Origin of the sequence: Acinetobacter calcoaceticus ANC 3811, assembly GCF_000399665.1 — a bacterium.
Taxonomy (GTDB): domain Bacteria; phylum Pseudomonadota; class Gammaproteobacteria; order Pseudomonadales; family Moraxellaceae; genus Acinetobacter; species Acinetobacter calcoaceticus_B.
Map to the genome: position 1 here is coordinate 866145 of NZ_KB976986.1, position 57671 is coordinate 923815.

The following is a 57671-nucleotide window of genomic DNA, read 5'->3' on the forward strand; positions in this document are numbered from 1 at the left end:
TTTTAGAAGTATGGCAAGCCAATGCTTCTGGTCGTTATCGCCATCCAAACGATAAGTTTATTGGTGCAATGGACCCTAACTTCGGTGGTTGTGGCCGTACATTAACTGACGAAAATGGTTTTTATATTTTCCGTACCATTAAACCAGGTCCATATCCGTGGCGTAACCGTATCAATGAATGGCGTCCAGCTCATATCCATTTCTCTTTAATTGCTGATGGTTGGGCTCAGCGCCTAATTTCGCAGTTTTATTTTGAAGGCGATACATTAATTGACACTTGCCCGATTTTAAAAACGATTCCTTCTGAAGATCAACGTCGTGCATTGATTGCACTAGAAGATAAAAACAACTTTATCGAAGCTGATAGCCGTTGTTACCGTTTTGACATCACTTTACGTGGACGTCGAGCGACTTACTTCGAAAATGATTTGACTTAATCGGGAGCACGAGCATGAATAACTGGAATTTTCAGGAATTAAAAGAAACTCCATCTCAAACAGGTGGTCCTTACGTTCACATTGGTTTGTTGCCACAACAAGCAAATATTGAAGTGTTTGAAAACAACTTTAATAACCAGTTAGTACAAGACCAAACAAAAGGCGAGCGTATTCGTCTTGAAGGTCAGGTATTTGACGGATTAGGTTTACCGTTGCGTGACGTGCTGATCGAAATTTGGCAAGCTGATGCAAATGGTATTTACCCAAGTCAGGCAGATACGCGTGAGCAAAAAGCTGATCCTGCATTTCAGGGTTGGGGCCGTACTGGTGCTGACTTTGAAACAGGTATCTGGAGCTTTAATACAATTAAGCCAGGTGCTTCAGCAGGCCGTAAAGGTTCAACTCAAGCACCGCATATTGCATTAGTCATTTTCGCTCGCGGTATTAACTTAGGTCTTCATACACGTGTTTATTTTGAAGATGAAGCCGAAGCAAATGGCAATGACCCAATTTTAAATAGCATTGAGTGGGCACCGCGTCGCCAAACGCTTATTGCAAAACGTTTTGAAGAAAATGGTGAAATTGTTTACCGCTTTGATATTCGTATTCAAGGCGATAACGAAACAGTATTTTTTGATATTTAAGAAACACCTAAGGCTACACATGATTGTCCATGGATGCGTGTAGCCTTTTTAAAGGATGGTATGAAAGAGATGAAAATGAAAACATTATTAAGCTTAAGTTTGCTTGCACTCCCTTTTTTTACAGCACAGGTAAATGCTGAACCTGTTGCTTTAGCTACTCAAACACAACCTGCGACTACAGCAGTTAAAACAATTGTTCCAATTACAGCAAAAACCAAAAAACAAGCTTTAGCGCAAGCACAAGTCATTGCAAATACAGCAGATGCTGATTTGGCAGAGTTTCGTATCGATTTACTCAGTTTTGCGAGTGATACAAAACAAGTGATTGCTTTGGGGCATGAATTGAAAAAGATATTAGGCAATAAACCAATGATTGCCACAATTCGTACCAAAAACGAAGGTGGTCAGCTTGAAATTAGCGATGTGGATTATGGCAAGACTTATCAGGCCTATTTAAAAAATCCGTTCATGGATTGGTTAGATGTTGAAATGTTCCGTGATCAAAAAGTAGTTTCAGAAATTGTTCAAAAAGCACATCAAAAGAAAGTGTTGATTGTGATGTCTAATCATGACTTCCAAAAAACGCCAAGCCAAGATGAAATTGAAAAACGCTTGTTAAAACAAGATCAAATGGGGGCAGATATTCTAAAAATTGCCGTAATGCCAAAATCTAAACAAGACGTTTTCACTTTAATGAACGCAACTTTAAAAGTAAGCCAGCAAACCACTAAACCATTGTTAACGATGTCGATGGGACAACTTGGTACGATTTCTCGTGTTGCGACTGCCAATATGGGTGGAAGTTATAGCTTTGGCATGATTGGTGAGGCTTCTGCACCAGGTCAAATTGATGTGACTAAGCTCAAACAGATTTTAAAAACCGTTCAGCCAACAAACCCATAAATCATAAGGATATGATGAAATGAATACATTACGTTTAACTACTCTTGCATTAGGTTTGATGGTTTCAGGAATAACTGCGGCACAAACTTATGTTGTTGACCGTTATCAAGACGATAGCAATAAAGGCTCTTTACGCTGGGCAATTGAACAAGCCAATGCAAATTCAAGCGAAGCGAGCGAGATCTTGATTCAGGCTGTAGGTAAAGCACCTTATGCGATTAAATTAAATAGCGCACTTCCTGAAATTAAAGCACCTGTCAAAATTATTGGTACAGAGTGGGATAAAACTGGTGAATACATCGCAATTGATGGATCAAATTACATTAAAGGCGAAGGTGCAAAAGCTTGTCCTGGTGCAAACCCTGAACAATACGGAACAAATGTCCGTACCATGACTTTACCGGGATTGGTACTACGTGACGTCAACAATGTCACTTTAAAAGGTCTAGACATTCATCGTTTCTGTATTGGTGTTTTGGTTAACCGTTCAAGCAATAACCTTATTCAACATAACCGTATTAGTAATAATTATGGTGGTGCAGGTGTCATGCTTACTGGTGATGATGGGCAAGGTAACCCAACTGCAACAACGACCAATAACAACAAAGTTTTAGACAATATCTTCCAAGACAATGGTGATGGTTTAGAACTGACACGTGGCGCTGCGTTTAACTTAATTGCGAATAACCATTTTGTTTCAACGAAAGCAAACCCAGAGCCATCACAAGGAATTGAAATTTTGTGGGGTAATGACAATGCCGTAGTCGGTAATAAATTCGAAAACTACTCGGATGGTTTACAGATTAACTGGGGCAAGCGTAACTATATCGCCTACAACGAAATGACCAATAACTCGATTGGTTTCAATATGACAGGTGATGGCAACATTCTTGACAGCAATAGAGTGCATGGTAACCGTATTGGTGTTGCTATTCGTTCGGAAAAAGATGCAAATGCAAAAATTACATTGACTAAAAACCTGATTTGGGACAATGGTAAAGATATTAAACGCTGTGAAGCAGGTGGTTCATGTGTACCAAATCAGCGTTTAGGTGCGATTGTATTTGGTGTACCTGCACTTGAACACGAGGGTTTTGTCGGTTCTCGTGGTGGTGGCGTAGTTGTTGATCCATCTAAGCAACAAAAAACATGTACTCAGCCAAATCAACAAAACTGTAATGCTCAGCCGAATCAGGGCATTAAAGCACCTAAGTTAACTGCTAATAAAGGTTCAGTTGCTGTAGAAATTAATGGTTTACCAAACCAACGCTATCAAGTTGAGTTCTTTGGAAATCAAAATGCAGCATCAAAAGAAGCTGAGCAATATCTAGGAGCGGTTACCGTTGCTACAGATGTCGAAGGCAATGCAAAAGCGAATTGGAAGCCAACTCTCAAAGTTGCTTCAATTACAGCGAATGTAACTGATCGTTTTGGAGCGACGTCTGAACTTAGTTCGGCCGTACAAACTAAATAATAACAATAAGGGAAGCGCCTCAAACCGAGGCGCAGCATAGAAATATAGAAATGATAAAAGGGACTTGAAATGCCAAATATAATGAAACTGAGTGTGTTAACAATCGCTGTATTAGGCAGTCAACTTGCGCTTGCTAATGAGCCTTGGTCACAAGATCGTCAATGGTTGCTAGGCGACTGGAATGGTGAACGCCAGCAGCTAGAACAACAGGGCTATAAATTTACAGCTTCTATTATGAGCCAAAGTGCCACAAATTTAGATGGTGGTTACAACGACAGCAATACTTTTGAAAATGCCGCTCAGCTTTCCTTAGGTGCAAACTTCGATTTAGAAAAGATTGCTGGGTGGAAAGATACAACAGCCAGTTTAGTCGTGACTAAACGTGACGGAAATGCGCTTACTTTGGAGCGTATTAAAGACCCGCGTTCTAGCCAATTAGGTAATGCTCAAGAGATTTATGGCCGCGGTAAAATCTGGCGTCTGTCTCAAGCATGGGTAAAGAAAGGCTTTGTTGATAATACCGTACAGGTCAAAGTTGGCCGTATGGGCATGTCAGAAGACTTTAATGGTTCTCAATGTGAGTTTCAGAACTTATTGCTTTGCGGTGGGCAGCTAGGAAAATCAATTGGTTCAATATGGTACAACTCACCAGTCGGTGTTTGGGCAGCAAACGTTAAATATCAGTTTGCGCCTGAGTGGACTTTGGGTGTCGGTGTTTATGAAGTAAATCCAGACAACATTAAAACCGAATCAAATAGTGATGGTTTTAATCTGGATATGAACAACGTAAAGGGCGCAACCATACCAGTTGAGCTCGCATGGAAACCAAAACTTGCTGCTTTTAATGGTTTACCGGGTGAATATAGAGTAGGTGCGCTGTACTCAACTGCAGAAGCGAATGATATTAAAACCGCGGGTAAGGTTCATGACGGAAAACAAAGTTTCTGGGTTAATGCTCAGCAACAACTTACCCATAAAGGTGAAGATCCGAAACGCGGTTTATATGTAAGTTTGAACGGTGTTGTAAATGATAAAGCAACGACTTTTGTTCAAAGTACACAACAAATCGCTCTTTGGTATAAAGGGCCATTTGATAGCCGTCCAAATGATTCGATTGGTTTTGGTATTGCCAATTATGTGGTCAATGATCGTGCTAAAGATAAGCAGATCGCGACGAACGAAAGTCGTGGATATTATAGCTATGATGCGATTGCATCTGACTATATTCCAATCCAAGACGATGAACTAAATGTTGAGTTGAATTATACCTATCAATGGTCTCCGGCCGTTATGTTACGTCCAAACATTCAATATATCCATCAACCTGCTGGTGTAAAAGCAATCGATGATGCTTGGGTGGCGGGCTTAAGCGTGAAAGTCAATTTTTAACAATGTTGATGGCTGGTTAGACATAGTTTAACTGGCCCAAATGCTTGAACTATTGTGTTCAGTATATGTGGAGTAGGATCTATGTCTGAGTCAGATTCTAAGTTTCATATCTTATTCAAAATATGGTGTTTTCTATTAGGCCTAGTTTTATTGGCTACTGGTGTTTTTTACATCGTAGGCGGTGGCAAGCTAGTTTCATTAGGTGGATCTTGGTATTTCCTAGTCGCAGGACTGTTGATCACCATTTCTGCATTTAGTATTTTTCGTAAAAAGGCACTTGGTGTCTGGATTTTTGCGGCTGTTTTTGTTGGCACCGTAATTTGGTCATTTGTTGATGCAGGCTGGGAATTTTGGCCGTTATTTTCGCGGTTAATGTTTCCTGCTGGTCTTTTTGCCGCATTGTTATTTACCTTGCCTTCAATTCGACGTTACCAATTTCAAAGTAGCTTGGCATCTTCATCCTATGCAGTGGGTGGATTAGTTGTAGTCGGTATGTTGATTGCGTTCTATCAAATGTTCCAACCGCATCCAACAGTAGCAAGTTCAGGTGAAAAGCTACCCTTAGTACCAGTTGACCCTGCTAAAAAACAGGTGAATTGGGAAAATTATGGAAATGATGCAGGTGGTAGTCGCTTTGTTGCTCTCGATCAAATTAACCGAGATAACGTTCATAAACTAAAAGAAGCTTGGCGTTTTAGAACAGGTGATTTTACAACGGGTAGTGGTAATGGTGCTGAAGACCAAATGACCCCGCTACAAGTTGGAAATAAAGTTTTTTTATGTACGCCACATAACAACATTTTTGCGATAGATGCTGACTCGGGTAAACAACTCTGGAAAGCTGAAGTGAACTCTAAAGCCGATGCTTGGGAGCGTTGCCGTGGGGTCGCATACTTTGATTCGACTAAACCACTTGTACAACCAACTTTGGCTGGTGCAAATGCAGTAACCACAGTTGCAGCAAATACGGCTTGTCCGCGCCGTTTATATACAAATACACCTGATGGTCGTTTAATTGCAGTCAATGCGGATAACGGTCAGCGCTGTGCTGATTTTGGTGTAAATGGAACAGTTGATCTGTTAGAAGGTATGGGAGCTGGAACCAAAGCTCCGCGTTTTGAAGTAACTTCTGCACCGACTATTGCTGGAACAACCATTGTAGTGGGTAGCCGTATTGCCGATAACGTAGCAGCAGATATGCCGGGTGGTGTTATCCGTGGTTACGACGTCATTACTGGTAAACTTCGCTGGGCATTTGACGCACGTAATCCAGATCCTAACTATGTTCTAAAACCGGGTGAAACTTATAAACGTAGTTCGGCAAACTCTTGGGCTGCAATGTCATATGACCCGCAAATGAATACGGTGTTCTTACCTATGGGTAGCTCATCTGTCGACATTTGGGGGGGTAACCGTAATCCGTTAGATCATAAATACAATACTTCTGTTTTGGCACTTGATGCGACAACAGGTAAAGAAAAGTGGGTATATCAAACTGTTCATAACGATTTATGGGACTTCGACTTACCAATGCAACCAAGTCTAGTCGACTTCCCATTAAAAGATGGTACGACTAAACCTGCTGTTGTGATTGGAACCAAATCAGGTCAATTCTTTGTGCTTGACCGTGTAACTGGTAAACCACTGACTAAAGTGATTGAACAGCCAGTTAAGCCTGCCAATATTCCGGGTGAGCAATACAGTGCAACTCAACCACGTTCAGTTGAAATGCCTCAAATTGGTAATCAGACTTTAACTGAATCAGATATGTGGGGTGCAACGCCGTTTGATCAGCTCATGTGCCGTATTAACTTCAAGTCAATGCGTTACGAAGGTCTATTTACTGCACCGGGTACTGACGTTTCATTAAGCTTCCCAGGTTCTTTGGGTGGCATGAACTGGGGTAGTATTGCTTTTGATCCGACTCATCGTTATATGTTCGTGAACGATATGCGCCTTGGCTTATGGGTTCAACTCATGGAACAGACTCCTGAAGATCTTAAGATTCAGGCCAGTGGCGGAGAAAAAGTAAATACGGGTATGGGTGCTGTACCAATGAAAGGTACACCATATAAAGTGAATAAAAACCGCTTTATGTCTGCCTTAAGTATTCCTTGTCAGAAACCACCATTTGGTACCATGACTGCAATTGACATGAAAACTCGTCAAGTCGCATGGCAAGTCCCACTGGGTACGGTTGAAGACACAGGACCTATGGGTATCAAAATGGGCTTAAAAGCACCAATCGGTATGCCAACAATTGGTGGACCAATGGCAACACAAGGCGGTTTGGTTTTCTTTGCAGCAACACAAGATTACTACTTACGTGCATTTGATTCATCTACAGGTAAAGAACTGTGGAAATCACGCATGCCAGTAGGTAGCCAAGGAACTCCAATAAGCTATGTTTCACCAAAAACAGGTAAGCAATACGTAGTTGTTACGGCAGGCGGAGCTCGCCAGTCACCTGATCATGGTGATTATGTAGTCGCTTATAGCTTAGAAAAATAATTAAATAAGGCAAAAGGGAGCAATTCTCTTTTGCCTTTAACTTTAATATTTTTTTTGTATTAAAGTCTGATAGTAAATTCTATTATTTTAACTAGATAGCTTTACCAAATAGTAAAAAAGTGCTTTAACTTATTGCAAAACCTAAAATATTCCTAAGATTGATAACACTTGAACACTAGATGTAGTCGAACGATTAGACATTTTTCACAATGTTTTACCTATAAATAAAACCTATTTGTTTATTAAGTTTTGTTTAACTTAAAGTTGTGAATTTTAATTAGAAATAAACATTATCGTCTTTTTCATCCTTAAAAGTCGGATTTTTTTGCTGCAAAAACAAGCGTAAATATATATTTATATTATATTTATATAATTTATAGCATTACGTTAGAATGGTCATCGCAGGTTATTACTACCCAGTAATAATTTGTATTTCAGGAATTTAAGCTTTTATTGGCTTAAGGCTCATCGCAAGATGGGCCTTTTTTTATGCGCTTTAGATCATAATATTTAATTACTGTAAAAATAGCCTAAGCATTAAGACGTATGAATTAATGAAAACAATCACAAAAAATAGTCTTTAATGACAAGAAGTGTATGATTTGATAAATTAAAGCCACTTGATAATAATAGGTGATACGATGAGATCTTTGGTTCTTGCAACTTTATCTGGTTTAGCTTTGATGGGTTGTGCATCTGTTCAGCAAGCGCCGAATACACAAGAAACTATTCGTTATGCTTCTAGTCCATGCTTTGGCGCATGCCCAATCTATTCTGTAGAAGTAACACCTACGGGTTTAATTCGTTTTGAAGGCAAGCAATACACTAAAGCTATCGGTGTTAAAGAAATTCAAGGTAGCGTAAAAGATTATAAAAAACTTGCAGATGATCTAAAAGCTTATCGTCCTGAAACAGGTACACAATCTAAAACTGCGGGTTGTCAGCAAACGGCAACTGATATGTCTAGCTATTACATTTCATGGATTCAACCAAATGGTACAGAAACGAAATTAAGCCATTACACAGGTTGTATGTCTCCTGCAAATAATAGATTGAATAAAGTCATGGAAAAACTGCCTGAACAATTAGGCATTAAAGATCTAATTTAATGACAAAAGCCCCAAAACCTTGGGGCTTTTTCTTGTTAAGAAGAATTATAAACTCAAAAGTTTTATATTAAGTATTACTAAAAGAATCAGCGTATAATACAGATTATAAAAACATATATTGTTAAGAGTGGTGATATGTCAAATATTGTCTATGCCTTTTTTGGTGGTTTATTACTCGGCATCGCAACAGTTGGATATTTATATATAAATGGTCGCATCGCTGGAATTAGTGGATTGCTTGCTCAAATCATTAATCCAACCAAAGAGACTTTTAAAAGTTCTGCATTCTGGTTTATTGCAGGACTCGTGATTACGCCTTTCATTTATGGCTATTTTTATCAGCCTGAAATTGAAATTAAAGCCAATACATTTGCACTTGTTTTAGCTGGTGTACTTGTTGGCTTTGGAACACGGCTAGGCTCTGGATGTACAAGCGGCCATGGCATTTGTGGTATGAGCAGGCTATCAAAACGCTCAATGATAGCGACAGCAGTTTTTATGTTTGCTGGCATGTTAACCGTTTATATCATTCGTCATGTGTTGGGGTAATCCTATGAAAAACATTTTTGCTTTTATATTTGGTAGTTTGTTTTCATTAGGCTTAATGATTTCGGGTATGTCTAATCCTGAAAAGGTATTAGGTTTTTTAGATATCTTTGGGCAGTGGGATATCAGCTTAATGTTTGTGATGTTAGGCGCGATTGCTATGGCATTTATTCCATTTCAAAAGGCTATAAAAAGTCCTAAAACGCTTTTTAATGAGAAAATTCAATTACCAATGAATACACAGATTGACCAAAGATTAATTGTTGGTGCTTTTATTTTCGGTATAGGCTGGGGAATAGCAGGGATATGTCCAGCGCCCGCTTTAACACTGATTGGATTAGGACATTTTGAAGCGCTCTATTTTATTGTGGCAATGTTATTAGGAATGTTTATTTACAGAGTCTTAAATAAAGGAAATTAAATCAATGCAACAACCTCTAGTAAAAGATTTTTTTGATGAAAACACCAATACTTTTAGCTATGTTGTTACGGATTTAGCGACTCATCAATGCGCTATTATTGATAGTGTGCTTGACTACGACGCAGCTTCAGCAATTACAAAAACAACCAATGCTGATCTGATTGTCGATTATGTCTTGGCTCAAAACTTTAAAGTACAATGGATTTTAGAAACCCACGTCCACGCTGACCATATGACTGCTGCCCAATATTTAAAATCTAAATTGGGCGGTGACATTGCAATTAGTCAAAAGATTTCAATCGTACAAGAAACATTTTCAGCTATTTATAATTTTGATTTTAAGAAATTTAATGAAAATCAACCTTTTGATTATTTATTTGAAGATCATGAACATTTCAAAATAGGGGATATAGAAGCCTATAACATTCCTACACCAGGGCATACACCCGCTTGCTTGAGCTATGTGATTGCCGATGCTGTTTTTGTAGGTGATACTTTATTTATGCCCGATTATGGCTCAGCGAGATGCGATTTTCCTAAAGGAAGTGCGGCTGCACTTTATGATTCGGTACAAAAGCTTTATACACTTCCTGACAACATACGCATGTTTTTATGCCATGACTATAAGCCCGAAGGTCGTGATGAATATATCTGTCAAACAGATATTAGAACCCAAAAGCAAAGCAATATTCATTTAAATCGACGCGTTTCCAAAGAATCATTCATAAAAATGCGCCAAGAACGAGATGCAACTTTGGCAATGCCAAAATTAATTCTGCCTTCAATTCAAATTAATATGAACGGTGGAAACTTTCCGGAACCAGAATCAAACGGCATTCGTTATTTGAAAATTCCTTTCAACTACTTCTAGAAATAGCCTAAGCATTTATGTTGGATCGTTTTTATTCTTTAAATAGCCTAAGCAAGATTTAAAGAACTTGCCTTAAATCCCGCGAAGTCTCTTGCAATAAAGGCAAAATGTGTTGAATTAAATATTCTTCAGTTGTTTTCATGGTAGGAGAGACAATATTTAAAGCTGCAACGACTTTAAAGTCTTGGCCATAAATGGGTACAGCGAGTGCATGAACGCCTAATTCGTGTTCTTCACGTGAATAACACCAATCTTGTTCTCTAATTTCGTTGAGTAACTCTAAAAATTTATCATTTTCGATATGCGTATATTTAGTTAACCGCTGGAGAGGATATTTTTGGAGCCAATCTAATTGTTCTTGTTGGCTTAAATGTGCCAGTAAAATTTTTCCCGCAGATGTCGCATGAGCCGGTAAGCGGTTACCCAAATGTAAGCCGTATGGATTTACACGGTCAGTTTGTTGGTGGGCAGCACTACGGGCAATGGTAATGGCTTCATAACCATCAAGTACCATCACTGAATAAATGAGAGAGGTTTGGTTAGTTAACAGATTTAATAAAGGCTGAGAGACTTTTGGAAGCTGAGCTGCACCTAAATAAGCTCCTGAAAATTTAAGAACTTTTGGGGTTAAATAGTAATAGTGGCCATCTGACTCAAGATAACCTAAATATTCTAAAGTTAATAAATGACGTCTTGCTGCCGCTCGAGTAAGTCCGGTTTTTTCAGCCGCCATAGAAATGTTTAAACGATGTTGATTACTGCTAAAGCTATCTAAAATCGCCATGCCTTTACCGATGCCAGCAATGTAATCTTCATGACGAATCGTTTTTTTGTTGTCCTGATTCTGGATTATCCGTTCATCTTTACTCATTACTGGTCCTTGTACGATAGAAGCTTAGTAGATCAATTTGCTTTACTGAAAAAGTTTAATAATTTCATGTCGCAAAAATTGATGTCTTAAATTATCCCTTAAATCTTCGTGCCAAAACATACCCATTTTAATATTGGTTATCTCAAAAGGCAGAGAATGTAAGCAAATTTCAGGACTATAAGATAAATGCTGCAAAATCATACGAGGCATGGTCAATATTGCGTTGGCTTGAGCCGCCAGAACTTGTAACGCCGTTGAGTAGTTTTGACAGCGCATAAATACATTTCTTGAAATTTTTTGATGTTGGTTTAAATAAATATCTTCAAGTAAGGCACCCGTACGGCGTGATGAAACACCAATGTGTCGTCCATTAATATAACGAGATAAATCAACTTCTTTAAGTTGACTGCAAATGACGAATTCATCTGTTACCAAATGATCAAAGGTAATTTTTGGAGATAAGTATTGTTCTAGGTCAATCACGAAATCGAGCTGCTGCGTCGCTAAGTCCGCCATAATATGTTTTCGATCTAGCTTCATACTGACAAACTGTAAATCTAAATTAAGATTTTGAAAATGTTGAGCAAGCCTTGGAAGAATAATCGGCTCAATTTCATCATGAACGGCGATTTTTAGGTTTTTTAAACTGGTTGGATCAAAAACATGTTTTTGCTGGCTAATATTTTGAATCGTTAAAAGTGCTTGCTTAACAGTTGGATAAATCTGTTCTGCAAAAGGCGTTGCAGACATTTTATTACCTACTCGTATAAATACATCATCTTCAAGTTGCTGGCGTAATCGTTGTAAAGCATGACTTGCTGCTGACTGTGTAATATTGAGACTACTTGCCGCGTTTGAAATACTTTTTTGCTCATAAATCGCGATAAATAGCGGATATAAGTTGATATCAATTCGATGAAAAAAACTTAAGTCTAGGCCATATAGGTTATGAATATTATTCATGAGGTGTTATTTAATAAAATCATTTCATTCATATTAAGTTTCAAGTTATGTTGATGTAAAGACCAGATAATGATGTAAAGGAAAAAGAATGTTTGAACTCTCAAAGAAAGCTCAAGATTTGGTTGAGCGAACAAGAAAATTTATTTTAGAAGAAATAGAACCTGTCGAAGCAAAATTTTGGGAAGAAGTTCACGAGTTAAATCCAGATGGAAACTGGAAAAAATGGCAATGGCCTGAGCTTTTAGAAACTCTAAAATATAAAGCCAAACAGGCAGGTCTTTGGAATATGTTTTTGCCCGATGACAAGTTAGGTGCTGGGCTAAGTGTTCAAGAATATGCGCACATAGCTGAATTAACTGGCCGTAGCTTATTGGCACCTACCGTTTTTAACTGTAATGCACCAGACACAGGAAATATGGAATTGTTATGGCGCTATGGTAGTGAACAGCAAAAACAACAATGGTTAGAACCTTTATTGGACGGAAAAATTCGCTCGGTTTTTTGTATGACTGAACCCGAGGTTGCATCAAGCGATGCAACGAACATGCAAGCAACTGCACTCATAGACGGGAATGAAATTGTTTTAAATGGCAAAAAGTGGTGGTCATCAGGCTTAGGTGACCCAAATGCTAAAGTCATTATTTTTATGGCACATACTCCAGATGAAACCAAAGACCGCCATCATCAACACTCTATGGTTTTAGTACCGATTGATACGGCGGGTGTCGAAATTCAACGGATGTTACCTGTGTTTGGCGACTACGATGCGCCACATGGACACGGTGAGGTTCACTTTAATAATGTTCGAGTGCCTCTTGAAAACTTTATTGGTGGTGCGGGCCAAGGTTTTGAAATTGCACAAGGGCGTTTAGGGCCAGGGCGTATTCATCATTGCATGCGCTGTATTGGAGCTGCAGAAAAAGCTCTAGAATTGATGATTGATAGAGGCATGTCTAGAACGGCGTTTGGCAAAGAAATTTTAAAACTCGGTGGAAACCTTGAACGTGTAGCCGATGCGCGAGTAGCCATAGATCAAGCTAGACTTTTAACCTTGTATGCTGCTTATAAAATGGATACTTTAGGAAATATGGCCGCTTTAACAGAAATATCTGCAATTAAAGTAGTGGCTCCGAGTGTTTTAGAAAAAGTAGTCGACATGGCGATTCAGCTACATGGCGGTGCGGGCCTTTCGAGAGATACACCATTAACGGGTTTCTTTGCTCAAGCACGCAGTTTACGTTTAGCTGATGGTCCAGATGAAGTACATAAAGGCATGATTGCCAAATTAGAGTTGGCCAAACGTGGTTATTTCGGTCGTCATAAGAAAGTATAAGTTTAAGGAAATAAAGATGTCGGTAATTGATATAGGCGGTGAAGTACGTGAAGGTGAAGAGCTGGATATTGAGTCAGTTGAAAACTGGTTAAAAAAACAAGATGTTGATTTGATTGGTCCAGCAGTCGTTACTCAATATACAGGTGGGGCGTCGAATTGGACTTACCGTTTAAAGTATGAAAATACCGATTTAATTTTACGTCGTCCTCCAAAAGGAACAAAAGCGAAGTCGGCCCACGATATGGCCCGTGAATATATGGTGCAGAAAAATCTTGCGCCTTATTATCCGGTGCTTCCTAAAATGGTGACACTTTGTCAGGATGAATCGGTCATTGGCTGTGATTTTTATGTCATGGAACGCATTGAAGGCATTATTCCTCGTGCAAAATTACCGCCTGAGCTTGGTTTTAATGAAGAAGATGTTCATCAACTTTGTGTGAATGTTATTGATAAGCTGATTGAGCTACATCAAGTTCATTATGAGAACACACCTTTAGCTGAACTAGGCAAAGGTACTGGCTATTGTCGTAGACAAGTTGAGGGTTGGGATAAGCGTTATGAAAAAGTCCGCACAATCAACGTTCCTTCTTTTAAATATGTCCGAAAATGGCTAAACGATAATATCCCTCAAGATTCTACGACTTGTATTATTCACAATGATTGGCGTTTTGATAATGTGATTTTAGATCCAGAACATCCAACAGAAGTGATTGGCGTGCTTGATTGGGAAATGGCGACCTTGGGTGATCCATTAATGGATTTAGGTAGCGCTTTGGCCTATTGGGTTGAGCCTACGGATAACATGATTTTTAGATCAACACGCCGTCAGCCGACTCACTTAAAGGGAATGTTTTCTCGAAAAGAAGTCGTTGACTATTATTTGCAAAAAACAGGATTAGAGCCAGAAAACTGGGCTTTTTATGAAGTCTTTGGTGTATTTCGTTTAGCAGTGATTGCTCAGCAAATCTATTACCGTTATTACCATAAACAAACCCGAAATCCTGCATTTAAAGATTTCTGGATAGTGATTCATGCGCTACATATCCGAGCTTTAAAACTTATCGCACAGCAAAAATTGCAAAAATCTGAATTTGCTCAGCAATCTCTACAGAAAATACAGGGTATTTTAAGAAGATGACCACAATTTATCTGGTAAGACACGGACAGGCCTCGTTTGGTAAAAGTAACTATGATGAGCTGTCTGAAAATGGTGAGGCTCAGGCGACTTTGTTAGGTCGTTATTTTAAGCAAATATTGAAAGAACAACCTTATGTGGTTGCAGGAACTATGCAGCGTCATGAGCAGACTGCAAAGCTCGCACTTGATGAATGCTTTCCAGATGCGATAATTCATCATAATAATTTATGGAATGAGTTTAACCACCAACAAGTTTTTGCCCGTTATGAACCGCGTTTTGAACAGCCTGAACTTTTAAAAGCTGATGTAGCACAAGAACAGAACCCACGTGCATATCTTGCCAAAATATTTGAAGGCGCAATTGGACGATGGACCGATGGCGATTTTCATCATGAATATGATGAGTCTTGGCCACATTTTAAAGAAAGAGTCGAAACAGCATTGCAGCAACTTTGTGATGAGTTAGCAAAAACCAAACCTCGCTATGCAGTCGTTTTTACCTCTGGTGGTGTAATTTCTGTAGCAATTGGAAAATTGCTTGAACTCAGTCCTAATCGAACTTTTGCCTTAAATTGGGCAATTGCGAATACAAGCCTTACGACTTTGCGTTTGGTGGGAAATGAAGCTCAGGTTTTAAGTTTAAATGAACATCATTTTATAAAAGCTGAGCGTCCAGATTTACTGACATGGATTTAAAATAAGGATAAAAGCATGGCGAAGACAATTTTAATTACAGGCGCAAGTTCTGGATTAGGCGCGGGTATGGCGCATGAATTTGCAGCCAAAGGCTATAACTTAGCGATTTGTGCACGCCGTTTAGACAGATTGGAAGATCTAAAAACTGAACTTGAAAATGAGTACGGTATTAAAGTAATTGCAAAAAGTCTGGACGTCACCAATTACGATCAGGTTTTTGAAGTATTTCGCGCCTTTAAACAACAATTTGGCTATTTAGACCGAATTATTGTAAATGCCGGAGTCGGAAATGGCCGTCGTATTGGTAAAGGTAATTTTGAAATTAACAGAGCCACAGCTGAAACAAACTTTATTTCTGCTTTAGCGCAGTGTGAGGCAGCAATTGAAATTTTTAGAGAGCAAAACGCCGGTCATTTGGTGGTGATGTCATCTATGAGTGCTATGCGCGGATTACCAAAACATTTATCGACTTATGCTGCAAGTAAAGCCGCGGTCGCTCACTTGGCTGAAGGTATTCGTGCTGAATTATTAGATACCCCAATTAAAGTCTCAACCATTTTCCCGGGTTACATTCGTACTGAAATAAATGAGGGTGCTAAACATTTACCTTTTGAGGTAGATGCCAAAACAGGATGTAAAGCTTTGGTCAAAGCTATCGAAAAACAACCTGTAAAGGCTTATGTGCCGCAGTGGCCATGGTTACCCATGAGTATTGCCATGAAGGTTTTGCCTTTAAGATTGGTCAATAAACTAGGATAAAAAATCCCCCTAAATTTTAGGGGGATTTTTTAATTAAAACTTTTTGGTGTAATTGACGAATAAACGATCTTCACCAAAGTCATTGCCGTGTTTTACGTTGTAATCAATACGAATATATTGCAGGGCAACGCCTTTTAAGAACGGCTGTTGAAATGCATAGTTTAAAATCACATTCGACTCGGTTTCATGGTTCTTTTCACCATTTGCTGCTTTAAAGTCATGACCGTAAACATATTTCACCATCGCATTTAAACCGGGTACATAATCTTTAAAATCGTAGCCATACATCACATGGTAAGACTTTTCATCTTCTTTAAAGAAGCCCGTAGCATTCCAGTTAATGAAATAAGTTTCTGGTAAGAAGCCATCTGGTAATGGGTAAGCCGATTCACCGATAATTTGTTGGTAACCCAAACCAAAGGTATGGTTTTTTACTTTAACGGTTTCAAGTAATCCAATGTTCTGCGCATCAATATCAAAAGTATTGCCATCATCTTTTGCATTAAAGTACTTAAACTTAGACGTAAGAGCGAAAGTTGGCTGTTTCCAAGTATGTTCAAGCCCAACATAATGCTTGTTATACAAATCTTCTAAATTACCAAAATAATATTCACCCTTTAAAGACGGCGTGAATTGATAGCGCAGGTCAATGTAGTTAAGACCATCCGACTCTTTTGTGATTCCATTTGCCGTGAATGAAAACTTTTTAAAGTCTTCTTCATTTCGTGGAGACACTTTTTCAACTCGGCCAATTTCGGCATAAAGCTGATCTGAAAGTTGTGACTTTAAGTTGGTTCCCCAATACGAAGTGAGTAGCTGACGACTAGCATCTACAGCTGTTACAGGTAAATCGAGCCAGAGTTCACCGACACTTAAAAGGGTTTTGTCATAGCCGAGTTTTAAGGTCGCGCCGTATTTTAGATAGTCTGATGCTTGAGATTGCGTTTCTTTATTAAAGGGCAAAACTGTATCTGCGACGTGTTTGTCAGAACTTAAACGCACGGCGTATTGAACAGAAGCATCAGCCCCAATCGTAATCGGCTTGTCTGCTATAACTAGTTGGGTATCATGCATTTTCGACTTATAAAATAATGATGCTGCTTGAGACCAACTGCCCGTATCTTTTAAGGCATCATTATCAAAATCACGGTTGATATAAGCATTTTTTAAAGTGAATTTCCATTCATCTTCAGTTTGCTGATTTGGATTTGCGGCCCATGAGTTGCTGCACATCAGTAATAAAGTGGCAACAGCTAAAGTGTGTGGTTTAAAACGGTGAAATAATTCCATAATCCATTTCCCAGATGTATGCCAGTCCTCGGCATTACGTAATTTTGAATATTTCGGTACTCTCTAAGCGTTTAGTTAGAGAGTACATTTTTGCAATTGGTGAGACCTATTAATTTAATTTTTCAAGCTTCATACTTTCACTAAAGAATTTGCAGCCTTTAAAAAGCAGAATTAAAGCCAGTACACACGACAGACCACCCACAATAGATAAAGAAGAACCCACCATTAATGGACTACCAAAAACTTTATCTGTGATAATTGCCACCAATGTTGTACCAATACCGAGTCCAATTAAGTTACTGACCAAAAGAAAGAGGGCAGAAAGACGTGCTCTAAATTGGTTTGGGGCTAACATCTGCAAAGCAGTTGCTGAAATCACTAAAGGGAAAGAAGCAAAGAACATTGCAGGAATTAATAAGCTAACCGACAACCAAAGCTGATCTGTTTGGGTAAAAAATGAAATTGGAATAATCAGGCCAACAATCCCAATCACACCTGTGAACATCGGTGCATCTTGCCGACCTTTTTTAATAAACCAGTCATTTAGCCAGCCTGCACAAAAAACGCCTAATGTATTTGCAATTAACAGAATCGTGCCGAGCATATAACCTGTTTCAGTCGGTGCAAGTTGAAACTTTCGAATATAAAATGCAGGTGTCCAACTGGTAAGGCTGTATAGCGCCATTGCATAAAAGGTAAAACCTAAATAATGACAAACAAATGTTTTCGAATGTTTTTTAATAAACTGAAGACATTGTGAGAATTTAACTTGATCAACTTGTCCATTTTGGTTGAGCTGTTGGCCTTTACGTGCAGGGTCTTTAACGGTCAGAATAAATAGCAGACCAATAATGATGCCCGGTAAACCAACTACAAAAAAGGCAATTTGCCATGCTTTAAGTGCACCTAATAGTGGAACTTCAATGAGTGTCACGCCTTTAAGCAAGTTAATCACATAACCGCCAACCAAAAAGGCAATACCACCACCTAAGAAAGCGCCAATTGAATAAATCCCGACAGCACGTCCCAGTTTGTCCTTACTAAACATGTCGCTAAACATTGAATAAGCAGCTGGAGATAAAGCCGCTTCACCCACACCTACGGACATACGGCTCAAGAACAGTTGAATAAAGTTTTTACTTAAACCACAAGTTGCGGTTGCTAAACTCCAAACAATAATCCCGATTGAAATCAGTTTTGGTCGTGAAAAACGATCGGCAATATAGGCTAGCGGTAAACCCATTACAGCGTAAAAAAGTGAGAAGGCAAGGCCATGTAACAAGCTAAATTGTGTATCTGAAAGTTGAAGATCTGCTTTGATTGGCTCGATCATCAACGCCAGAATTTGGCGGTCAATAAATGAAAATATATATGCCAACATACAAAGTGTGACGACATACCATGCATAAGCATTGCTTTTCTTTTGTGTCCTTTCAACAGCGATATTACTTTGGTTCATACACTTAATCCTTATGTATAAAACGCTTAAAAAAATTGATATCTAACTTTTATTATTCCTCTGAAGTTTTCGATATTTCCCCTTTTAGATAAGAATAATAAATAGGCTAGAAATGAGTAATTTGGTCTCGTACAGACCAGAAGAGTGTGTCTAAACCCGATTAGGAATTAATGGGATTCTAAATATCATGGAATTATTATTTTCTTTTTATATGTAAAATTCCATTACTTATTGAGTATGTTAGAATACCTAAAAAGTATGTTAAGTAAACAGATAGTAATAATTTATTGAATTAAGAAACTGATTTTTATTTATTTTTTAATATTAAAACTTGTTTTATAAAGAGCAGCGAGAAAAGAAGAACTGTTTCATACTGCTCTTGAGCGTATCTAACCCGATATCAAGTCAAATAATTAACTTGATGGCATGAGATCAAATAATTTTTTTAACTGATGATTTAAATTATGGAGCTCATCTTCTGAAAAAGCATTCAGGATGCCTGCCAAGGTGACCACACTAATCTGATTAATCTGTTCAACCAGCTCGACACCTTTGGCAGTTAATTTGACCATCGAAATTCGTTCATCGGTAGTAGAAGAGTAGACCTCAACAATTCCATCTTCTACTAAGCGATATACGGCTTTTGTTGCAGTCGTTAACTTTAAGGTAGAAAGATTAGCAATATCGGTAATACTGGCTTCACCCAAGGCATTGGTACTTAAAATGATTTTACGGCGTGTATTATCAATACCTAGTTTTTTTATTGATTTTTCAATGAGTTGTGAATATTTTCCATTGACTTGGGAAATCCAAAAAAAAGGGAAATTTTGAATACTCGACGGTTCTTTATTAGGAAGAAATTGTTCTAAATGATCAAACATAGCTAAGCAATAACTTAGTGAAAAAAGGGTAATCCTATTATAAACAAAATTTTGGATATTTCCTTGAGAACAAATTATAAAAAATACTTGACAATTCCATTAAATTTTCCGATATTTTAATGGAGATATAAAAATACATGGAAAAGTGAATGAATATTGTTAGCCAAAGCGTGCACAAAGGAAGTGGCAAGCTCAAGGTGATGGTCAAGGACACAATTGATATTCAAGGTCTAAAAACTATTGCTGGTAGTCGAGCTTTATTAAATGTTGAACCTGCTCACGATGATGCTGAGGTGGTTAAAAACATTTTAAAAGCTGACTGTGAAATTATTGCGAAAACAAATTTGCACGAATTGGCTTTTGGAATTACGGGCATTAACCATGCTTTTGGTACACCTGTTAATCCAAAATATCCTGAACTTATTCCAGGCGGCTCTTCGAGTGGTTCGGCTGCGGCAGTTGCTGCTAAACAAGCTGACTTTACTTTAGGTACAGACACGGGCGGCTCTATCCGTATGCCCGCTGCGTGCTGCGGAGTTTTTGGATTAAAGCCAACTTTTGGCCGAGTGAGCAGAAAAGGCGTATATCCGCCGTCAAGTTCTTTAGATTGTGTTGGTCCTTTTGCAAATTCAATCGAGATGATTGAAAAGGCTATGCAAATTATTGATCCAACTTTCAAACCTACTGAATTTACTAGCGCTCCAAAAATTGCTGTTCTGGATGTAAAAGCAGATGAGGTTGTTTGGAACTGTATTTATCAAGCACTTCAAAAAGCCAATTTACAGACCACTTCAGAAAAAGTTGAACATTTTGAAGCAGCTTATGACGCAGGCATGCAAATTATTAATTATGAAAACTGGCAAGCGTACGGCGAGTTAACTCAAACCGGCTTAATTGGTTCTGATGTAAATGGTCGTTTATTAAAAGCGGCACACACCACTTTAGAGCAAGTGCAACAAGCGGAAGCTGTGAAAGAGCAGCTCATCCAAGAACTCGATGCTTTACTAGAAAAATATGATGCATTGGTTTTACCGACACTTCCACAAATTCCACCGAAAGTTTCTGAAGCTGAAAACACAGTCGCTTTTTTGAATCTTACCAGTTTAGTTCGACCATTTAATTTATCAGGTCATCCAGCTATTTCAGTGCCACTTGAAACCAGTGAAGGTTTACCAGTGGGCTTACAGATCGTATCGAAGCATCAAAAAGATGAGCAATTATGCGCTATGGCTAAATTTTGTGTTGATGCAATGCAATAAATTACAAGGAGTTAGATGATGAATAAGTTGTCTAAAATGGAGTTTGTTTCTCAAGATAAAGCAATTGACTTAGATGCTTTGTGCCAAGAAATTCGTGAGCGTGCCTGTACAGGTGAATTTGATAATCAGGCTTATGTGAGCCAAGACGTTATCGAAAAGCTAAAGCAAATCGGTGTTTACCGTGCACTGGTTCCTAAACGTTTTGGCGGTGACGAATGTTCACCAAGACAGTTTTGTGAATTGATCGAGACTTTATCTAAAGCTGATGGTTCAGTGGGTTGGGTAGCAAGTTTCGGTATGAGCCCTGCGTATTTAGGAAGTTTGCCGGAAGAAACACTGAAAGAATTGTACCAAAACGGACCAGATGTGGTGTTTGCTGGAGGTATTTTTCCGCCGCAACCTGCTGAAATTACCGATGAAGGTGTAGTGGTTCGTGGACGTTGGAAATTTTCCAGCGGCTGCATGGGAGCTGACATTGTCGGCGTGGGAATTTCACCGCTTAAAAACAACGAAATGCAAGGTCTACCTCGTATGGCAGTGATGCCTGCAAAAAAAGCCCAAATTGAAATGACTTGGGACACCGTTGGCCTAAAAGGTACGGGAAGCCATGACTTAGTCGTCGAAGATGTATTGGTCGAAAAGAAATGGACCTTTGTCCGTGGTGAACCTTCAAAACTAAGTGAACCATTTTTTAAATATCCGTCACTTTCTTTAGCGACTCAAGTATTAACCGTGGTGGGTATTGGAGTTGCCGCTGCTGCATTAGAAGAATTTGAAAAATTGGCGCCGGGTAAAGCATCCATTACTGGCGGGTCAGAAATTGCCAACCGCCCAGTGACTCAATATGAGTTCGCTCAAGCAGATGCAGAATTTCAGGCTGCAAAATCTTGGTTTTATCAAACCATGGATATTGTCTGGAATGAAATTATTGCTGGGCGTGAAGCGACTGCCGAACAAATTAGCGATATGCGTCTGGCATGTACCCATGCAGCGCGAGTTTGCGCCAAAGTGACCCGAAAAATGCAAATGCTCGCGGGCATGACAGCAATTTATACCAACAATCCATTTAGCCGTTTTGTGAATGACACCAACGTGGTGACTCAGCATGCCTTTATGGGTGATGCGACTTTACAAAATGCAGGCTCAATCAGTTTCGGGTTAAAGCCAACCCCAGGTTATTTATAAGTTTAATTTTTAAAAGGATATTGAGATGGAAGCTAAAAAATCATTACGCGTTTTGTTCTGCATGGGTATTAACCAAAACTTTTTTGATGCAGAACCTGCTGAAGCAAAAGCAGTTTGGGCAGCGTTTGGTGAAATGTGGAATGGCATTCATGACTTACCGGGCGTACATGTTTTTGGAAATCTTGATGATGACCAAAGCATGGTTGGCCCAAGTGCTGGCTGGCCTTGGACAACTTACTTGCTTGCAGATGTTCCGGATATTGAAACAGTACATGCGGCTTGTAATTTGTTTAGAACGACGGTGGTGGGTGAAGGTCCATACAAGCTTTGGAAATATTGCAAAGTTGAAGCTCGTGTTGGACGCGAATTAATTATCCAACGTTAAGGCGATGGCAATGAATGACAAAGTGAATATTGCAGAAATCATAGAACGGCTAGAACAGTTAGAAGCGCACAATGCCATTCGTAATTGTCTGAACCGTTATATGGAAATCTGCGACGAGCTTAATGCAAATACAGACCTTGATGAGCTGATGAGTCTTTTTGATCGAGACTGTATTTGGGAAGGTGTGGGCGAGAAATATGCCAAATCCTTTGGCCGTTATGATTCTTGGCAGTCGATTTACGACATGTTTAAAAGTTATACCCAAAAAGAATCTCACTTTGTTATGAATGCACACTTTGTAAATTCAGAACAAATTTATGTAAATCAAAATGATGCAAATGCTTCATGGCTTATGTTGCAAACTTCAACGTTTAAAGATGGCCGTAGTCATCTGACTACAGCAAAGCTCAACGTGAAGTTTCAAAAGCAAGCAGATGGAACATGGAAAATTAGACATTTCCAAACACAGAATATTTTCAGTCGTCCCGTATCGCATTGGCACAGTGAAGCCGAATTGCCGGTACCTTCCCAGGAATGACCCAGGACATATTTAAAAGGACTATTGATATGAACAGTATTATCCCGACACATAACATTGGCACTGATTACGATACTTTGGTTCAAAGTGACCGTGCCCATACTTCTCTTTATAAAGATGAACGCATTTTTGATGAAGAAATGGAAAAAATCTTTTATAGCACTTGGGTGTGGGTTGCACATGCCAGCGAAATTCCGGAAGGTGGAAGCTATAAAACCATTAATATCGGTAAACAACCAGTTGTTGCGGTGCGTGACCGTAAAAAGAAAGTCCATGTACTTTTAAACCGTTGTCGTCACCGTGCAGCAACCGTATGCGAGCATAAAAAAGGAAAAACCAATAGTTTTGTATGTCCGTACCACGGTTGGAGTTATGCACTTGACGGTAGTTTACGTGGTGTGCCATCTCCAGAAAGCTACGGTGATTGTTTAGATAAGTCAGAACTACCGTTGGTGAGTCTACGTGTAGAAGAATATAACGGCATGATCTTCGCTTCATTTAAAGAAGACATTCAACCGCTTGAAGAGTTCCTTGGGCCAGCAAAAAAATGGATTGACCTGTTTATGAAACAAGGTGCGGGTTATCCAATTAAAGTGTTGGGTGAACACCGCTTCCGTTTCCCGGGTAACTGGAAAATCCAGCTTGAAAATACCACCGATGCATATCACTTCCCGTTGGTACACAAGTCATTCTTAAGTTCTGTCGATGAAAAAACCGAAGAACTCTTTAACTTCGAAAACCAGCCGGGCTTTGTTGAAGATTTAGGTAATGGTCACAGTGTGATGGTGATGATTCCTGATCTGATCGATTTAGACGAAGAGCTCATGGAACGTCCAATACAAGAACGTTTTGAAGACTTGGCTCAAGCTTTGCGTGATGAAGGCCATGAAGAATTAGAAGTGCGCCGTATTGTGCGTGCAGTCGGTGGTTCTGGCTTTAACTTAAATTTATTTCCGAATATTGCATGTTCGATGGCCTTCTTCCGTGTATTACAGCCAATTTCAGTGGCTGAAACAGAAATTCATCACTCGGTAATTACCATGGACGGTGGTCCGCAAATTGCCAACCAATATCGCTTACGTTTGCATGAACATTTCCAAGGTCCATTTGGTTTTGGTACGCCAGATGACTCTGAGGCATGGGAGCGCGTACAACACGGCGCCAATGCGGGTAATGATTTATGGATCATGCTTAACCGTGGTTTACCGGGCGAAGTCAAAACCGAAGATGGCTTAAAAAGTGATGTCAGTGCTGAAACAGGTATGCGTGCAGCATATCAGCAGTGGAAAAAGATGATGACGGCTTAAGGAGAGAGCAATGAATATGAATCTGCAATTATTAAATGAAGTCACTGCTTTCATCTGGGCTGAAGCAGATATGTTAGACCACAGTGAGTATCGTGAATGGCTCAATTTATGGAATGAAAAAGGTGTTTATATCATTCCGATTGACCCAAATCTTACTGACTACGAAAACAACTTAAATTATGCCTATGACGATAATCATATGCGTACTTTACGTGTAGAGCGTCTTGAAAATGGTGAAGCGATTTCTACAGCACCTAAAGCCAATACCGTGCGTAGTGTTTCTCGTGTACGTGTTATTCAAGACCAAGACAATGAAATCGTTTTACGCTGTGCTCAAAACTTACGTGAGTTTCGTAAAGAAAACCTCAAGCATTACACCGCAGATATTACTTATCATTTGGTCCGTGATGCTGCTACAGGTTTTAAGATTAACCGTAAAATCATTAATTTGGTTAACTCAACAGATACCTTAGCCGGTATTAGCTACATTCTTTAGGAGCAGTAACATGAAACAGGTTGTTTTAGTGACAGGTGCTGCTTCGGGACTCGGCAATGTCATTGCTGAATATTTTGCGAGCCAAGGCCATCAAGTGATTTTGTCAGCAAGTACGCTTGAAAAAGCCGAAAATGCTAAGGCGCAAAGTCAATATGCACAAAATATGTTTCCCTTGAAATTAGATATTTCTGTCGAAGCAGATTTTCATGCTGCCGTGCAATGGATTGAAGAGAAATTTTCTAAACTTGATGTGTTGATTAACAATGCCACCGTCACCAAAGCAACGCCCGTATTAGAAATTACCGCAGCCGATTTTGATTGGGTGACCCAAGTTAACCAACGCGGCACCTTTCAATCATGTCAAATTATTGGTCAATATATGGCTAAAAAAGGCTATGGACGCATCATTAATATGGCGTCTTTAGCGGGACAAAACGGCGGTACGGCAACAGGTGCACACTATGCGGCAACCAAAGGTGCGATTGTGACGTTAACCAAAATTTTTGCCAAAGAGTTTGCGGCAAAAGGGGTAACGGTTAATGCAGTTGCACCGGGTCCAATGGAATCACCAATCGTTCATAGCGTAGTGTCTGACGAAAAAATTGAACAGTTCATCCAGAATATTCCAGTTAAAGCCTTAGGAAGTATGCATTTTATTGCTGAAACTTGTGGGTTGCTTGCGAGTCCAAATGCGGGGTTTGTGACTGGTGCAACATGGGATATTAACGGTGGTTTATTCATGCGTTAAGCCAATAGCTTAGCCATGAAAAGGGAGTTAAATCATGACTACACTTTATGATGTTGTCGTTAAAAATCGGCATGTGGAAGGTGGAAATATTGCAGTCATGGAATTTGAATCTGCAACTTCTGCAACATTGCCAAAAGTTGAAGCGGGTGCGCATATTGATGTGCACTTACCAAATGGCATGGTACGCCAGTATTCACTTTGCCAAAACCCAAATGACGAAGGTAAGTTCCGCCTTGGGATTTTACGTGACCCTGAATCACGTGGTGGATCCGTATCGGCTTTTGATGAAATTAAAGATGGCATGCAAATTCAGGTCAGTGAACCAAAAAATTTATTTCCACTTTTAAACGCCAAACACAGTGTATTGATTGGTGGTGGAATTGGGATTACGCCGTTAATCACGATGGCTTATCAACTTGCACACGAAGGTGCATCGTTTGAGCTTCACTACTGTGGTGCTAGCCCTGAAAACTGTGCGTTTGTTGATGAAATTAAAAATGGTGAGTTAGCAGCTTTTACCACATTTCATTTTAAGTCCGAAGGTGCAAGCCACAGAGCATTTTTTGAATCTGCCATTAAAGATATTGACTCGGAAAGCCATATTTACACGTGTGGGCCTGTCGGTTTCATGGACTGGGTAATTAACCTTGCCACGACTCACGATTTTCCTGAGCAGCAAATCCACAAAGAATATTTCCAAGTCGAAACTGACACCTCTGGAGATTCATTTGAGGTGGTGGCTGAGCGTAGCGGAAAAATCATTACGGTCGAAGCTGGCGAAACCATTTTGCAGGCTTTGGCTAAAGAAGGCATCGAGATTGAAATGTCTTGCGAGCAAGGCGTATGCGGAACTTGCATGTGCGATGTGATTGAAGGTGAGCCTGATCATCGAGATGTTTATTTTACTGATGAAGAAAAAGCCAGCAATGAACAAATATTGGTGTGTTGTTCGCGCTCTAAAACACCGAGACTAGTTTTAGATATCTAATGCTCTCGCGATTTATATGGATGTAAGAGAAGGTTTAGGAGAAAGATGATGAATGTATTACAACAAATAGATGAGTTTACGGTCGATCCACTACAGTTCCGACGGGCATTAGGAAATTTTGCAACAGGCGTTACTATTATTACCGCACAAAATGCACAAGGTGAGAAAGTCGGTGTAACTGCCAATAGTTTTAACTCAGTGTCACTCGACCCACCACTTATTTTGTGGAGTATTGATAAAAAATCTTCAAGTTTTTCAGTATTTGAAGAAGCAACACATTTTGCAGTTAATATTTTATCAGGCACGCAAATTGAGCTGTCTAATAAGTTTTCGAGACGTAATATTGATAAATTTGCAGACACCAATTTTCAACTTGGTGCAGGAAGCTCACCCATTTTAGAAAATTGTTCTGCGGTGTTTGAGTGCGAACGCTATCAAGTGATCGAAGGTGGTGACCACTGGATTATTGTTGGTAAAGTGGTTCGTTTCCATGACCAAGGTAGAAGTCCATTGGTTTACCATCAAGGTGCATATTCTTGTGTCATGCCACATCCAAGCCTTCAAGTTAAACAAACAGAACAGAACGGCGTAGACCAAACACATTATGGGCACTTATATAATAATGTATGTTATTTAATGAGCCGTGCTTTTAAAGCTTATCAAACCGACTATATTCCTAAGCAAATGGCTTCTGGGTTCCGTACCAGTGAATCACGTCTTTTACTCGTTTTGGCCAGCGGTACTGCTTCAAGTAAGGAAGATTTACCGCGTGATATTGCTATGCCAATGCAGGAAGTTGAAAGATCGGCTGAAATTCTAAAATTTGAAGGATTATTAGTTGATCACGATAATTTGTATGCATTGACCGAGAAAGGTAAACAAACAGCGCAGTATTTATTTGATATTGCTGATAGCCACCAAAATGAGGTATTTAAAAAGTATTCTGAGGAACAAAAGGATATTTTTATTACCATGCTGCGAGATTTTGCAGGAGTAGCATAAGTCCCATTAAGCTGATAAATTGAATTGATTTATCAGCTTCTTTACATCTAGCTGACTATCATCAAAAATTAAAAGAATTCTATATGTTTAATTATGATTTGCTAAAGATTATATGAGATATAAAAAATGGCCTATAAAGGCCATTTTTTTAGTCATTAAAATTAACCTAATAAAAAATCTTTTAGGATTTTATTAAAAGCTTCTGGCTGCTCTACATTGGAAATATGAGAGGCATCTATTTCCACAAGTTTTGATTGTGGAATGCGTTGCTGCATAAATTGACCATCTGCAACAGTCGTTACTGGGTCTTGAGTTCCAGCAATCACTAATACAGAAATTTTAATGTCTTTTAACTGCTCACGGACATCCGCTTTAGCCAAAGCCTCACAACAATTGGCATAACCCATTGCGCTGCCAGCACTTAAGTCGTTACACAGGTTGTTGACGATTGAAGCATGACTTTGGATAAAGGGATCTGTAAACCATCGCGAAGCTGCTGTAGCTGCGATTGGTTTTAAACCTTGTTCACATACTAGTTTTGCACGGTCAAGCCATGCCTGTTCTTGTCCAATTTTAGCGGCAGTATTTGCCACAACCACATGACTAAAACGGTCAGGGTAGTGAATCGCAAGCCATTGACCGGTTAAACCACCCATAGAAATACCACAAAAAGCAGATTTGCTAATATTTAGATGGTCGAGTAAACGGACAACATCTTCACCTAATTGCTCTACAGTATATGGGCCGTCAGGCGTAGATGATGAACCGTGACCACGAGTGTCATAGCAGATCACAAAAAATTGATCTTTTAACTCATTAAACTGTTTTTGCCACATGCCATAATTGGTGCCCAAAGAGTTGGAAAACACCAGAGCAGGGGAAGATGGCTCGCCAAAGGTTTGATAGTTAATTTGTGCATCGGCAGATTGAAAAGATGGCATTTGTTTCTCCTTAAAGTGCTTCAACACGTTCAATAATCAATGCGATGCCTTGACCTACACCAATACACATTGAACACAAGGCGTAACGGCCGCCTGTTTGCTCAAGCTGGTTTAAGGCTGTGGTCACGAGCCGTGCACCTGATGCACCAAGTGGATGGCCCAAAGCAATTGCACCACCGTTTGGATTTACTTTGTTGCTATCGTCTGGTAAACCTAAATCACGGGTCACTGCTAAAGCCTGTGCAGCAAAGGCTTCATTCAGCTCAATCACATCCATCTGATCTAAAGTCAGGTTGGCTTGTTTAAGTAATTTTTTAATCGCTGGTGCTGGTGCGAAGCCCATAATGCGGGGTTCTACACCCACTGCTGTTGAAGCAATGATCTTGGCACGTGGTTTGAGGTTGTAGGCCTGAACTGCCTCATCAGAAGCAATCAGTAGAGCTGCTGCACCATCATTAATACCTGAAGCATTCCCCGCAGTGACAGAACCATCTGCTTTGACAACAGGTTTAAGTTTGCTTAAAGCTTCAAGTGTGGTTGATGCACGTGGATGTTCATCGGTATCAATCACAACAGCATCACCCTTACGCTGAGGGATTTCAACTGCCACGATTTCTTTAGAAAAAAAGCCTTTGGCTTGCGCGCTTGCGGTGCGTTGTTGGCTTACCAAGGCAAACTGGTCCTGATCTGCACGATTAACGTTGAACTGTTCAGCGACGTTTTCGGCAGTCTGGGGCATGGTGTCTACACCATACAATTCTTTAAGTTTAGGGTTAATGAAGCGCCAGCCCATGGTGGTGTCTTCAATCTTCTGGCTACGGCCAAAAGCACTGTCAGACTTACCCATCACATAAGGTGCACGGCTCATGCTTTCCACACCACCAGCAATGATCAGATTGGCTTCACCTGCTTTAATGGCACGGGCAGCAATGGCAATTGCATCGAGTGAAGAACCACACAAACGGTTAATAGTGGTTGCTGGTACTTGATACGGTAAACCAGCAAGCAATGCTGACATACGACCGACGTTACGGTTATCTTCACCGGCTTGGTTAGCACAGCCATAGATCACATCATCAACCTGTTCCCAATCTACATTCGGGTTGCGTTGGATGAGAGCTTTAATCGGCACCGCACCAAGGTCATCGGCACGGACAGGTGCAAGACCACCGGCATAACGGCCAAATGGGGTACGGATGGCATCGATGATATAAGCGTTTTTCATTCTTACATTTCCATTTTGAAATCTGTTGCTGTCATTGCCACAAATGATGGGTTTATCCATTCTTCCTTTGCATAGGCAATGCCTCACTTTTGACAGGGCAAAAGTGACAAAACCCTTTGTTGCTCAGACACAACATCCCTGTTGTGCTGAGCAACGAGGCGACATCCATGTCGCCGCCTCGTATCCAATAGCACTTTGCTATCGTGACAGGTGACATGGATGTCACCCGTTGGACAGGGAGGCAAGGAAGCCTCCTCTGTTCAACATAGATTTTTGTTACTTTTCATCTTTGAAAAGTAAGGTATTGCCTATACAAAAGGCTTTTGAATATCAATGTAATTCAAGGCCGTGATGCTATTTATTAACTGTATCGGCTACATAACTTAGAAGTTTAATTCGTTGCATCAATCAAAATTGCACCAGTTAAAGCCTGTAACTCATCAAAGCTAAGACCGTCTACTTTCTCAATCACCTTTAAACCATCTTTAGTCACATCAATCACACAAAGATCGGTGTAAATACGGTCAACACAGTTTTTCCCAGTTACTGGATAGCCCAACTCAGCCACAATCTTCGGTTCACCTTGTTTGGTTACATGGTCGGTGGTGATAAATACTTTTTTAGCACCTACAGCTAAATCCATCGCACCACCCACCGCAGGAATCGCATCTGGTGCTCCCGTGTGCCAGTTCGCCAAGTCACCATTCGCTGCAACCTGAAAGGCTCCAAGTACCGCAATATCAAGGTGACCACCACGCATCATCGCAAATGAATCGCCATGGTGGAAAAAGCTGCCGCCTTCAAGCATGGTCACAAACTCTTTACCTGCATTAATCAGTTCAGGGTCTTCTTCACCTTCAGCTGGTGGTGGGCCAAAAGCCAAAAGGCCATTTTCAGAATGAAGGAAAATATCTTTGTCGTTAGGTAAGTAGCTCGCGATCTTGGTTGGTAAACCAATACCCAAGTTCACATAGGCACCATCGGGAATATCTTGTGCCACACGTTTTGCAATCTGGTCACGGCTGAGTTTCTGGTAGCTCATGTTATTTCTCCTTATTGCTTACTGTGCTGGCGCTACTTGTACAACGTGCTGTACAAAGATACCTGGGGTGATGATGTGTTCTGGATCTAATCCACCTAGCTCAACCACTTCAGAAACCTGAACAATGGTGACATCGGCTGCCATGGCCATAATCGGACCAAAGTTACGTGCTGATTTACGGTAAACCAGATTGCCCCAGCGATCGCCCTTGTAAGCTTTAATCAAGGCAAAGTCAGCCTTAATTGGATATTCAAGTACGTAGTCTTTACCATCAATCTGGCGAGTTTCTTTGCCTTCAGCTAAAAGTGTTCCAAAGCCAGTTGGGGTAAACACAGCACCTAATCCCATACCTGCTGCCTGAATACGACACGCCAGATTACCTTGCGGGACCACTTCAAGCTCGACCTTTCCGGCACGGTAAAGTTCATCAAACACATAAGAGTCTGACTGACGTGGGAAAGAGCAAATCACCTTTTTAACAGAACCAGCTTTAAGCAGTTTAGCCAGACCGTAATCGCCATTACCGGCGTTATTACTCACAATAGTCAGGTCTTTAATACCCAGTTCAATCAGTCCGTCAATGAGTTCAGCGGGTTGTCCTGCGGTACCAAAACCACCAATCAGAATGGTTGCACCATCTTTAATCTGCGATAGTACCTCGCTTAGAGAGGACTTACTTTTGTCAATCATGTGAGAAACCTTAGAGCATGAGGTAACGTGATGTTATTACTACCGCTAAAAATTTATTTAAATTCTTAATGGTAGTAATAAATGGAATAAATTTTGTGAGTCAAAAGCGAACTTTTAACTCACATACACTTTCAATTAAGCACTAGCGCGACGACGTTCAACTTCAGTTGACGGAGCGGCAGCGGCATCTTTAACAAGTTCGATGTTAAATGTGATGTGTTTGAAAGCGTGATCTAAACCACGGCGTTGGATTTCAGCTGGGTCAGTTACATCAACTGCTGTTGCCACTAAGCCATCACGAGTTGCGAAGGCAAAGTCATCCCATAAGTACTCATCACCCTCAATGTTGAATTGAGTAGTAAGCTTGCGGAAACCTGGTGCAGAAACGAAGTAGTGAACGTGAGATGGGCGGTTACCATGACGGCCTAACTTGTTAAGAAGGGCCTGAGTTGTACCTTCTGGCGGGCAACCATAACCCACTGGCATTGTGGTTAATGCAACATATTTGCCATCAGCATCAGTTAAAATACTACGGCGTAAATTGAAATCAGATTGAGACTTATCAAAGAATGAGTAGTTACCCAAACTATTAGCATGCCATACTTCAACTTTAGCATTTTCAATGATATTGCCATCAGTATCGGTTACCGTACCTTCAATAATTAAGGTATCGATTTTGCCAGATTCTGTACCATCATCCATACGTGCAAAACCAACAGTTTCAGGCGCGCCAGCTACATAAAGTGGGCCTTCAATGGTACGAGGTGTGCCACCACTAACGCCAGCTTTTGCATCGGCCTCATCTGCACGTAAATCAAGATAGTGCTCTAAACCTAAGCCAGCTGCTAAAAGTCCAAGTTCGTTTGCTTGGCCTGCATCTGTGAAATATTCCAGACCTTTCCATACTTCTGAAGGTTGGATGTCTAAGTCTTCGATGGCTTGAAATAAATCCCCGAGAAGGCGTACTACAATTTGCTGAACACGTGCATCGACTTCGCCTTTAGCTGTGTCGACATTCATTTGTTTTACAAGCGCATCAATTTGTTGACGGTTCATACTAAAACTCCTTAAGTATGCAATACGGTTTTGGGTGGCAGTGTTGCGGGCATTTTGTTTTGCTAGCGAATATTGCTGCCACGTTCCTTGTTACCTTCTGAATAAATATATTTAGTTTTTGAATGTGCTTCAGACCACACACTCAAACTATTTTCTTAGATTACGAATCATCATCACGGACAGAAGAAGGGTGGCGATTAAGTGCCATCACTTCGATGTTCATGTAAGGATAGAGAGGTAATCCCTGTAAAATATTGTGCAACTCTTCATTGCTTTCGACATCAAAAATACTGATGTTTGAATACTGGCCTGTAACTCGCCAGATGTGACGCCATTTACCTTGACGTTGCAGATCTTGCGAATACGCTTTTTCAACGGCCTTAATTTCATTTGCTTTGTCGGCTGGCATATCAAGTGGAATATGCACATCCATACGTACATGAAATAACATGGGAAACTCCTTATCCTGTTGCCTTAACGACGTAACTTCTCAACTTTATCTTCATCAATTTCAATGCCTAAGCCCGGAGCTGTTGGCAAGTGCAATTCAAAGTTTTCGTAACGTAGTGGTTCTTTCAAAATTTCTTCGGTAAGTAATAACGGACCAAATAATTCAGTACCAAAAGCTAATGTTTCAAAGGTTGCAAATGCATGAGCAGAAGCGATGCTACCTACAGGGCCTTCAAGCATAGTGCCGCCATAAAGGTCGATTCCCGCTAAACCTGCGATTTTTGCAACTTCACAAGCTTCGATCAGACCACCTGATTGTTCAATTTTCACGGCAAATACATCTGCGCCATGACTTTTTGCAATACGATATGCGCTGTCAGGACCAGTTAAAGCTTCATCTGCCATAATTGCGACATCAAAACGATGCGTTAAACGAGCAAGTGCTTCAGTATTTTGAATAGCACAAGGCTGTTCAATTAAATCAATCCCGCCATCTTGTAGCTGTTGAATACCTTGAATACATTCCTGCTCTGACCATGCACGATTTACATCGACACGTACACTAATATCTGCACCCAGTGCTTTTTTAATTGCAATCACATGATCAACATCGTGTTGCAAAGAGCGTGCGCCGATTTTGAGTTTGAACGTGTTATGACGTTTCAACTCAATCATTTTTCGAGCTTCAGCAATATCTTTTTCTGTGTCGCCAGACGCGAGCGTCCAAAGTACAGGTAAACTATTACGCAGACGGCCACCTAAAACTTCACTTAACGGCACGCCTAAACGTTTTGCCTGAATATCAAGTAGAGCGGTCTGAATGGCACATTTCGCGAAACGGTTACCATTAATATTCTTACGAATCAGTTTTAGTGTTTGAGCCACATTTAAATCTTTAACTGATGCGAGTAATGGTGCAAAGTAAGTATCAATATTGGCTTTGACACTTTCAGGACTTTCTTCACCATAGTTCAGTCCACCAATGGTGGTCGCTTCACCCCAACCTACAATACCATCCGTGGTCGTAATTTTAACGAGCACCAAAGTCTGAGTACGCATTGTAGTCACAGACAGCTGGTGAGGACGGATAGTTGGAATATCCACAAGTATGGTTTCTATGGTTCTATACATGAAGTTTCAACTATTTCAAACTTGTTTACATACCATAGAAGAATGTAATAGCCTAAAATAGATATAGAACGGTATTTTAAGATACTAAAAAGGTATATTAATGGAATTAAGACATCTACGTTATTTTGTTACCGTTGTGGAAGAACAAAGTCTGACAAAAGCGGCTGAGAAGCTTTTTATTGCCCAGCCACCACTCACGCGTCAAATCAAAAAACTAGAAGAAGAATTAGGCATTGATTTGTTTGTGAAAGGGTCACGTCCATTAAAAGCTACAGAAGCAGGGCTGTTTTTTTACCAACATGCCGTTCAAATTTTAACGCATACGGCTCAAGCTGCTTCGATGGCTAAAAAAATGAAGCTGGTAGAGAACATTGTGAAAGTTGGTTATGTCAGTTCACTTCTTTACGGACGATTACCACAAGTCATTTATCTATTTAGGCAGAAAAATCCTGACATTCATGTCGAGCTTATTGAATGTGGCACGAGAGATCAGGTGGAGGCTTTAAAGTTAGGCAAAATCGATTTAGGTTTTGGCCGATTACCAATTAGCGATCCAGCGATTAAAAGACTTTTACTTCGCAAAGAAAAATTAAAACTCGCGATTCATAAAAAGCATCCATTAAGTGAATTTCAAGATGCAGGAATTTACTTATCTCAAATTATCAATGAGACGATTTTTTCTTATCCAACGACACCTAAGCCTAATTTTTCGACCACTATTCAAGCTTTATTTACCAAGTTAGGCTTAATCCCAGCCAAGCTGACAGAAGTACGAGAAATTCACATGGCGCTTGGTTTAGTGGCGTCTGGAGAGGGGATTTGTATTATTCCAGAAAGTGCCTGTGATATTGGAATGAAGAATCTAACTTATTTAAATATCTTAGATTTAGAAGCTTATAGTCCCATTTCTCTATCCATGCGAAACATGGACCAAAGTTCCTACATTCCAAAAATTTTAGATTGTATTGAAGAGATCTATAGTCAAGAAGAAGTGTCTAGAAATCTAAATTTATAACTTTTTAATACGTTTTAAATTGAATTATCATGTTATTTTAAAACTTTAAGATTATAGGTAATATTTAAAAGGAATTAATAGATGAGAAAAATTTTAGGCGCAGCTTCTCTCATTATGTCTACCTGTGTTGTACATGCTGAACAATTAAAAGAACAACAACAAACTTCTCCATATAGTGCGAATGTTACTTTTGCTAGCCAATATATTTCACGTGGGTTTCAACAGACTTGGGGTAAACCTGCATTACAGGGTGGGCTGGATTATGCTAATCCGAATGGTTTTTTTGTCGGAACTTGGGCATCAAGTGTGAGCTCAAATTACCTTCGGGATGCTTCAGTTGAATGGGATTTTTATACAGGTTATTTAAAAACAATTGATAAGTTTTCAATTGGGATGTCGGTTTTTTATTACTACTATCCAGGCGCGAAAAGTACACCAGAAACGGGGAGTAGCAGTTATAACTATGGCGAGATCATACCTCAAATTGGCTATGGACCTTTAAGCCTCAAATACTTTGTTACCTATACACCAGATTATGCTGGCTATAACTCCAAAACCATGGGCGGATCTGCTGGTAAAAGGTCGAGAGGATCAAGTTATCTAGACCTGAACTTTACACAGCCGATTAATGATACTTGGACCTTTGGTGCCCACTATGGCTATGAAAGAATCAAAAACTTTTCAGAATCGAATTTTCAGGATGTTAAAGCTGAACTCATTAAAGATTTAGGGGATGGCTGGACTACAGGATTAGCGTATACAAAAGCATGGGATAAAAATAGCTACTATAAAAAGTATAGTAATGGTGAGCCGGGTGCACCTATTTCAAATCCAATTGATTCCACTTTTACAGTCTCTGTAAAAAAGGTGTTCTAAGTTAAATTTAAGAGTATTGATTAACTACGTTTGAAAGGTGCCTTTAAACCCAAACTTTCAAATGTAGTTAAGGGCGATTCAGTCTAACTACACTGTATCAACGAATAAATGTTTAATTTTAAAATAAGACATAAATCATTTAAGATTGTGACTTTAGTTTTTAAGCACATCTTTAATTAGATTTAATAAAATAGATAAGGGGTCAGTAGTGCCAGAAATTGATAATAAACAACAACCTAATCCTGAGTATTCATTAAAAGTTGATTGTGCATCAGCTTTGAACTTTGTTTTACAGCAAAATTCAGTGCCCCTTATTCGACAAATTCTAATCTCTTCAACTGAAACAATTTCTGGTTCTCGAATCGTTATTCGCTCTAACCCTGAATATTTCAAAGAACACACCATCAATATTGCGAGTTTGGAAGGCAACCAAGTCTTGGCTCTTGATAAACCAAAATTAGTTTTTGATATTAAATTATTGCAAGAGATACCCGAGAATATTAAAGGGAATATTGAAGTAGTTTGGATAAGTGAAAATGAAGAACTGCTAGCAGAACAGCAGATAGAAATCGATGTATTGACTGTTGATACTTGGGGTGGAGAACGTCAGCCAATTGAATTATTAGCAAGTTTTTCACAGCCTAATGCTTCAGCTCTTAGTCCAATTCTTGTTAAAGCGAGTGAAATTTTAAAAACAAAAGTATTAGGTTCATTAAATGGTTATCAAGACCGAGATCGAGATTCTGTTTTATCTCAGCTGAATGCGGTATGGGAATCTTTATTACAACAAGATATTCATTATATTGTTAACCCAGCAAGCTTTGTTAAATCGGGCCAAAGAATCCGTTTGGCAAAGCAGATTTTTGAAGAAAAGTTAGCATGTTGTTTAGACACGACAATACTTTTAAGTGCCTTGGCAGAACAAATAGGCTTAGATACTTTACTTATTATTGAAGAAGGACATTCGTATCTTGGTGTTTGGTTAAATGAGACGCCAAATGTTGACTTGATCATTGATGATATTCAAGCTTTAAGAAAACGTTATGATTTAGGTGAGATAGTCTTTATCGAAACCACGTTGCTTACACAGCAAGGCAAATTTACAACTGCGCTAGAAACTGCAAAACAATATATAAAGGATGAATCTCGTCAGAATAAGTTTTATCTTGCGATAGATGTTCGTCAATCCCGATTACGTGGTATTAAGCCGATTTCTGCAAATCTGGAAAAGAAAAATCATTTGGATGATACAGAGATTGAATGGGCGACGGCATCTATTCCTGTTTACGATAATGAGCGCCCTCTTGAAAATAAAGCCACACGTGTTGATCGTTGGTTACGCCGTTTATTAGATTTAAGCCTTCGTAACAAACTCTTAAATTTTAAAGATAATCGTTACAGCATCCCATTACAGTGTTCTGAGTTAACACTTAGCAAACTTGAAGATGCGCTAGCAAATCAGGAAGGCTTCTTATTTAAAAGTGTTGATAGTATTTCTTTAAAAGATGTTCAGCGCGACAACGAAAGTCAGCATATTAATCAATACGTTGATGAAAACCTTTCTAGAAAATTATTATTTAGTCCTTTAGATGCATCTTTATTAGAAAAACGCTTGATTGAAGTCTATCGTGCTTCACGTACTGCTTTAGAGGAAGGTGGGGCTAATACATTATTTCTTGCGGTTGGTTTTCTTGAGTGGAGAGAGTCCGAACGCTCGAAACGTACATTTAAAGCACCTTTACTCCTCATTCCTGTACAGATTACGCGTGAGACAGCTAAAACAGGTTATCGTCTATTTATGTATGATGATGAACCACGTTTTAACTCTACTTTATTACAACTATTAAGACAGGATTTTGAACTTGATATTGCTGGCCTAAATCCTCTGCCAACAGATGATTCTGGTATAGATGTCGATCAAGTTTTACATATTGTAAGAAAGGCAATTGTAAATATAGCAGGATGGGAAGTAAAAGCTGAAGCTGCAATTGGTCAATTCTCATTCTCAAAATATTTAATGTGGCTTGATTTGTCTTCAAGGATGGATCAACTAAAAAACCAATCTGTGGTAAATCATCTGATTGAATCTCCACGGGAACCTTTTATTAAACAAGACGAATTCCCGCAACCCGCTCAATTAGATCAACAATATAAGCCACAACAATTATTTACTCCATTATCGTCTGATTCTTCGCAGTTGGCAGCAGTCATGTCCGCAGCGTTGGGGCGTACTTTTGTGTTGTCAGGCCCTCCTGGTACAGGAAAGTCGCAGACTATTACAAATATGATCTCTCAATGTTTGGCAGATGGTAAGTCTGTATTATTCGTGTCTGAAAAAATGGCTGCTTTAGAAGTCGTTTATCGCCGTCTGACACAAATTGGCTTAAGTGAATTGTGCTTGCAGTTACACTCATCAAAATCTCAAAAAATGGAAGTACTTGATCAACTGAGAGAAAGAGCGCAGAAAAATAATGATCCTTACTTCCTAAGTATTCAACCCAAAATAACAGAATGGCAGAAGCTTTCAGATAGATTAATTCAAACCCGTGATGAACTGAATCAACATGTAAAAAATCTCCATACATCACATGCGATTGGCTGGAGTTTATATGCAGCAATGAGTGATGAACTTCGTTATCGGGATACACCCCATTTACGGTTTCCTGATATCAGTATTGCGACTTTGACAGCAGAAAAGCGTGAGCTAATGAGTGAGACAGTGACACAAGCTGTAAGTTTGCGTCAGCTGGTCAACGAAAATGCGAAAGATGTATTGAATGGTTTTGCTGAGGGATTGGCTGAGCCAATTTGGAGTTTGGTATGGCAAGAACAGTATCAAATATTACAAGATCAACTTGTAGACCAAATACAACGTTTGCAAAATTCAGTGTCTATTTGGCAAGAGGTCTTTGGGTTTGAAGAAAAGCAAAATCTGAGTCAGGTTAAACATGATGTTTCTATTTTTAATGCGTTATCTGATCTCGTTCAACAAACCGATTTAAAATTATTAAGTATTATTAAAGATTTAAATTTAGCAACAATCACACAAGCGAAACAAATAGTCCAAGATTTGAAACAGCAGCGTTCGTCGTTAGCTGAACAATACCAATCTCAAATTTATCAAGCAGATTTAAGTCAAATTGGTTTTAAATGGCGTGAAGCAGAATCAAAAATTTTTCCATTCTCATGGTTCGCTAAGTTTCAGTTGAGAAATTTGCTCAAAACTTATCAAAGCTCAACTCAACGTCCTACAGCTTTGGCGGTTGCACATGACTTACCAATTTTGCAACATATCCAAAGTCAACAAAGACAGTTCACTGAATGTGAAAATCAGTTGGCGAGTAAGTTTGACTCTTACTGGCAGAGTGAAGAGAGTGCGTGGGAAAGTTTTGAAACTATTCATAATCAGTGGCAAGAAATTAAGCAGATAGTTGCTTCAAAAATTACTGATCAAGCAACTTTATTAAAAGCCGTGGAATTTAGTAAAAATAATAGTTTGGATGAAATCAAACAAAACATAGCTCAAGTGGAAAATACATTCAGTCAATTGCTGAATGATCACGGACTAAAAAATGATGTTCAACTTACTCCATATCTAGATATTAATTTTAATGAAATCCTCGCAAGACAGCATCAATTACAACAACACAGTTCATCTTGGAGACATTGGTTAAATTGGCAAGCTATAAAAAGCCAGTTGATTCAACATGGGTTAAAACCGTTGGCCTTTGAACTCTTAGATACTCCATTGGAGTTGGATGCTGCTTTAAAGCGTTTGAATATTAATTTAGCGAGACACTGGATTACTCATCAATTTAGTCAACATCCAGAATTAAATCAGTTCAATAGTCAACAACATGAACAGAAGATCCAAACTTTTGCACAGCAAGACAGAGATCACCAGCTTGCTGCGAGTCATGAGATTATTCATCGTTGGAATGCTATTTTTAGTGAACAAGATAAACATAAGGCTCAGTGGACTGTTCTCAATAAAGAATTAGGTAAAAAGCGCCGTCATATTCCTGTACGCGAATTAATGCGTCAGATTCCTGATGTGTTAGTTGGGTTAAAACCATGTTTATTAATGAGTCCGTTATCAGTTGCTCAATATCTGGATACAGAAGCAAAATTTGATGTGGTGATTTTCGATGAAGCATCACAGATTCCCGTATGGGATGCGATTGGTGCATTAGCGAGAGGTAAACAGTCAATTGTGGTGGGTGATAATAAACAAATGCCGCCAACAAGTTTCTTTGGTAAAGGAGATTCTGAGGAAGAGGTCGATGAGGAAGTAACCGAAGATCTAGAAAGTATTCTAGATGAATGCCTTGCTGCTCAGCTACCAGAATTGGCCTTGAACTGGCATTACCGTAGCCGTTATGAAAGCCTCATTCAATTTAGTAATCAGAAATACTACAAAGGTGGTTTATTTACTTTCCCTGCACCTGTTGCCAAAGATACGGCTGTAAAACTACATGTGGTTGATGGTGTATATGACAAAGGTGATACACGTACCAATAGTAATGAAGCAAAGGCGATTGTGGAATTTATTATTCAACATTTACAGTCACAGTTAGGGCAAGAGAATCCTGTGACTCTCGGTGTTGTAACCTTCAATATGACTCAACAAAAGTTAATTGAGGATTTGCTAGATAATGAATTGGCAAACCATCCTGAGTTAGAGACATTGAGTAAGTCGGGCATTGAACCTTTATTTGTCAAGAATTTAGAAAATGTGCAAGGAGATGAACGCGATATTATCGTTTTCTCAATTACCTATGCAAAAGATCAGGATGGTCGCCTATCAATGAATTTTGGTGCGCTAAACCGTCAAGGTGGCCAGCGCCGTCTAAATGTAGCTATTACTCGCGCTCGTCAAGGGTTACATGTTTTCTCTGCTTTGAGTCCGGAAGAAATTAATTTGGCACGTACCAACAGCGAAGGTGTAAGAGATCTAAAAGACTTCCTTATTTTTGCTCGAAGTGGTCAGCTACATTTAAATTATGTTGATCAAAGTAAACAGCAGACTAAAAAAGAATTTGTAGAGTACTTACAAAATAAACTGCAAGAACATGGTTGGAGCGTGGACCTCGGAATAGGTCAGGGGGATAGCTGTGTAGATTTAGCCATTAAGGATAATTTGAACCCGGGCAGTTATATTGCAGGTATTATCGTAGATGGTGAAAACTATGCTAAGGCAGCTACTGCACGAGACCGAGATCAGCTAAGACCAACTGTTTTAAATGGATTAGGCTGGGAAGTTTTATCAGTTTGGACAGTAGATTGGTGGTTAGATCCAGAGCAAAACTTAACTAAATTAATGAATGAATTGGAAGAGATAAAATCGAAGGAAGATGTTGCTTAAATTGTATAAAACAGATAGGGGCTGACCTTATCTGTTTCTATTTAGCAATTTTGTAGTTACTCAACTTGATGAATCATTCTCTATTAGATTAGTAAAAAAATCTTATTAAATAATAGTGTATCCGCCATCAATCGTAATACATGATCCATTCATAAAACGTGCTTCATCAGAAGCGAGGAAAATAGCTAACTCGGCAACTTCTGAGGCTTCACCAAAACGGTCCAGTGGAATTTTATCAGTAGGGCGAGTTTCTAGCATTTTGGCCGTCATAGGCGTACGAATAGTACCTGGGCAAATAGCATTAATTTTGATGCCATGTTTGGAATATACTGCGGCTAAATGTTTTGTATAACCAATTACAGCATGTTTTGAGGCTGTATAAGATGCGCCTCCCATTTGAGCAACTAAGCCCGCAATAGATGCAATATTGATAATTGCACCAGAACCATGTTCAATCATTTTGGGTAGAACCAAATTACTTAAATTGAATACAGCTTTTACATTTATGGCAAATATTCTGTCCCAAAGCTCTTCGGTCGTATCTAGACTATTGGTATATTTGTCAAAAATTCCTGCATTATTCAGTAGTACATCAATTCGCCCAAACTTCTCAAGTGTAAATTCAACCAGCTGCTGGAGCTGATCAAATAGAGTAACATCAACTTGAAAGGCAAAGGCTTCTCCACCTGCGTTGATGATCTTCTCGGCAACTTGCTTAGCCTGTTCTAAATTTAGGTCGGCAATAATTAATTTTGCTCCTTGCTTTGCAAAAGCAATTGCTTCCGACTCTCCCATACCAGAGGCTGCACCTGTGATAATACAGACTTTATTTTTTAGTCTAGACATAATACATTTCCTAAATCCTAAGTTTTGATCTAAGCTCTATGTGTGAAATAGATGCTTAAATGTTTAAGTTCTCCTGTAAGAATTAAAATACGTATTTAGACAAACGAGCTCTAGATACAATCTGGGAATAAAGACGATATTCAGACATACTGAGCGAATATCGGACAGGGAATTAAAAAAGGGAAATAATGAGGGATCAGATTATTCAACATCCGCTCTCAGAAGAGACGATCAAATATGATGACTATATTGCAGGTTTAGCAAAGGGCCTAAATATTCTCGAAGCTTTTGGGACAGATCGACAGCGGTTAAATGTTACTCAGGTTGCAGAGCGAACCAATATTACCCGTACAGCAGCACGAAGATATTTAAAGACACTCAAATTTTTAGGTTATCTTGACACTGATGAATATTATTACTGGTTGACACATAAAGTACTTAAGTTTTCCGGGGCTTTTTTAAGTACAGCACATTTGCCAAAAATATCGCAGTCTGTGTTAAATCATTTATCTGAAAAAACGACGTTGGTTTTCTCAGTGGTGGTTCAAGATAATTATGAGGTCGTTCCGATTGCAAGAAGTGTGGCGCAAAATGATCATTTCCGAGTAAGTCCTTTTGGTATTCATCTAGGTAACCGAATTCCTGCTCATGCTTCATCTACGGGTAAAGTTTTATTAGCGCATAAATCTTTAGAAGAGCAGAAAAACTGGATTAAGTTATATGGTCTTAAGCGATTTACTGCATACACTTATACAGAAGAAGAAAATTTTCTAGCTGCGCTACAAACCATTAAGGATAATGGTTATTGTATTTCAGCCGAAGAATATGAGTTGGGTGTAACGGCAATTGCAATTCCGATTATTAATCAGACTGGCGATATTATTGCAGGGTTAAATGCTGTTGCTCCAATTTCTAAAGTAAACGATGCATATCTAATTAATACCGTTTTGCCATTACTAAGAGAGGCAGCCAAGGAAATTAGAGATATGGTTTAGTTTATTATTACTTTGGTTTCAACAAAACGCCTTAATTGGGCGTTTTTTTATATTTAAAATAATTTTATCAATATTTTAAGACTATTTATTTTGTCTTATATAACCGTTGGAAGAGATGATTTTATAAACAGTGAACGATATAAGATGTGTTTGCGCGATGATCGTTCAATTTAAAAGAAAGTGATCTAGTCGGAATTATTATAGCCCCGTAGTTTAATAAAAAGAAAAGCGTTCGGTAGCACTATCAGGATTGTGTAGCCAAGTGTCTTAGGCAAGTGAACGCATGGATCTGTCGCAAGGAGTGACAACAATGAATACAAAATTACCCCAACAACTTGAATGTGATTTGGTTGTGGTGGGCGCTGGTGCAGGCGGTTTGTCGACTGCGATTACTGCTAAGAAAAAAGGCTTAAATGTTATTGTACTTGAAAAGGACCATGTGTTCGGAGGTACAACTGCTTTTTCTGGTGGAGTCCTATGGGTTCCAGGAAACCATCATGCAAAACAAAATGGTATACAAGATAGTCGTGAAGCAGCGTTGACCTATTTAAAGCATGAAACCAAAGAGTTTTTTAATGCTGAGGCTGTAAATGCATTTCTGGATTATGCACCTGAAATGCTCCAGTATTTTGAACAAAATACCTCAGTCAAATTTATCCCGACACTTTATCCAGACTATCATCCGGATGCTCCGGGTGGGGTTGATATTGGTCGCTCTGTGCTAGCTGCGCCGTACGATATTCGTGGTTTGGGCGAGAATATGAAACGCTTACGTCCCCCCCTTAAAACAATTACCTTTATTGGTATGATGTTTAATTCATCTAATGCAGATTTAAAGCACTTTTTTAATGCCACTAAATCTTTTACTTCATTTATGTATGTCGCGAAGCGATTAGCTATTCATTTAAAAGAACTGGCTGTCTATGGTCGCGGTACCAATGTCACAAGCGGTAATGCATTAGCTGCACGTTTAGCTAAATCTGCCTTTGACTTGGATATTCCCATTTATACAGAAGCTGAAGTTAAGCAGTTAAATTTTGAAAATGACAAAGTTGTTGGTGTACAAGTTCAACAACAAGATCAGCACTGCCAGATTAAATTTAAAAATGGAGTCGTGCTGGCATGTGGAGGTTTTTCACATGATATTGCAAGACTCAAACAAGTTTACGCGCACCTGAAACGTGGGGGTGAACATATCTCACCTGTACCAAAGACCAATACAGGGGATGGATGTCGCCTTGCAGAGTCAGTTGGCGGTGTGGTGGATATTCACTATGCGGATTCTGCTGCATGGATGCCAGTTTCAAAAGTTCCTTACACAGATGGTTACGGTGTATTTCCACATTTATTAGACCGCTATAAGCCTGGAATTATTGGTGTGCTTAAAAATGGTAAGCGTTTTACCAATGAATCAAACTCTTATCATGACGTGGGTGCGGATTTATTTAGAGCTTGCGAGAATTTTGATGAAACCGCTATGTGGTTGATTTGCGACCATAAAACGATTAGCAAATATGGTTTAGGTTATGCTAAACCCGCGCCTATGCCACTTTCACCTTTAATTAAAAAAGGATATCTCTTAAAAGGTAATAGTTTAAAAGAATTGGCACAACAAACAGGAATTAATGCCGAACAGTTGGTCAAGACAGTACAGCATTATAACGAGGGTGCTGTGAAGGGTGAAGATCCAGAATTCCATCGAGGCTCTACTTCATTCAACCGATATTTGGCCGATCCAGATCACAAACCAAATCCGTGTGTAGCACCTATTGAGCAAGGTCCATTTTATGCTGTGAAAGTGTTTATGGGGGATTTAGGAACATTTGATGGAATTAGAACAGCAGTAACTGGTGAAGTGTTAAATCAGTTTCATCAACCCATTCAAGGTTTATATGCAGTGGGTAATGATCGTGCGAGCATTATGGGAGGGAACTACCCTGGTGCAGGAATAACTTTAGGGCCAATCATGACTTTTGGTTATATCACTGGATCGCATATTGCTGATTTAGCTAAAGGAGGGGGCGGTTTTATTTCATCTAAAAATTCTAAATCTGCCAACTCTCAATCTGTTAAGGAGACTTTTCATGTTTCATAAACCGATTGTTGATCACCGTATTTACAATATTACACCAAGATGTATGCCTAGATTTCTTGAGGTATTCGATCAGCTGGCGATGCCTATTTTGAAAAAACATTTGGGTGAACCACTTGGTTTTTATATTAGTAATATCGGTACATTGAATCAGGTCGTACATTTGTGGGGCTATGACAGTCTGGATGACTATGAAAAGCGCAGTCATGCCCGAGATACAGATCCAGACTTCCAAATTTATCTGAAAGCATCTGAGGGGTTGGTGGTATCACAGGTGAATCAAATTTTAAGGCCAGTGAACTTAGCTTCATTAATTAAGCCCTAAACAACTGATTATTTAAAAATTCCCTTAAGGAACGGTGTTTTGAAAAAAACACCGAGGGAAACTTCGTGCTTTTATAAGGAGAAACTCATGAGCACAAGTCAAATACAAAGGAAAGATGTAAAAAGCATATTAAATGAAAATAAGATGGGTGGATTACAAAAGCTCATTCTATTTTTTTGTTTTGCTATTATTGCCCTAGATGGTCTAGATGTAGTGGTCATGGGGTTGATTGCTCCTCAGATTATTCAGGAGTGGGGCATTAGTGCAAAAGAATTAGCACCAGTTTTAAGTGCAGCATTAGTTGGATTAGCAATAGGTGCCTTAGTTTCCGGACCATTATCAGATAAATTTGGCCGAAAACCAGTACTAATTTTAAGTGTACTTGGCTTTGGTATTTTTACCTTGCTGACGGCTTTCTCCACTGATATTACGCATCTCTTAATTTATCGCTTTCTTACTGGATTAGGTGCAGGTGCTGCTGCTCCCAATGCAGCAACTTTAGTTTCAGAATACGCAGCAGATCATCGCCGTTCATTTTCAGTTACTGTTGCCTACTGTGGCTTTTCTTTAGGCGCTGCCGCAGGCGGTTTTTTGGCGGCATGGATGATTCCTGAGTTTGGCTGGCGTAGTATGTTGATATTAGGGGGCGTGTTGCCTTTGATTTTGGCCCCATTTTTATATTGGAAAATGCCTGAATCCATTACCTATCTAGTCAAGCAATCGTACTCACAAGATAAAATCAAAGCGATTTTAAAACGCTTATTTCCACAATCCTCTTTTTTAAACCAAGAAATTTATTTGAATGAAGTAAAGACCGAGAAATCAGGTATAAGTCTGATTTTATCTAGTAAATATCGCTATGGTACGGTCATGCTCTGGATCAGTTATTTCATGGCATTATTTTTAATCTATCTATGCAGTAGCTGGTTGCCAACCTTAATTAAGTCGAATCAATTTACCATTTCTCAAGCTGCCATTGTGACTTCGTTCTTTCAAATTGGTGGTCCTGTTGGGAGTATCACTCTTGGTTGGTGTATGGATCATTATCGTCCGCGTTTGGTTCTTTTTATTGCCATGTTGATTGGTGCACTTGCAACCTTTGGGTTAGGGCATTTTGGTCATGATATGGTGCTTATGTGTGTTTTTGCATGGATTCTTGGTTTTACCTTTAATGGTGGGGCCGTTGGTTTGAGTGCTTTAGCGACTGGATATTATCCGACTTCTGCTCGTGCAACCGGAGCAAGCTGGATGAATGGTATTGGGCGCTTTGGTGCAATATTAAGTGCATTTGCTGGAGCTGCGATGATCAGTTCAGGTATGCCATTTTCTATGATGTTCTCATTGTTAATGATTCCTGCTGTACTTTCTGGTTTTGCTGTTTTAATTCAGGGTGTTAAAACGAAACAGTCTGTTGTGCAAACCAAAACCCAGTTGAGTTAAATCAGTAATAAAGCAAGTTATTAACAATTTTAAAATCTATCTTTGCTTCTTAAATATTTTCTATGGCTTTGAATTAGCTTGATCAGCATGCTGGTCAGGTAAGGATAAATACACTTAAAAAATGTATAGCAGTTGATTCAGCTGAAATAATTCAAGGCTTTATGTTCATAATAAACAATGTGCTAAGGAATAGCATTAATGAAATTTTCTATGACTTCGCTTGCGATGATTTCAACTTTTACATTAGCAAGTAGTGCGGTATTCGCCTTGGATCCTTTAGCTCAGGATCAAAAATGGATATTGGGCGATTGGAACGGAAAACGGACTCAACTCGAACAGCAAGGTTATCAATTTACCACCGCTTTTCAAAATGAAAGTGCTGTTAATTTGAGTGGGGGATATGATGATTCATCACGACTATTTAATGCAAACCAATGGACATTTGGTACACGTCTAGATTTAGAAAAAATCGCAGGTTGGAAAGATACTCAAGCACAGTTGAGCATAACGAAACGAGATGGACAACCACTTTCTACTGATCGGATTAGTGATCCTAGAGCGCCGCAATTTAGTAGTGCTCAAGAGATTTATGGTCGTGGACAATGGTGGCGTTTAACCAGTGCATGGGTTAAAAAAGGATTTTTGAATAATGATCTACAAATTAAGGTAGGTCGTATGGGGCTTTCAGATGATTTTAATGCATCGCATTGTGAGTTTCAGAACTTAATATTATGCGGAGGTCAGTTAGGTAAAACAGTAGGAGATATTTGGTTCAATAGTCCTGTAAGCCAATGGGGAATTAACGCCAAATATCAATTTTTACCATCGCTCTGGTTTGGAACAGGAATTTATGAGGTCAATCCTGAAAATGCTTTAGAGCAACATGGTTTTAATTTGGATATGGATCAACGTAAAGGTATTTTAATTCCTGCGGAACTATCGTGGAAACCAAATCTAGCATTTTTCGATGGCTTAAGTGGTGAATATAAAGTCGGTGCATTTTTGTCAACGGCAGATGCACGTAATGTTAGTACAGATGAAAAAGGTAATATTGAGCCAAATGCAGCAGATCGGAAATGGGAAAACAATAAGCATAGTGTTTGGCTTAATGCGCAACAACAGGTTTTTGCGCCTGCGGACGACCCTAAGCGTGGTTTATTTATTTCAGCAAACTTTACTTTTAATGATAAATCTACAACTGTTGTTGAAAGCACACAGCAACTAGCGCTTTGGTATAAGGGCATATTCGAGCATCGACCAAATGATACTATTGGTTTAGGTCTGGCACGTTTTGATGTGAATGATCGTGTCCGAGAACGCCAAAATGTATCTAATCAATTGCTGGGATTAACCGAAGCTGACTATGCGAATCCGAAATATACACCGATTCAGCATGACGAATTGAATATTGAATTGAACTATAACTTTCAATGGTCACCTAGTATTGCTTTACGACCAAATATTCAATATGTGTATCAACCTGGTGGTGTAAAACAAGTGGATGATGCTTGGGTCGCAGGTATGGCCATGAAACTTAATTTTTAAATATGTATGAATAAAAAGGCAAACAGAGGTTTGCCTTTTTATTTTCCAAACAAGATTCTTAGATTTTCTTGGAAAAGCGTTTCAAGTGATAAAACTTCATTTGGATTGAGGATGCCATTGTGAATCATACCCATCCACATAGGGCTCACAATAAGCAATGCAAATTGCTGTGGGGAAATAGTGGCTGATAATTCTCCACGTTGAATCGCTAGACTGGTTAATTGCTCAAGCTCATACTGAATAGGTAAAAAAATCTTATTTACGTAAGTTTGACGAATATGCGGAAAATTATTTCCTTCACGTAAAATTAAGAGAGCCATATCCGCACGACCAGTCGTTTCAAGCGTTAACACACTGGGAATAATCTTTTTACAAATAAAGTCGTAGACGGTCTCATTCTGCGTGATTTCAGAGGCGCGAATAGGACGAAATGAATCGTTGATGAGAGCATCAATTACTGCTTCAAATAGCTGATCTTTCGTTTCAAAATAAGAATAAATCGTACCTTTGCCTAATTCAGCATGTTTAGCTATATCTGAAATTTTTGCTCTTGCAAAACCCACTTCAATAAAATGTTGTAGAGCAGAGTCAATAATTTTCTTTTTAGTTTCTTGCGTCTTTTCTAAGCTTGGGCCGCGTGTTTTAGATTTTGTCATGTTGAACTATATTTTGTTACTACAAGATTATTCTAACATAAATTGACCTGCGGGTCATATTTGAATTAAAATCGACTTAAAAGTCACTTTTGGTCGAATTATGCAGACACCAAAGTCCAGTGTTCAATATTGTATTATTAGTTTTGCACTGTGCCTTGCTGCTTTAAGCACAGCTTTAGCAAGTCCCCTATATGCAATCTATGAACAAGAGTGGGGCGTTTCAACATCTCAAATAGGCTATATCTTTATTTCCTATATGTTAGGTGTAGTCGCTTCGCTTCTGTTTTTGAATAAATTAAACGCAATTTATCACTATAAAAATGTGATTTTGGTCAGTCTGGCTTTAAGCATTTTAGGTTTAGTGTTGTCTGCATTGGCAAGTTCTGTCTGGTTACTTGGCTTTTCAAGATTTCTGATCGGAATTGCATCTGGGTTGATTACCACAGCAGCTATGGTGGGGCTCAAAGACCAATATCCATTTCGTAATAAGGCATTAGCTGAAAAGCTTACATCTATGATTACTGTGCTGGGTTTTGGTTTGGGACCTTTGCTCGGTGGTGTATTAGCTGATCATACCGCGCGGCCATTGGCTGATCCTTATTGGATTATTATCTTTTTTTCAATTCTCATATTTATCAGTGTTTTCTGGGTCAAACCCAGATTTAAAATTGAGAAAAAATATCAGTTAAATGAGTTATTAAAACTACAAGGTTTAGCATTGCCGCAGGTAGCTTCACGCAAAGTTTTCTGGGTCTGTAGTGTGGCTGCACTTTGTAGTTTCGGGGCCTTCAGCTTATATGCAGCTTTGGCTGGAACTTTTATTAAAGAATTACCGATCACATCATCAGCCACCTTAACAGGTGTATCAATTTCAATCATTTTATTTGTATCAGTGTTGAGTCAATTATTTTGTAAATCGTTTAAAGAATTGCATGTGTTGTATGCAGGACTATTCGCTTTATTGCTTGGAACGATTAGTTTGGTGATGGCAGAAGTCGAACACATAGTTTGGTTTTTGTTGATCAGTATTTTACTGACGGGTATGGGACATGGTTTTACGCTAAGTGCTGTCTACCACTTTATTGGCAATATGATGGATCGGGAAAAAAATCCGCTGATCTTTTCTAGTTATTTGTTTATTGCTTATCAAGGTACGATCTGGCCTGTCATCCTTTCCAGTTATTTTATTGAATATTTCGGGGTGGTCATCACATTAGGGCTGATTGCAGCATTATTAATGGTAACTATCGTTTGGTTGATGCATCAACTTAAATTTAAGGTGGGGCCCATATTAGCTAGTTATAAATAACGATGCTCAGTTTTTGGAACTTAAAAATATGTTTAAAAGGAATTTAGGCAATCGAAATATGATTTTGATTGCCTTGTAGGATAGCAAATTAGATATGGATCAAATTGATGATGGAAGCAATTTTCTCTGAAGTCACCATGAGTGCTGGTGCTAATTCTTCAATACGTTTGGGGCTTAAACGTACAGAAGGCCCTGCAATACTGACTGTGCCAAAAGGCTCACCTGTCTGTGGATTGAGAATGATTTTAGCCATAGCAGACATGCCTAGCTCATAGGTGTCACTAATCACACCATAACCTCGCTCTCTAGAAGCCTTAATCATGTGCTCTAGTTCTGTAAGGTCTTTTGGTGAGTTTGGTCCAAAGTTCTTGGCTTTATCGAAACCTTCACGTTCCACAATTCGTGAAAAGTCATTTTGATCAAGGGTAGATAAATACGCTAAACCACAAGCTGAAGCTGGTAAATAGGCCACGTTGCCAGAGTCGGGATCGTATTTTAGACCTGATTTGGCTCCTTGAGCTTTACCAATCCAGATAATTTTTTCGTCTTCGATTAAGCCGAGGCGAACCAGTTCAGAAGAGGTTTCTGCTAGTTCGTCTAGATAAGGCTGAAATGTTTCGGTAATCGAGCGCGAGGACAGAAAACTCAAACCCATTGAGGCAATTTTAAGAGTGAGCTTGTAGTGTTGGGTGATTTCATCTTGATAGATATATCCCATGTCTTTCATCGCAGTCAGGATGCGATGCATTGCAGATTTTGGGATATCGAGATCAACAGAAAGCTGACTAAGGGCACATCCATCTACTTCTTTTAACAGTGCTTCAAGGATGAGCAAAGAACGATCGGTATTGCTGAGCATAAAAATCCTAATATTATTTTCTGGAACAGTGTTCCAAAAAAATTAAAAACAGATTATAGTTGTTTTAGATTCTATCTCAAATGCCGTACAGATGAATCATTCAGATACGGAGTTTCCTAATTATTGAGCTTTTAAGAGTAAGTAGGGAGCAAAACTGAATAAGCGATGGAAAACGCATATTTGCTGATACACACTAATGGAGTAAGTGTATGACTCAACAGGTAAATTTAAGGGAATTTATTGATGAAAATCGTATATCCCCAATACAAAAACTAGTCATCTTTTTATGTTTAATGATCGTAGTTGTTGATGGTATCGATATATCAATCATGGGATTTGTAGCTCCGGTCATTAAGCAGCAATGGGGAATTACTACAACCGATCTTGCACCCGTAATGAGTGCAGCTTTAATTGGTTTAGCTGTAGGCGCTGTAATTTCAGGACCGTTGGCAGACAAGTTTGGACGTAAAAAACTACTCGTTATTAATTTAATTGGTTTTGGCGTATTTACTTTATGTGCGGCAATTTCTTCCAATGTGACTGAGCTAATGATGTTCCGTTTTATTGCCGGTTTATTTATGGGAGGAGTAATGCCACAAGCTGTTACGTTGGTAACGGATTACTCACCCATGAAAATGAATGGTCGTATGGTTACCATCATTCTAAGTGGATTTACAATTGGTGCTGCTATTGGAGGCTTTTTGGCTGCTTGGGTGATTCCACATTTTAACTGGCATGCCATGATGATTATTGGTGGAGTCCTGCCGCTTATTTTAGCCGTTATCGCAGCATTTAAATTACCTGAATCTATTGGCTATAAAGTCCTTAAAGAACATCCAAAAGCAGAGATTGATACCATTATTCATAAAATGGCACCAGATTTTGATACGGCTAACACTGTTTTTGTTTTACCTAAAGCAAAAACCAACACGGTTGATAATCCAGTAAAAGCAGTGCTCAGTCCTTTCTATTTCTTAGGCAGCTTTTTGCTTTGGTGGAGCTACGCATCTGGTTTGTTTGTGGTGTATTTACTTGGAAGTTGGTTACCAATGATGAGCCATGAATTTGGTTTTAGCATCAGTGAGGCTTCAATTATTACAGCGATTTACCAGTTAGGCGGCCCAATAGGTTGTATCGCATGCGGTTATTTGATGGATAAATTTAATCCACATCTAGGTTTAGTGATTGCATATCTATTAGCAATTGGCTTCATGTTCTTTCTAGGTGCGGTGGGTCATAACTTTGTAATGTATAGCATGATGTGTTTCTTCATCGGTATGTGGATGAATGGTGCAAACGCAGGTCTCAACAGTGTTTCAAGTTCATTCTATCCAGTTTTTGCTCGTGCAACAGGAAACAGTTGGATGCATGGTATAGGTCGATTAGGCGCGGTAGGTAGTGCATTTGCCGGAGCATATTTTTTAAGCCTAGGCTGGGAGACCAGCAAAATTTTCCTTGTGCTTTGCTTGCCAACTGCCGGTATGGTCGTAGCATTAATTATTATGAAACTGGTTTATTCACCAACAAAGATACGTCAGCACGAACTTAAAAAAGTTCAAATCTAAAATTCACTAACCCATAGATTTTTAAGGAGATTGAATAATGGATATTCAATTGAATGGATCAACTCGTCTTTATTTTGTGGTCGGACATCCGATTGTACAGGTCAAATCACCTGAGGGTGTAACCATGGAGCTAGTTAAAAAAGATCTAAATGCGATTGTTGTACCTGCTGATGTAGCACCAGAACACTTCCCAAATTTTGTTCAGCAAAATTTGTATTTAAATAATAGTGACGGCTTGATTGTCACAGTACCCCATAAAATTTCGGCTTTGAATTGCTGCCAAAAATTAACTTCACGCGCACAGTTCATTGGGGCTGTAAATACGATTCGTCGCTGTAAAGAAGGGTGGGAAGGAGACATGCTGGATGGAAAAGGCATGGTACAAGCGATACGAAATAGGTTAATCGAGTTAAAAGATAAACGTGCCATTTTGGCTGGAGCTGGTGGAGCAGGTAAAGCGATTGCTTATGAATTACTTCTTGCTGGAGTAGCTGAGTTAGCAATTTTTGATGTAGATCAAACACGTCAACAACAACTCGTTGAACAGCTTCAACAACTAGGTAAAGGCAAAGTAGTTGCACATAACAATGATCCAACAGGATTCGACGTTGTAGTCAATGCGACGCCTATGGGAATGAATGGTGATCCTTCTGCTGCTTTTCAACTTGAAAAAATAACTGCACAAATGTCGGTTGCAGATGTCGTGACTAGTCCTGAAAACACACCATTTATTCAGCATGCGTCAACTCTAGGATGTAACGCAGTCAAAGGAACGGATATGTTCATTCAGGTTCGTGACTTAATGGTTGCTTATTTACTTGAGAAAGAGCAGGAGCAACAAGATGTCGCGTGAATATTCACTTTCATTTTTGACAGTTGCAGATGTGAGTCCTGTAGAAGCAGTCAAAATTGCAGCAAATTGTGGTTATGCAGCAGTGGGCTTACGCCTGCTGCCAGCAGCACCTAATGAAGTAGATTATCCAATTTTAAATGATAGCAAACTAATTAAGGAAACAAGGGCTGCTTTGGATGACACAGGTATTCGTATTGCTGATGTTGAAATTGTACGAATTACTTCCGACTTTGAGCCAAATAAATATTTGCAGTTTTTAAGTACCGCTGAGCAGCTCGGTGCTAGGCATATTCTAGTTGCAGGAAATGACCCTGAGCAATCAAGACTAATACATCACTTCGCACAATTTTGTGAATTAAGTAAACAGTTTAGCTTGAGCTGTGACCTAGAGTTCATGCCATGGACCAATGTGAAAAACTTGGCGCAGGCTGAATATATCGTGAATCAATCAGGGCAAGAAAATGCTGCCATTTTAATTGATGCATTACATTTTGACCGATCAGATTCGACAATTGAGCAAGTCAAAGCACTTGATCTGAAGCAATTGAACTATGTTCAGCTTTGCGATGGTTTTGCTGAATATGATCCGAGTGATGAAGGCTTAATTAAGATTGCACGTTCTAATCGATTAGTGCCAGGGCAAGGCGAAATTGATCTTGTAGGATTAATTCGTGCTTTACCCAAAGAAATTATGTTAGCTGCAGAAGTCCCAAATTTGGTACTAGCTGAACGTCCAGCTCTTGAGCGCGCTGAAATTAATTTGCAAGCAATGAAGCAGCTCGTTGCACTCGCTCAATTGGGCACTGTTACGGGGTAAGAAGTATGAACGCAAAAACCCAACAACCATTTCAGATGATTTCAATACCAATTCGTGAATGCTACGAATGTGATGTTTTAGTCATTGGTTCAGGTGCCGGAGGGCTTTCAAGCGCCGTGACCGCAGCACATGAAGGATTAAAGGTTATTGTCGCAGAGAAAGCATCAGTATTTGGTGGAACAACTGCTGTATCGGGAGGATGGTTATGGATTCCTAATACACCTCATGCTGAACGAGAAGGTCAAGCCGAACCGATTGAGATGCCAAAGCAATATTTAAAAAATATTTTGGGTGAAAAGTATGATGAAACCAAAATTCATACCTATTTAACTCAAGCACCGAAAATGGTGGAATTTTTCGAAGCCAAAACTGAAGTCAAATTTAATATCGGTGCGGCGGTGCCTGACTTTTTTAATATTGAAGGTACTAGGGTTGGGTGGCGTTCGATTGTTGCGGCACCTTACGATGGCCGTTTACTTGGTCAGAAACTAAATATCCTACGTCCGCCAATTCCTGAAACTACTCTTTGGGGAATGGGTATCGCGTCTGGCGTAGATATGAAGCATTTCATTAATACTTTTAATGCAATTCCATCCTTTATCTATGCGACCAAAAGAGTATTACGACATTTTTTTGATCTAATTTTTACTAAGCGCTCAACTCAGATTGTGAATGGTAATGCTTTGGCGGCTCGCTTACTCAAATCTGCACTTGATTACAAAGTAAAGCTATTGGCAAATCATGCCATGACTGAATTAGTTGAAGAAAATGGTCGAGTGATTGGAGCATTATTTAAAACACCAGCTGGCCTCATCAAAATAATAGCAAAACATGGCGTGATACTAGCGACTGGCGGTTTCCCTCATGATGAAAAACGTAAACAGGCTTTATTCAAACATGTGAGTGACGGGACTCCTCATCATTCAGCTGCTCCTGAAACAAATATAGGTGATGGCTTAATTGCGGCAGAAGCAATTGGCGCAACTGTTGATGAAACCTTGCCTTGGTCTGGCGCATGGGCCCCTGTTTCATTAATTCCACGTTTAGATGGAACTTTAGGTCGTTTTCCACATTTGGTTGAGCGAGGCAAACCTGGATTAATTGCAGTTTTAAAAAATGGATACCGCTTTACCAATGAAGGTGAATCCTATCCTTTATTTATTAAAGATCTATTCAAACATACACCGCAAGGCGAACAAGCACATTGCTGGTTGATTTGTGATCACAAGTTCGTTCGCCGTTATGGCTTAGGCGCTGTTAAACCTTTTCCAATTTCTCTAAAACCTTGGCTAGACAATGGTTACTTAAAACAAGGGCACACTATTCAAGAGCTGGCTGTGACGTGCGGTATAGATCCAGTTCAGTTTTTAAAAACAGTTGAGCAGTACAACCAATATGCCTATTTAGGCCAAGACCCCGAGTTTCAACGTGGTACTACTCCTTATCAAAAAGCACAGGGTGATGCTGATCATCATCCGAACCCATGTATTGCCCCGATTGAAAATGGACCATTTTATGCAGTTGAGGTGGTACCAGGAAGTTTAGGGACATTTGCAGGACTGGTTACAGATGAATATGCCCAAGTTCTAAATAAAGCAGGGCAACCGATTAATGGATTATTTGCGGCTGGAAATGATCTCAATAGCATCATGGGAGGCCAATATCCAAGTGGTGGAATTACCTTAGGCCCAGCCATGACATTTGGTTATCTTGCTGCAAAAAAAATTGCTGAACAAGCTAGAACTGAAACAGTAGCGTTCACGCCACATAAGCAAGATTAAGGAGAATTGAACATGGATAAAGAAGTTGATTTATTGGTTATTGGCGGTGGGGCAGCAGGGATGTCCGCAGCACTTTTTGCCAAGCTTAATGGATTAGATGTCTTACTTTGTGAAAAGGCTTCACAGGTAGGTGGTACTTCAGCGACATCAGGTGGAACGATTTGGGCACCAGGATCACATTTGAGTGTTCAAGCAGGTGTTCCCGATGATATTGAGCAAGCTCGAATTTTTCTTAAATCTGTAGTGGGTGAACGTGGTGGTGAAGAACTTCGCGAAGCATTTCTAGCCTCATGTGCGGATATGGTTCGTGATTTAGATGAGAAAACTACAGTTAAGCTTAATGCTTGTTTAGCACATCCCGACTATGTCAAAAACCAACCAGGTGAAGCATTCGGTGGTCGTGCACTTGCGCCAGCTGAATTTGATGCAAGTGTTTTAGGTGCTGACTTTAAATATGTACGTCCTCCACGAGCGGAATTTATGGGCTTAGGCGGCATGATGGTCAATCGAACTGAATTAAATGCCCTGTTAAATCCTATACACAGTTTTCAGAACTTTATGGCCACCTTGAAAGTTGTGGTGCCTTATTTTCTGTCACGTCTACGCTTTAATCGGGGTACACGGCTTGTTATGGGTAATGCTTTGGTGGGCAGCTTATTTTATAATCTTAAACAAAAGCATGTTCCTGTTTGGTTCAATGCACCACTGCAAGAGTTGTTAGTCGAAAAAGGCAAAGTGGTGGGAGCCAAAATTGAAACTGAACAAGGCATAAAAGTCATTCGAGCCCGAAAAGGGATAGTTTTAGCCACAGGTGGTGTGGGGTGGAATATAAAGCTACGTCAACAATTGTTCCCAAAAGGTTTAATCGCAGACTCATTATCACCTTACTCAAACACGGGTGATGGGCTTAGTAAAGCTATGGAAAAAGGTGCAAAACTTGATCCCTCTGTGGACAGTAGTGTGCTGTATTTCCCATGTTCTATTCATGTTCATGCCAACGGTTATAAAGCTATTTGGCCACACATTATTTTAGATCGGGCCAAACCAGGCGTGATAGCAGTCAATGACGATGGCAAACGCTTTGTCAATGAGTCAGATTCGTACCACGACTTTTGTATGGCGCAGCTTAAAACAAATCAGGGTAAATCCCAAATTCAGTCTTACCTGATTTGTGACCAAACTGCGATTCAAAAAT

The 57671-nt window shown here is 39.4% G+C and carries 52 protein-coding genes (2 of these 52 cut by a window edge); 37 read left to right on the forward strand and 15 right to left on the reverse strand.

Going from position 1 to position 57671, the window contains the following annotated elements; translation table 11 throughout:
- From pcaH to F935_RS05400, 10 genes are all read left to right on the forward strand, one after another.
- Positions 1-437: the 3' portion of a protocatechuate 3,4-dioxygenase subunit beta gene (gene pcaH / locus F935_RS05355; RefSeq protein WP_016137964.1), read on the forward strand. Its footprint begins 289 nt before the window's first position; only the last 437 of its 726 coding nucleotides appear in the window; its start codon lies off the left edge, out of view; it ends in the stop codon at positions 435-437.
- Positions 438-451: 14 nt separating this feature from the next.
- Entirely contained in the window at positions 452-1081 is a 630-nt protein-coding gene (gene pcaG, locus F935_RS05360) for a protocatechuate 3,4-dioxygenase subunit alpha (protein WP_016137965.1), read from the forward strand.
- A 75-nt stretch (positions 1082-1156) separates the two neighbouring features.
- Positions 1157-1984, forward strand: a complete 828-nt coding sequence (gene aroD / locus F935_RS05365; protein ID WP_080645697.1) for a type I 3-dehydroquinate dehydratase — start codon at positions 1157-1159, stop codon at positions 1982-1984.
- 19 nt (positions 1985-2003) lie between these two features.
- The gene (locus F935_RS05370) at positions 2004-3458 is read left to right on the forward strand and encodes a right-handed parallel beta-helix repeat-containing protein (RefSeq protein ID WP_016137967.1); all 1455 of its coding nucleotides are present in this window, start codon (positions 2004-2006) and stop codon (positions 3456-3458) included.
- Between the two features lie 69 nt (positions 3459-3527).
- Positions 3528-4847: a carbohydrate porin gene (locus F935_RS05375; protein WP_016137968.1), complete on the forward strand. Its 1320-nt coding sequence runs from the start codon at positions 3528-3530 to the stop codon at positions 4845-4847.
- Positions 4848-4928: 81 nt separating this feature from the next.
- Positions 4929-7358, forward strand: a complete 2430-nt coding sequence (locus tag F935_RS05380; protein ID WP_016137969.1) for a glucose/quinate/shikimate family membrane-bound PQQ-dependent dehydrogenase — start codon at positions 4929-4931, stop codon at positions 7356-7358.
- A 650-nt stretch (positions 7359-8008) separates the two neighbouring features.
- Positions 8009-8467: a DUF6438 domain-containing protein gene (locus F935_RS05385; RefSeq protein WP_080645698.1), complete on the forward strand. Its 459-nt coding sequence runs from the start codon at positions 8009-8011 to the stop codon at positions 8465-8467.
- A 135-nt stretch (positions 8468-8602) separates the two neighbouring features.
- Entirely contained in the window at positions 8603-9016 is a 414-nt protein-coding gene (locus tag F935_RS05390; protein ID WP_016137971.1) for a YeeE/YedE family protein, read from the forward strand.
- Positions 9017-9020: 4 nt separating this feature from the next.
- Positions 9021-9434, forward strand: a complete 414-nt coding sequence (locus F935_RS05395; protein ID WP_035366072.1) for a DUF6691 family protein — start codon at positions 9021-9023, stop codon at positions 9432-9434.
- Positions 9435-9438: 4 nt separating this feature from the next.
- Complete coding sequence (locus tag F935_RS05400; RefSeq protein ID WP_016137973.1) at positions 9439-10305, forward strand: MBL fold metallo-hydrolase; 867 nt, start codon at positions 9439-9441, stop codon at positions 10303-10305.
- A 58-nt stretch (positions 10306-10363) separates the two neighbouring features.
- Here F935_RS05400 and pcaU read toward each other — a convergent pair whose 3' ends face one another.
- Both pcaU and F935_RS05410 read right to left on the reverse strand, forming a co-directional pair.
- Entirely contained in the window at positions 10364-11176 is an 813-nt protein-coding gene (gene pcaU, locus F935_RS05405; protein ID WP_016137974.1) for an IclR family transcriptional regulator PcaU, read from the reverse strand.
- Positions 11177-11218: 42 nt separating this feature from the next.
- Entirely contained in the window at positions 11219-12139 is a 921-nt protein-coding gene (locus F935_RS05410) for a LysR family transcriptional regulator (RefSeq protein ID WP_016137975.1), read from the reverse strand.
- Between the two features lie 88 nt (positions 12140-12227).
- Between F935_RS05410 and F935_RS05415 the strand changes: the two genes are divergently transcribed.
- From F935_RS05415 to F935_RS05430, 4 genes are read left to right on the forward strand one after another with little or no spacing between them, the layout of a single operon-like run.
- Positions 12228-13472, forward strand: coding sequence for an acyl-CoA dehydrogenase family protein (locus F935_RS05415; RefSeq protein ID WP_016137976.1), 1245 nt, complete (start codon positions 12228-12230; stop codon positions 13470-13472).
- A 16-nt stretch (positions 13473-13488) separates the two neighbouring features.
- Complete coding sequence (locus tag F935_RS05420; protein WP_016137977.1) at positions 13489-14610, forward strand: phosphotransferase family protein; 1122 nt, start codon at positions 13489-13491, stop codon at positions 14608-14610.
- Positions 14607-15305, forward strand: coding sequence for a histidine phosphatase family protein (locus tag F935_RS05425; protein ID WP_016137978.1), 699 nt, complete (start codon positions 14607-14609; stop codon positions 15303-15305). Before F935_RS05420 ends, F935_RS05425 begins: the two co-directional genes overlap by 4 nt.
- 15 nt (positions 15306-15320) lie before the next feature.
- A complete protein-coding gene (locus tag F935_RS05430; protein ID WP_016137979.1) occupies positions 15321-16064 on the forward strand; it encodes an SDR family oxidoreductase in 744 nt (247 codons plus the stop codon).
- A gap of 33 nt (positions 16065-16097) precedes the next feature.
- Here the strand turns inward: F935_RS05430 and F935_RS05435 are convergent, their stop codons facing one another.
- From F935_RS05435 to F935_RS05445, 3 genes are all read right to left on the reverse strand, one after another.
- The gene (locus F935_RS05435) at positions 16098-17354 is read right to left on the reverse strand and encodes an OprD family outer membrane porin (RefSeq protein ID WP_016137980.1); all 1257 of its coding nucleotides are present in this window, start codon (positions 17352-17354) and stop codon (positions 16098-16100) included.
- 109 nt (positions 17355-17463) lie between these two features.
- Positions 17464-18813 (reverse strand): spinster family MFS transporter, encoded by a 1350-nt coding sequence (locus F935_RS05440; protein ID WP_016137981.1) that lies wholly within the window; start codon positions 18811-18813, stop codon positions 17464-17466.
- 413 nt (positions 18814-19226) lie between these two features.
- Positions 19227-19694, reverse strand: a complete 468-nt coding sequence (locus F935_RS05445; protein ID WP_016137982.1) for a MarR family winged helix-turn-helix transcriptional regulator — start codon at positions 19692-19694, stop codon at positions 19227-19229.
- 149 nt (positions 19695-19843) lie between these two features.
- On the opposite strand from F935_RS05445, the gene F935_RS05450 reads away from it, so the two are divergent.
- Genes F935_RS05450 through F935_RS05490 form a run of 9 tightly spaced genes read left to right on the forward strand, consistent with a single transcriptional unit; the run spans position 19844 to position 27602 of the window.
- Positions 19844-20953 (forward strand): amidase, encoded by a 1110-nt coding sequence (locus tag F935_RS05450; protein WP_016137983.1) that lies wholly within the window; start codon positions 19844-19846, stop codon positions 20951-20953.
- 36 nt (positions 20954-20989) lie between these two features.
- On the forward strand, positions 20990-22138 hold the full coding sequence (locus F935_RS05455; RefSeq protein WP_080645699.1) for an acyl-CoA dehydrogenase family protein: 1149 nt from the start codon (positions 20990-20992) through the stop codon (positions 22136-22138).
- 25 nt (positions 22139-22163) lie between these two features.
- Positions 22164-22523 carry a hypothetical protein gene (locus F935_RS05460; protein WP_000387554.1) on the forward strand — a complete coding sequence of 120 codons (360 nt, stop codon included), beginning with the start codon at positions 22164-22166 and terminating at the stop codon, positions 22521-22523.
- Between the two features lie 4 nt (positions 22524-22527).
- On the forward strand, positions 22528-23061 hold the full coding sequence (locus F935_RS05465) for a nuclear transport factor 2 family protein (RefSeq protein ID WP_080645539.1): 534 nt from the start codon (positions 22528-22530) through the stop codon (positions 23059-23061).
- Positions 23062-23090: 29 nt separating this feature from the next.
- Positions 23091-24368 (forward strand): aromatic ring-hydroxylating oxygenase subunit alpha, encoded by a 1278-nt coding sequence (locus F935_RS05470; protein WP_016137986.1) that lies wholly within the window; start codon positions 23091-23093, stop codon positions 24366-24368.
- 10 nt (positions 24369-24378) lie between these two features.
- Positions 24379-24864 (forward strand): aromatic-ring-hydroxylating dioxygenase subunit beta, encoded by a 486-nt coding sequence (locus F935_RS05475; RefSeq protein WP_016137987.1) that lies wholly within the window; start codon positions 24379-24381, stop codon positions 24862-24864.
- Positions 24865-24874: 10 nt separating this feature from the next.
- On the forward strand, positions 24875-25612 hold the full coding sequence (locus F935_RS05480; RefSeq protein WP_016137988.1) for an SDR family NAD(P)-dependent oxidoreductase: 738 nt from the start codon (positions 24875-24877) through the stop codon (positions 25610-25612).
- A gap of 34 nt (positions 25613-25646) precedes the next feature.
- Positions 25647-26600, forward strand: coding sequence for a PDR/VanB family oxidoreductase (locus F935_RS05485; protein ID WP_016137989.1), 954 nt, complete (start codon positions 25647-25649; stop codon positions 26598-26600).
- Between the two features lie 45 nt (positions 26601-26645).
- Positions 26646-27602: a p-hydroxyphenylacetate 3-hydroxylase reductase component gene (locus tag F935_RS05490; RefSeq protein WP_080645540.1), complete on the forward strand. Its 957-nt coding sequence runs from the start codon at positions 26646-26648 to the stop codon at positions 27600-27602.
- 161 nt (positions 27603-27763) lie between these two features.
- Here the strand turns inward: F935_RS05490 and pcaD are convergent, their stop codons facing one another.
- From pcaD to F935_RS05525, 7 genes are all read right to left on the reverse strand, one after another.
- Positions 27764-28543: a 3-oxoadipate enol-lactonase gene (pcaD, locus tag F935_RS05495; protein WP_016137991.1), complete on the reverse strand. Its 780-nt coding sequence runs from the start codon at positions 28541-28543 to the stop codon at positions 27764-27766.
- Between the two features lie 10 nt (positions 28544-28553).
- The gene (gene pcaF / locus F935_RS05500) at positions 28554-29768 is read right to left on the reverse strand and encodes a 3-oxoadipyl-CoA thiolase (RefSeq protein WP_016137992.1); all 1215 of its coding nucleotides are present in this window, start codon (positions 29766-29768) and stop codon (positions 28554-28556) included.
- A gap of 391 nt (positions 29769-30159) precedes the next feature.
- Positions 30160-30810 carry a 3-oxoacid CoA-transferase subunit B gene (locus F935_RS05505; RefSeq protein ID WP_016137993.1) on the reverse strand — a complete coding sequence of 217 codons (651 nt, stop codon included), beginning with the start codon at positions 30808-30810 and terminating at the stop codon, positions 30160-30162.
- Between the two features lie 18 nt (positions 30811-30828).
- Positions 30829-31500 carry a 3-oxoacid CoA-transferase subunit A gene (locus tag F935_RS05510; RefSeq protein WP_016137994.1) on the reverse strand — a complete coding sequence of 224 codons (672 nt, stop codon included), beginning with the start codon at positions 31498-31500 and terminating at the stop codon, positions 30829-30831.
- 135 nt (positions 31501-31635) lie between these two features.
- Positions 31636-32556, reverse strand: a complete 921-nt coding sequence (gene catA, locus F935_RS05515) for a catechol 1,2-dioxygenase (protein ID WP_016137995.1) — start codon at positions 32554-32556, stop codon at positions 31636-31638.
- A gap of 160 nt (positions 32557-32716) precedes the next feature.
- A complete protein-coding gene (catC, locus tag F935_RS05520; protein WP_003651954.1) occupies positions 32717-33007 on the reverse strand; it encodes a muconolactone Delta-isomerase in 291 nt (96 codons plus the stop codon).
- Positions 33008-33030: 23 nt separating this feature from the next.
- The gene (locus F935_RS05525) at positions 33031-34137 is read right to left on the reverse strand and encodes a muconate/chloromuconate family cycloisomerase (RefSeq protein ID WP_016137996.1); all 1107 of its coding nucleotides are present in this window, start codon (positions 34135-34137) and stop codon (positions 33031-33033) included.
- Positions 34138-34237: 100 nt separating this feature from the next.
- Between F935_RS05525 and F935_RS05530 the strand changes: the two genes are divergently transcribed.
- The 3 genes from F935_RS05530 to F935_RS05540 all read left to right on the forward strand — a co-directional run bounded on the left by F935_RS05530 (position 34238) and on the right by F935_RS05540 (position 41393).
- A complete protein-coding gene (locus F935_RS05530; RefSeq protein ID WP_016137997.1) occupies positions 34238-35152 on the forward strand; it encodes a LysR family transcriptional regulator in 915 nt (304 codons plus the stop codon).
- A gap of 81 nt (positions 35153-35233) precedes the next feature.
- Complete coding sequence (locus F935_RS05535) at positions 35234-36028, forward strand: TorF family putative porin (RefSeq protein WP_016137998.1); 795 nt, start codon at positions 35234-35236, stop codon at positions 36026-36028.
- A 208-nt stretch (positions 36029-36236) separates the two neighbouring features.
- A complete protein-coding gene (locus F935_RS05540) occupies positions 36237-41393 on the forward strand; it encodes a DUF4011 domain-containing protein (protein WP_016137999.1) in 5157 nt (1718 codons plus the stop codon).
- Between the two features lie 105 nt (positions 41394-41498).
- On the opposite strand, the gene F935_RS05545 is transcribed toward F935_RS05540, so the two are convergent.
- Positions 41499-42239 (reverse strand): SDR family NAD(P)-dependent oxidoreductase, encoded by a 741-nt coding sequence (locus tag F935_RS05545; RefSeq protein ID WP_016138000.1) that lies wholly within the window; start codon positions 42237-42239, stop codon positions 41499-41501.
- 188 nt (positions 42240-42427) lie between these two features.
- Here F935_RS05545 and F935_RS05550 point away from each other — a divergent pair, with 188 nt between their 5' ends.
- The 5 genes from F935_RS05550 (at position 42428) to F935_RS05570 (ending at position 48636) form a co-directional block, all read left to right on the forward strand.
- Positions 42428-43234, forward strand: a complete 807-nt coding sequence (locus tag F935_RS05550; RefSeq protein WP_016138001.1) for an IclR family transcriptional regulator domain-containing protein — start codon at positions 42428-42430, stop codon at positions 43232-43234.
- Positions 43235-43544: 310 nt separating this feature from the next.
- Entirely contained in the window at positions 43545-45329 is a 1785-nt protein-coding gene (locus F935_RS05555; protein ID WP_016138002.1) for an FAD-dependent oxidoreductase, read from the forward strand.
- Positions 45319-45651, forward strand: a complete 333-nt coding sequence (locus F935_RS05560) for an NIPSNAP family protein (RefSeq protein ID WP_016138003.1) — start codon at positions 45319-45321, stop codon at positions 45649-45651. The genes F935_RS05555 and F935_RS05560 overlap by 11 nt, the downstream gene beginning before the upstream one ends.
- An 87-nt stretch (positions 45652-45738) precedes the next feature.
- A complete protein-coding gene (locus F935_RS05565) occupies positions 45739-47091 on the forward strand; it encodes an MFS transporter (protein ID WP_016138004.1) in 1353 nt (450 codons plus the stop codon).
- A gap of 210 nt (positions 47092-47301) precedes the next feature.
- Positions 47302-48636: a carbohydrate porin gene (locus tag F935_RS05570; protein ID WP_035366465.1), complete on the forward strand. Its 1335-nt coding sequence runs from the start codon at positions 47302-47304 to the stop codon at positions 48634-48636.
- A 38-nt stretch (positions 48637-48674) separates the two neighbouring features.
- Here the strand turns inward: F935_RS05570 and F935_RS05575 are convergent, their stop codons facing one another.
- Positions 48675-49292, reverse strand: coding sequence for a TetR/AcrR family transcriptional regulator (locus F935_RS05575; RefSeq protein ID WP_016138006.1), 618 nt, complete (start codon positions 49290-49292; stop codon positions 48675-48677).
- A 100-nt stretch (positions 49293-49392) separates the two neighbouring features.
- Between F935_RS05575 and F935_RS05580 the strand changes: the two genes are divergently transcribed.
- Positions 49393-50601 carry an MFS transporter gene (locus F935_RS05580; protein ID WP_016138007.1) on the forward strand — a complete coding sequence of 403 codons (1209 nt, stop codon included), beginning with the start codon at positions 49393-49395 and terminating at the stop codon, positions 50599-50601.
- An 88-nt stretch (positions 50602-50689) separates the two neighbouring features.
- Here F935_RS05580 and F935_RS05585 read toward each other — a convergent pair whose 3' ends face one another.
- Entirely contained in the window at positions 50690-51460 is a 771-nt protein-coding gene (locus tag F935_RS05585; RefSeq protein ID WP_016138008.1) for an IclR family transcriptional regulator, read from the reverse strand.
- 209 nt (positions 51461-51669) lie between these two features.
- Here F935_RS05585 and F935_RS05590 point away from each other — a divergent pair, with 209 nt between their 5' ends.
- The 5 genes in view from F935_RS05590 to F935_RS05610 are tightly spaced (at most 37 nt apart) and all read left to right on the forward strand, a layout consistent with a single transcriptional unit that may run on beyond the window.
- Positions 51670-53025, forward strand: coding sequence for an MFS transporter (locus F935_RS05590; RefSeq protein WP_016138009.1), 1356 nt, complete (start codon positions 51670-51672; stop codon positions 53023-53025).
- Positions 53026-53062: 37 nt separating this feature from the next.
- Positions 53063-53878, forward strand: a complete 816-nt coding sequence (locus F935_RS05595) for a shikimate dehydrogenase family protein (RefSeq protein WP_016138010.1) — start codon at positions 53063-53065, stop codon at positions 53876-53878.
- Positions 53868-54695, forward strand: a complete 828-nt coding sequence (locus F935_RS05600; RefSeq protein WP_016138011.1) for a sugar phosphate isomerase/epimerase family protein — start codon at positions 53868-53870, stop codon at positions 54693-54695. Before F935_RS05595 ends, F935_RS05600 begins: the two co-directional genes overlap by 11 nt.
- A gap of 5 nt (positions 54696-54700) precedes the next feature.
- Positions 54701-56476 (forward strand): FAD-dependent oxidoreductase, encoded by a 1776-nt coding sequence (locus tag F935_RS05605; protein WP_016138012.1) that lies wholly within the window; start codon positions 54701-54703, stop codon positions 56474-56476.
- A 12-nt stretch (positions 56477-56488) separates the two neighbouring features.
- Positions 56489-57671, forward strand: the 5' portion of a protein-coding gene (locus F935_RS05610) for an FAD-dependent oxidoreductase (protein WP_016138013.1). 554 nt of this gene lie beyond the right edge of the window; 1183 of the gene's 1737 nt are visible here — the first part of the coding sequence; the start codon lies at positions 56489-56491; its stop codon lies off the right edge, out of view.

Excerpts from the sequence above, each read along its gene's own strand:
- pcaU (WP_016137974.1), bottom strand. The coding sequence starts at position 11,176 with ATGAGTAAAGATGAACGGATAATCCAGAATCAGGACAACAAAAAAACG.
- F935_RS05430 (WP_016137979.1), top strand. The coding sequence starts at position 15,321 with ATGGCGAAGACAATTTTAATTACAGGCGCAAGTTCTGGATTAGGCGCG.
- F935_RS05600 (WP_016138011.1), top strand. The coding sequence starts at position 53,868 with ATGTCGCGTGAATATTCACTTTCATTTTTGACAGTTGCAGATGTGAGT.
- F935_RS05490 (WP_080645540.1), top strand. The coding sequence starts at position 26,646 with ATGATGAATGTATTACAACAAATAGATGAGTTTACGGTCGATCCACTA.
- F935_RS05550 (WP_016138001.1), top strand. The coding sequence starts at position 42,428 with ATGAGGGATCAGATTATTCAACATCCGCTCTCAGAAGAGACGATCAAA.
- F935_RS05460 (WP_000387554.1), top strand. The coding sequence starts at position 22,164 with ATGGAAGCTAAAAAATCATTACGCGTTTTGTTCTGCATGGGTATTAAC.
- F935_RS05455 (WP_080645699.1), top strand. The coding sequence starts at position 20,990 with ATGGAGTTTGTTTCTCAAGATAAAGCAATTGACTTAGATGCTTTGTGC.
- F935_RS05545 (WP_016138000.1), bottom strand. The coding sequence starts at position 42,239 with ATGTCTAGACTAAAAAATAAAGTCTGTATTATCACAGGTGCAGCCTCT.
- F935_RS05605 (WP_016138012.1), top strand. The coding sequence starts at position 54,701 with ATGAACGCAAAAACCCAACAACCATTTCAGATGATTTCAATACCAATT.
- F935_RS05395 (WP_035366072.1), top strand. The coding sequence starts at position 9,021 with ATGAAAAACATTTTTGCTTTTATATTTGGTAGTTTGTTTTCATTAGGC.
- F935_RS05595 (WP_016138010.1), top strand. The coding sequence starts at position 53,063 with ATGGATATTCAATTGAATGGATCAACTCGTCTTTATTTTGTGGTCGGA.
- F935_RS05505 (WP_016137993.1), bottom strand. The coding sequence starts at position 30,810 with ATGAGCTACCAGAAACTCAGCCGTGACCAGATTGCAAAACGTGTGGCA.
- F935_RS05475 (WP_016137987.1), top strand. The coding sequence starts at position 24,379 with ATGAATATGAATCTGCAATTATTAAATGAAGTCACTGCTTTCATCTGG.
- F935_RS05390 (WP_016137971.1), top strand. The coding sequence starts at position 8,603 with ATGTCAAATATTGTCTATGCCTTTTTTGGTGGTTTATTACTCGGCATC.
- F935_RS05480 (WP_016137988.1), top strand. The coding sequence starts at position 24,875 with ATGAAACAGGTTGTTTTAGTGACAGGTGCTGCTTCGGGACTCGGCAAT.
- F935_RS05440 (WP_016137981.1), bottom strand. The coding sequence starts at position 18,813 with ATGAACCAAAGTAATATCGCTGTTGAAAGGACACAAAAGAAAAGCAAT.
- catA (WP_016137995.1), bottom strand. The coding sequence starts at position 32,556 with ATGAACCGTCAACAAATTGATGCGCTTGTAAAACAAATGAATGTCGAC.
- F935_RS05535 (WP_016137998.1), top strand. The coding sequence starts at position 35,234 with ATGAGAAAAATTTTAGGCGCAGCTTCTCTCATTATGTCTACCTGTGTT.
- F935_RS05590 (WP_016138009.1), top strand. The coding sequence starts at position 51,670 with ATGACTCAACAGGTAAATTTAAGGGAATTTATTGATGAAAATCGTATA.
- F935_RS05410 (WP_016137975.1), bottom strand. The coding sequence starts at position 12,139 with ATGAATAATATTCATAACCTATATGGCCTAGACTTAAGTTTTTTTCAT.
- pcaD (WP_016137991.1), bottom strand. The coding sequence starts at position 28,543 with ATGCCATCTTTTCAATCTGCCGATGCACAAATTAACTATCAAACCTTT.
- catC (WP_003651954.1), bottom strand. The coding sequence starts at position 33,007 with ATGTTATTTCATGTACGTATGGATGTGCATATTCCACTTGATATGCCA.
- F935_RS05400 (WP_016137973.1), top strand. The coding sequence starts at position 9,439 with ATGCAACAACCTCTAGTAAAAGATTTTTTTGATGAAAACACCAATACT.
- F935_RS05450 (WP_016137983.1), top strand. The coding sequence starts at position 19,844 with ATGAATATTGTTAGCCAAAGCGTGCACAAAGGAAGTGGCAAGCTCAAG.
- aroD (WP_080645697.1), top strand. The coding sequence starts at position 1,157 with ATGAAAACATTATTAAGCTTAAGTTTGCTTGCACTCCCTTTTTTTACA.
- pcaF (WP_016137992.1), bottom strand. The coding sequence starts at position 29,768 with ATGAAAAACGCTTATATCATCGATGCCATCCGTACCCCATTTGGCCGT.
- F935_RS05510 (WP_016137994.1), bottom strand. The coding sequence starts at position 31,500 with ATGATTGACAAAAGTAAGTCCTCTCTAAGCGAGGTACTATCGCAGATT.
- F935_RS05425 (WP_016137978.1), top strand. The coding sequence starts at position 14,607 with ATGACCACAATTTATCTGGTAAGACACGGACAGGCCTCGTTTGGTAAA.
- F935_RS05470 (WP_016137986.1), top strand. The coding sequence starts at position 23,091 with ATGAACAGTATTATCCCGACACATAACATTGGCACTGATTACGATACT.
- F935_RS05370 (WP_016137967.1), top strand. The coding sequence starts at position 2,004 with ATGAATACATTACGTTTAACTACTCTTGCATTAGGTTTGATGGTTTCA.
- F935_RS05530 (WP_016137997.1), top strand. The coding sequence starts at position 34,238 with ATGGAATTAAGACATCTACGTTATTTTGTTACCGTTGTGGAAGAACAA.
- F935_RS05580 (WP_016138007.1), top strand. The coding sequence starts at position 49,393 with ATGCAGACACCAAAGTCCAGTGTTCAATATTGTATTATTAGTTTTGCA.
- F935_RS05445 (WP_016137982.1), bottom strand. The coding sequence starts at position 19,694 with ATGTTTGATCATTTAGAACAATTTCTTCCTAATAAAGAACCGTCGAGT.
- F935_RS05415 (WP_016137976.1), top strand. The coding sequence starts at position 12,228 with ATGTTTGAACTCTCAAAGAAAGCTCAAGATTTGGTTGAGCGAACAAGA.
- F935_RS05435 (WP_016137980.1), bottom strand. The coding sequence starts at position 17,354 with ATGGAATTATTTCACCGTTTTAAACCACACACTTTAGCTGTTGCCACT.
- F935_RS05575 (WP_016138006.1), bottom strand. The coding sequence starts at position 49,292 with ATGACAAAATCTAAAACACGCGGCCCAAGCTTAGAAAAGACGCAAGAA.
- F935_RS05375 (WP_016137968.1), top strand. The coding sequence starts at position 3,528 with ATGCCAAATATAATGAAACTGAGTGTGTTAACAATCGCTGTATTAGGC.
- F935_RS05560 (WP_016138003.1), top strand. The coding sequence starts at position 45,319 with ATGTTTCATAAACCGATTGTTGATCACCGTATTTACAATATTACACCA.
- F935_RS05420 (WP_016137977.1), top strand. The coding sequence starts at position 13,489 with ATGTCGGTAATTGATATAGGCGGTGAAGTACGTGAAGGTGAAGAGCTG.
- F935_RS05485 (WP_016137989.1), top strand. The coding sequence starts at position 25,647 with ATGACTACACTTTATGATGTTGTCGTTAAAAATCGGCATGTGGAAGGT.
- F935_RS05565 (WP_016138004.1), top strand. The coding sequence starts at position 45,739 with ATGAGCACAAGTCAAATACAAAGGAAAGATGTAAAAAGCATATTAAAT.
- F935_RS05585 (WP_016138008.1), bottom strand. The coding sequence starts at position 51,460 with ATGCTCAGCAATACCGATCGTTCTTTGCTCATCCTTGAAGCACTGTTA.
- F935_RS05465 (WP_080645539.1), top strand. The coding sequence starts at position 22,528 with ATGGCAATGAATGACAAAGTGAATATTGCAGAAATCATAGAACGGCTA.
- F935_RS05525 (WP_016137996.1), bottom strand. The coding sequence starts at position 34,137 with ATGTATAGAACCATAGAAACCATACTTGTGGATATTCCAACTATCCGT.
- F935_RS05555 (WP_016138002.1), top strand. The coding sequence starts at position 43,545 with ATGAATACAAAATTACCCCAACAACTTGAATGTGATTTGGTTGTGGTG.
- F935_RS05380 (WP_016137969.1), top strand. The coding sequence starts at position 4,929 with ATGTCTGAGTCAGATTCTAAGTTTCATATCTTATTCAAAATATGGTGT.
- F935_RS05570 (WP_035366465.1), top strand. The coding sequence starts at position 47,302 with ATGACTTCGCTTGCGATGATTTCAACTTTTACATTAGCAAGTAGTGCG.
- pcaG (WP_016137965.1), top strand. The coding sequence starts at position 452 with ATGAATAACTGGAATTTTCAGGAATTAAAAGAAACTCCATCTCAAACA.